Origin of the sequence: Oscillatoria nigro-viridis PCC 7112, from assembly GCF_000317475.1 — a bacterium.
In the GTDB taxonomy this organism is placed as follows: domain Bacteria; phylum Cyanobacteriota; class Cyanobacteriia; order Cyanobacteriales; family Microcoleaceae; genus Microcoleus; species Microcoleus nigroviridis.
In genome coordinates this window covers 2,474,908-2,532,578 of record NC_019729.1, presented here as the reverse complement: position 1 = coordinate 2,532,578, position 57,671 = coordinate 2,474,908, and the positions used below count along the sequence as shown (strand labels likewise).

The window sequence follows — 57,671 nt, the reverse complement described above, 5'->3', positions numbered from 1 at the left end:
GGGAACAAGCCCTAGCAGAGCCGACGTGGTACGTCCACCTTCGTATGTGGCAAAGACCACTACCGGTTCCTTTATTTTCCGAACCCAGCATTGCCCTGTTTGCGGAACAAGCCAACATTCTGGAATTAGACAAGCCGTACCGCCCCCGCATCGTGCAACTGAGGCACTCACAGATAGCGCCGGGACTTATCGAAGCTCAGTATTATATGTTCCACGACATTACAGCCGTCAAAGGAGCCGGTTGCAACCCCGACTTGCTTGGAAAGCTAACGAAAGAGCAAATCCAACTCCTCCCCGGCTGCACCCTGTCGGTTGCAGTGCAAAATTTAGCCTCAAACGGCTATCGCTTTCGGGCATCATTGCCGGAGGGCACTCGCTGCGGCTTTGCCTACGGGGGGCAAAATTACCAAGTAGACTTGGGATTTGAAGCCGCAGGCGAGGAATTTCTCAGCTACGACAAAGGAATAAACCCCACGACAGGCAAGGCTATCTGGGGAGCTCTAATGGGCCCTTTTAGATTTGTCAAGCGTCAGGATTTTGCTGCTGAGATATTGGTTTGAAGCAAGAAGCAACAAGAAACAAGGAAGAAAGATTTAGCTATCTAGGATAGAAGGCAAGACTTTACCTTGACCTATTCTTCTACTTTAGTGTTTTGGTGAACCTCTCAACCTCTCAAGAAAGGAAGAAAGCATAAGGAAGCTGGCAAGAATTTACCTGCTTCCTGTTCTTGTGCGGGGTTCCGGCGTATTTTGTAACCCTCAAGCTTAAATTGCGCTTACACCGCAACCGATGCCAGCGGGAGTGGTCAACTTGCGCGCGGCACCCCCTCTAGAGCTTCTTCTTCCGTTTCAAAGATTTCAAACACAGAATCCATCATGGTGACTTCAAACACCAGTTTGGCTTCGGGATGAACATTGCAAATGCGGAAACTTCCCTTAACTTTATCCGCATCCCGCATACCTGCTACAAGTGAGGTCAGGCCAGAGCTATCGATAAAGTTAACCTGACCAAGATTCACTACAACATGGCGGCTAAGTTTGGAAATACACTCTTGCAACTTGAGGCGGAATTGCCAAGCTGTAGTGATGTCCAACCGTCCTGTCGGTGCTAAGACGATAACTGTTGTACCGTCTTGAAGCGTGTGGGTTTTTTGATCAATATGAATCACTGACCCTTCCCTCAAATTTATTATCTATCGCGGTGGTTACTGTCCCAGTAGTTTAACTCAGGTCGGTGACTGCTGAGGCATCCAATTCGCCCAATCTTGCGGTTTTAAGAACTTGGAGTAGAGTTCGGCTTCGGGAGAGTTGGGTTCTGGCTCGTAACAGTATTCCCAGCGTACCAAAGGTGGCAGGGACATGAGAATCGATTCGGTGCGTCCGTTGGTCTGCAAGCCAAAGGTCGTGCCTCGATCGTACACCAAGTTAAATTCAACGTAACGGCCGCGGCGGTAAAGTTGGAAATTACGCTCGCGCTCGCCGTATTCTTTCGATCGGTGCTTTTCAATAATAGGGGTGTAAGCCGGCAAAAATGCCCGGCCGCAGTCCTGTACGAAGGCGAACAGCGACTCCCAAGTTCTAGGTTCCGGTACCCCGATGTCGTTGCTGCACTCGGCGGCCTTGCCTTTGACATGATGGTCGCGGTAAAGGGGGCCTTGAGCGCTTTGGTAGTCAAAAAATAGGCCGCCCACGCCGCGGGTTTCTTGGCGGTGAGGCAGGTAGAAATATTCGTCGCACCAAAGTTTAAATGTCGGATAATATCCGGGATGGTGGCGATCGCAAGCTGCTTTCAGAGTTTTGTGAAAATGAGCTGCATCCTCAGCCAACGGGTAATAAGGAGTTAAATCCACACCGCCGCCAAACCACCAAATCGGCCCAGCCTCAAAATAGCGATAATTCAGGTGAACCGTAGGCAAGTACGGATTGCGGGGGTGCAGCACCATCGAAGTGCCAGTTGCATAGAAATCGTGACCAGCAGCTTCTGGGTGCTTTGCCAGAATCAAAGCCGGCAAACTTTCGCCCCACACTTGGGAAAAATTGACTCCCCCTTGTTCAAAAACATTGCCTTCGCGCATGACGCGAGAACGTCCGCCGCCGCCTTCGGATCGTTCCCAAGAGTCTTCCTTAAATTTGCCAACGCCATCGAGCTGTTCGAGGGATTGACAAATTTCGTCTTGTAGGGTTTTCATAAATTGGCTGACTCTAGCTCTAGAGTCAGCGGGCGGCAAAAACGGGGAAGTGGCGGTTTTAAGTGTTGTAGAAACTGTCATCCGATTTAAGATTTAAGATTTTAGATTTTAGATTGAAGAATTGCGACCACGGATCAATTCGGGGATTGTGACCAAATTGCTTTCGGTCGTAGAAATTCTTGCCGAGCGCATTTGAGTTTGAGATTGACCGTGAGTCCCAAATCCAGTCGTCATGTAATTATGCCACCGCAGGTCTGCAAATGATCGCTATGAAGTTACATTAAAAAATAGCAATAAAAATATACTTAAACCTGCGATCCAAAATTCGCTAACCCAATTGCAGAGCTATGGTGGAGAACACAATGCCCAATACACTCGATGTTAGTTCAGTCTTAGAAATCCTGCGACCCGTGCAAGACCCCGAACTGCAAAAGAGTTTGGTGGAATTGAACATGATTCGTAACATAAAAATTGACGGCGGTGTCGTCAGTTTTACTTTAGTGCTGACAACGCCTGCTTGCCCGCTGCGAGAATTTATTGTCGAAGATTGCCAAAAAGCGGTCAAACAGTTGCCAGGAGTCGAAAAAGTGGCGGTGGAGGTGACAGCCGAGACGCCGCAGCAGAAGGGAGTGGTCGATCGCCAAGGCATTGAAGGCGTTAAAAATATTATCGCAATATCCAGCGGCAAAGGCGGCGTCGGCAAAAGCACGGTGGCGGTAAACGTGGCAGTAGCGCTAGCGCAAACCGGCGCTAAGGTGGGTTTGCTGGATGCGGATATCTATGGGCCCAACGACCCAAATATGTTGGGTTTGGGGGACGCGAAAGTCATGGTTAGGGACGGAAAAAGCGGGGAAAGCCTCGAACCCGCCTTCAATTACGGCGTCAAATTGGTGTCGATGGCGTTTTTAATTGACAAAGACCAGCCCGTGATTTGGCGCGGCCCGATGTTGAACGGGATCATTCGGCAGTTCCTCTATCAGGTGAATTGGGGCGATTTAGACTATCTGATTGTCGATATGCCTCCGGGTACTGGAGACGCGCAGTTGACAATGGCGCAGGCGGTGCCGATGGCTGGTGTCGTGATCGTGACCACGCCGCAGACTGTGGCATTGTTGGACTCCCGCAAGGGGTTAAAGATGTTCCAGCAGTTGGGAGTGTCGGTGTTGGGAATTGTGGAAAATATGAGCTATTTTGTGCCGCCGGATATGCCAGACAAGCAATACGATATTTTCGGTTCCGGTGGCGGGGAAAAGACTGCTGCTGAGTTGGGAGTGCCGCTGTTAGGCTGCATTCCGCTGGAAATTCCGTTGCGGGAAGGTGGCGATTCTGGGGTGCCGATCGTGGTGGGACAACCGGGTTCTGCTTCAGCTAGGGAGTTGCGGGCGATCGCCGGCCGCATTGCCGGTAAAGTTTCCGTAGCAGCCTTAGCGTAACTCACATCTTGGATTGTGAATCAGCTTTTGATGGGCGGGCGAGACGCCCACCCCACAAGAAACCTGTTGAGTGTGTGGAACAGGCATCTTGCCTGTTGAGTGTGTGGAACAGGCATCTTGCCTGTTGAGTGTGTGGAACAGGCATCTTGCCTGTTGAGTGTGTGGAACAGGCATCTTGCCTGTTGAGTGTGTGGAACAGGCATCTTGCCTGTTGAGTGTGTGGAACAGGCATCTTGCCTGTTTTAGCATCAAGTCTCGATCGCCAAGAAAAGGTAAGCTATAAACAGCCAACTTAACATTCCAAGAATTATGATTTTTCCAGGTTCGGCAGTTCGAGTTAAAGATAAGGGTGAGATTTACTACGCCTTTCAAGGACAAGTCCAGCGAGTTAGCGACGGGAAAGTCGCGGTACTATTTGAAGGCGGCAATTGGGACAAGCTGATTACGTTCCGGCTGTCCCAGTTGGAACTTGTCGATGCTACGGCTGGTCGCGCGAAATAGTCAGTTGGTTGTTGACAGTTGTCAGTTGACAGTTGTCAGTTGTCAGTAGTTATTGTTTATTAGTACCTACTTACAAATAATAATAAATAACAACCAACTGCCAACAACCAACTGCCAACAACCAACTGCCAACAACCAACTGCCAACTGACTAATATGCGTTTACCTTTACCCCAATTTGCTACAAAAGAGCGCCATCCCGATCGCATTGCTGAGGTAATCGAGACGGCAACTTCGGAGTTTTTGGCTCAATGTTTGGAACCGGAAGACTTAAGTTTTCCCGTGATGCCGCCTTTTGGCAGTTGGGTGAAGGCCGAGGATGAAGAGTCGAAAAATCAAATCTACGGCGTGGTTTATTACGCTACGACTAGCCCGATCGACTCGGTGCACAGAGCTCGCGCTTTGGGTTTGTCGCTGGAAGAGTTGCGGGAAGAACAACCGCAGATTTTTGCGATGCTAAAAACCGAGTTTCGAGTGGCGATTGTGGGGTTTGAGGCTGCGCCGGAAAGGTTGAACGGTCACGGCCCATCGAGGGGTAAAATTTATCAGTATTTGCCGCCGCGCCCGCCGCAAATTCACCAGGCGGTTTATCGCTGCGAACCCGATGAGGTGATTGATTTTACGGTGCAGTTGGATTTTTTGAGGACGCTGCTGGGGGTGGCTAATGCGCCGGTGGATGCGCTGACGGCGGCGGCGATTCGGGAGATTTATCAGTTGCGGATGCGCGATAGATATTGGTTGGTGGAAGCGGGGAGGAGTTTGAGTGTTTTGTTGAAGGATGATTATGACAGGTTGCGGGTGATTTTGAGCCAGATTCATCCGTAAAGTAAAGGTTAAGAATCTGAATAATAAACAGTTACATAGCCGTCGAGCCAGTGGTCTTTATCTAAGGGATAACAGCTTATATGAAAGCCTTCTGGAGCATCTATAAAACCGGGTTGGGAGAGCATTCTTGCCTTAGCAGCTTCGGCTAATGTTTTAGTCGAATAAATACCGATAATTTTGTAGTCTTCGCGGTCGTCTCCCAATTCATGGACGTGCTGAAGAATAAAGACATTAACCATCTTTTTAAAATTATTTAATTATTGCTCTTTAAGTTGATTATAGTAGAACGCATTCATTCCAACCATGCGTCTAAGTCTAATGTAAAGTGATGGGTACTTTCCAGCAAAAAAGAGCGACCTTGTTTAACTAAATTGCCTTGACAAATAACCGGAATTCTGGCTTGATAAGCTTTGACTGCCAGTTCGTAGACTGGTTCTGCTAGTTCTAACTGAATGCGCCGCAGCTTGCCAACAATAACGCCCGTCAAAGTTACTTTTCCGGTGGCTGCTCCTTCTTGCAAGTTGGTGACTATGCCTTGAATGGTAATGTTAGGAGCTGATGTCAAGAGATTGCTGAGAATTTCGAGCTGGGAACGATTTTCAGCAATTTCTAGGGTTTGTAAAACTTCAGCCATCCGGCGGGGAAAGTCTAAAAATTCTGGTTTTAATGGTAGCAGAATCTCTAACTCTTCTGAGGTTTCGCTGTGGCGATTCCAGAGAGAAGCTTTATCGTCAATTTGTCGCACTTCTTGCCAGCAATGCGTTTCGAGGTAAGTACGCACGATCTCTGGCTGTAGATTTTTGAGAATTTCGGGATCTCGAACGGTGACTATCATAGGGTTTCGCCTGCTTCTATTAGCTGCATGAGGGTGGTAAGAGCTGTTACATTAAAGATATTCTGTCTGGGTATGGAAATTGTAACAGTGGTTTGATTCTGGGTTGGGGGTTGACCTCGCAGAGAAACCCAATAACCGCAATATTTCAGGCAAAGTTCCTGTTGAGATTGGATTAGCCAATTGTCTAAATTCTCGGGTACGACTACAAGGATTAACAGTCGGGGAGTCAGAATATTTTCTACTTTTAAGTCATTGTAGTTCTTGACTTCGAGCGGATATCTAATTGCTTCCTGTCCAATCACATCCCTAGATGTGCATTTAACCTGGAGTTCAAGTCTGGGATATCGAATAATTCCACTTCCCATACCGCCAGCAAGAATGATATCGATCCCGTCAAAATCTAATGGTCTAGCTGCTATCTGGAAGGAGTAGCCAGCCGAGGCAGCAACTGCATAAATATACGCATAACTGAACTGTTCTTTTTGCTGGTTAATGTCCACGAGCGCTATTTGTTTAGTCTATCTCAAGCATAACTGGCATCGGAGGCGATCGCCCGATCGCCTATCCGTCTGGTACAGTACCGCAGTAGGTGCGCCATTCATAACGCACTGCGTCTGATGTCAAAGAGCATTTTTGCCCAATTTAATCTAAAGAAACATAGCGAATTAAACTCCGCATCAGCTTGCCGATAGTCGGGGCAGGTAAAATCTGCGACCATTCTTGAACTGCTGCAAAGCGACGCAAGTAGAGTGCGCTAACAATTTTATCGATTCCCTTCTGGGAACCAATCACTAGGATCGGCACAGGTTGCCGGTCTGGTTCAGCAGGCACAGGATTTGGCTGCGATGTCCGCGATGTGGGGATTTCGTCGATCTCTGTGGAAACAAAAAGCTGTGTTTGAGTCATTGCGGTCGATCTCCTCGATCCGATAGGTGCTAATTGTCAACTACTCGCAGTGTAGCGCATTAGATGACAATCAGCAACGTTTACAGGAGCATGACTCTCTGACACAATCGGGAGCATGGGAAGAGCAGGTAAAGCCCTCAAAAAAATATTAGAGGCATACGATATCAGTCAATATCAATTGGCGGCAAAGATGGAAATCGATCGCTCAAACGTTAGCCGTTGGGTGAGTGAAGAACGAGATCCATCCGCTGAGGCGGTATTTGCGATTAAGCAAGCGTTGCAGACCTTCAATCGGGAGGCGGCTGATGAATTCGTCAGGTTGTACCTGGGAAATGGCGAGGAAAACGGTTAGGTTCTCAGGTGTGGAGGGTACTTCACCTATCCTTTCTCTGAATTCAAGGGCGATCGCCAATTAGTTGGTGAGAATTTATTGAAAGCCAGAAAGATTATATATTGTCAGCTATTTGTTTAGTCTATCTCAAGCATAACTGGCACGGGAGGATCTCGCCCGATCGCCCATATTATTACTCTTCGAGTGTTTCCTCCAAATCATCTAAATACAAACAAATAAAATCCCCGGCTGCATCGGGATTAATTTGCCATAGTGCTTTCCGAATGTCCAACACTGCCTCTGCTACGGGATCTCTATTTTCATTGACCCAACGATGAATGTTGGAACGTGCTACGCCCATTGTCACAGCCAAGCGATTTTGACTTATGTTATAAGTTTCCAGCACTTGCTTGAGTGCTTTGCCTGCTTTTCCCATGCCTCACATTGTCTCAGAGGGCGATCGTTTCGTAAATGTTGCCTAAATAGTCGGCTGTTTGTTGAGTTTATCTTAAGCATAGGTGGCATGGGAGGCGAGCGCCCGATCGCCCATATTATTACTCTTCGAGTTTTTCCTCCAAATCATCTAAATACAAACGAATAAAATCCCCGGCTGCATCGGGATTAATTTGCTGTAATCCCTTGCGAATCTCTAGAACCGCTTCAGATGCCGGATCTCTATTCTCGTTAACCCAACGGTTAATGCTCGATCGTCCAATGCCCATAGTCGCTGCCAATTGATTTTGACTGATGCCATAGGTTTCTAAAACCTGCTTCAGCGCCTTTCCTGCCTTGCTCATGGCTTCTATGTTCTCAGAAGCTCGCAGCTAAGTAAAGATTGTTGACATTCGTCTACACTACGCGAAGATAGTGTTGTTGACGATTGTCAGCAAGCCACCCAGTAAACAACCGTATAATGCTTATGCCGAAAAACTTCCTTGCCAATCCCCCAGCAACCGATACTGCTACAGCGACAGTACCTGTAGCAGAGCCTCCGCCACCCGATCGAGAACCCGTGAAAATCCTGCTGATAGGTTCTCCCAAAGCGGTGAGGAGCATCATTCACATCCTTTACTGTTTGGGTTTTGCCTCTGTCAGCGAGTGGAGCCCGCTGCAACCTGCCCAAAAGCCCGGTGAAGTTATGAGCCTTCTCATGCGTTACCTGCGGCTGTAGGGGTGATATAACATTCTTTGCGGGCGTGAATTACCGCCAACAGCTTGTACAGTCTATTCAGACTTTAAGAGGTGTTGGCGTTAGAATTAGACCGCGATCGCTCGTTGTTCGCTATGCCTTTCGGACGATCGCCCATTAGTTGGCAATCATTTATTTAAACCGAGAAAGATTATATGTGGGTAGAGATAACAGGGCTGAATCAAATTCCCGAATGGGATATTTTGAAGGTAAAAGTTGAGGGTACTTCGCTGATTTTGAACCGTCAAGGCATGAATGTCACTTGTTACCGCAATGCTTGCACTCATTTAGAATACCCGATCGACATGGGTAAGGTAAGCAGCGGCATCATTACCTGTCCGTTTCATAAGTATCAGTACAAATTAGATACGGGTAAATGTTTGAATGCACCAGCCGATTCCCTGGAATCTTATCCGGTAAAGATTGAGGGCGATCGCGTTTTTGTGGAGATAGATTAGTTATTCGTTATTCGTTAAGTCCGACAGTCCGACAGGGGTTTAAACCCCTGTCTCATAGCTCAAGTCGTCTCAAGACGACTGTAGATTAGTATTTGATATCAAGCCCGGCTTAAATACCCCCTCGCTCTCTTAGTCTGCGGAGGCAGACTTTGTTTTTGTAGTAGCGGTTTCAACCGCCGAACCATCGAGGGAGTAGCCAACCCGGATTTACTTTCAGCCTACCATTTTCGCGCGCCGCTGACGGAGGAAAATCACCAAAAGTCCGATCGCACCTACCGCCAAAAGCAGCCATTCTTCGGGTTCAGGAACCCCCGAAACATTCAGAGGATTATTCGGCTTACTCAACTGTTCCTTACCCGATTCTACCTCTCTTTCAAATCGATCGCTCTTAGCTTCCGCTGCTTTTAGCTGCTCCCTTTGCGCGTCATTAACTAACACAATCATCGAAGAATAAGGAGTCACCACTTTGAAATTTTTAGCTACTGCGTGCATCGCATCCAGTTGCGTCAATTGATTTGAACTTTTCTGCTTGCTAAGTGCAGTTATCAACTGCCGCGCAGCTATCGGTTTAAAGCCTTCATTGCCTGTATTTTTTGACTCTACAACTGCCGCCGATTTGGCGGTTTTTTCCGACTGCGGCGTTTTGGCATAACTCCAAACATAGCCATCAACAACGCTAACTGTAGATTTGCCCGAAGCTGCTGTCGTCGCCACTCGCTGTATCGCCTCTTTCATATCCGTAGCAACTCCGCCGCCGCTATCTTGAATAACCTTCAATGTTGCGTCGTCGTAGCCGGGGGGCAAACCTCCCAAATGCACTGTCCATAGGGGTGCAGAGATGGAAAGTTTAGGTTTGCGATCGTCCGACAATTCGTAACTGTGGCGATCGCTCACCAAAAATACAGTATCGTAACTTTTCTCGCCCCGCAACTGTGCAAACTGTTGCAGCATATCTTTGAGCTGGATTGTACCGTAAAACGTCACCTTTGCCGCATCGAAATTGCGTACATCTTCCACCAACTTAGGCGGCATTCCCGCAGCGCTGGCGACATATAAATCAACAGCATTTTTGACTGCTGCATGAGATTTCAACCATTCAAAAGTCTCTTTTACTTGCTTATTTGCCGCCGCCATGCTGCGGGAAGTATCCAGAATAACTGCAAACTTTTTGCCTTGCGGTAGCGAGTAATCAGCATCACCCAGCGGCTTAGCAGAAATGATATTTCCTCCCGGCAGAACCGCCTGCTGCGCTGTTAGCGGTTGCTGTGCGACTGCCGGCAAAAACGGTGGCAGCCAAGTTTCTCTTGCTTCTTTCCCGCTGTATTTTACCTCTTTTCCGGCGATCGTGCGGCGCGTATTTTGGTTCCAAAAAATGTTGCGTTTTTCAGCCAAAACAGGCATAGCCCAACCCTGCGGCTGGCGCATGACTTTGTAGGTAAGCCACAGGTGCATTTCCGTTGGCCCGTCAGTTTGGGTGAATTCTCGTTTAGCCGGGATTGGAAAAGCCCGCAAGCGGTATTGTTTGGGGCCAATTTGTTCTAGCAAAGCCGGATCGACTCTTTCTACTACCTGTTGGTTGTAGACTTGCTGGGCGGCACCTCTAGGCGATACCGTAAATGCAAAACGTTTGTTTAAATCGCCAGTATCGCCCAGCCAAACTCCTGTAACTGCGGCGCTTTCCGGCAGGGAAAAGTAGTAGAATACCTCTTGCAAGTTCGGCGTTTGATTTTTGTAAACTTCGTAGAGTTGAACGTCAGCCCAATCGCCGTTTTCTTTGACAGTCAATTCTTGCGACTGCAACCATACTTTTTCCTGATTGACATTCAGCAAACCGGCTTTAGCTTCTTCCCGGTTTGAGGTTGACTGCACCGCGTGTTTTACTGCTTCTTTGTCGCCTTTTTGCAGTTCCGTATCGAAGAATTCGCCGTAGAGTTTTTCGGCTTTTTCCACATCAGCACTAGAACCTTGATACAAAAACGGCGACATTAAAAAATTATAGCTGTTCTGCAAAGTTTGAGCCGCTCCGTCAGGGAAAATCCAACTATTTTTGTACATCTCATAAATGTGGTTGTTTTCTCCCACAGTGCTGAGGTAGCGGTAAGGGGACAAATAAGCATTGACTAAGCCGGATCGAATCATATCAGACTTGGCTAATAAAGTTTGGCGGCTGCTGTCATTTGCGGGGGGAGTCGCCAGCATTTTTAATGCTGCAACTTGTGGCTGCTGCTGCAAAGCCGAGAAAATAGCCAGCCAAGCTGCTATGACTCCCAAACTTCCGATTAGCGCTTTATTTTTCCCGTATTGTGCAGCAAAACTCTGCCATATTTTCCGCCCGGAATGAATGTAGAGAAAGCCGTACAGCGAAGGCATGACAACGAACAAGCTACAGGTTAAACCAAACAATATAAACGATAGCGGTATCCAAATTAAAGCCCAGGCCCAGTTCCCATATTTAAACATCTCCAGAAATTGTGAAACCCATGTAAACTTGAAAAATTGAATGACGACAAATAAGAATCCATAAAGTGTATACAATGCCACAGGTACAGCGTAATAAATCAGCAATGTTGCCGCCCAAATGCCAACTACTACCATTAAACTGTGACAGCCTAATTGCAGCCACGCACTTCGCTTTTCTCCGATTAACCTGAAAAAACGAGGCTGTTTATTATGGGAATTCTGGGAATCGAAAATATTTTGAATATTTTCTCTTTTACCCAGATATCCGTACAGCATTTCCACTGAAAATGCTGCAATGCACAAAGCAATAGTAGCGATGATTTGAGAACTAGCTGGGGTGAGTTCTCGCAGCAGGAACAAGCGGAGCAAACAAAGCAAAAATAGCGGTGCTTCTACGCCGTAAAACCAACGCATTAGCTGTAGGGGTTGCTTGCTAAAATGCCTAGCTCCTATTACAGTACATACAGTGGGTACTGCGATCGTAGCTGCCACAGTCAAAGAAAACTCTAGCGGGATAGTGCCATCTATTGTCGCCCTAATTAATGGCACTCCTATAATCGGCAAAATTCCCAAGTAAACAATCGATAAAAATGTCAAATTCCACAGCCAAAAAATAGTTTGAAAAATTCCATCAAATACCTGTTTGATTTTCATTAATTTCCACCTCGCAAGCTTTGTTTAACGGTATCGTGTACCCGATCGGCAAACTCTTTTACTTCATGATTTTCGGCTGCTAGCGAACTGTCAAATAAAATAGAAACTAGCACCCAATTGTGATTTTTGTGAGTGAGGTCGCTGCCGATACGGGAGAGGAAGTTATCTGTAGTTAGCTGTGCAGATTGCAGCCAGTATACTGCTGATAATTTGTTGTTTTTGAAAGACAGCCAGCGCGCTATTATTGAAGGAGTTAGTTGTTTTTTTTCTATGCGGTTGACGGGAATTCCGCTGGCTACAAAACACAACTCGGGGGCGTGATAAGTTTGCCAGGATGTGCTCGCTACTGTGAGCATGGAACCGCGCAAGTTGCCGGCGACAAATCTGATTTTTTGTGTTTGCGTATCTGGATAGTTGCCAAAGAATTTTTGTTCGCTAGGATTCAGGGGAATCGACTCTGATTTAATGTATTGAGGCAATCTTAAAGGTGCGATCGCCATTTTTGACGTTTCTACATGAGACAGTTGAGCCATGACTGCCAAAACTGTGACTGCTGCAATTATTCCTGGTTTGGCTAAAGGGTGATTTTGGAGTATGTCTGAGTTGGGTTTTGCAGAAATACCGCTGGTTTTTTCTGGCTGAAATTTCGGTACTCGTTGCAGCATTAACCAGGTCACAAAACAAGCACATACTAAACCGACAATCCCCAGAGGAACGTGAATGATTTCTGCTATATTCGGCTGTTTAAACACTTCTGAAACCAGGACTAACACGGCAACCCGCGCAGCATTAGCCGACACTAACATTAAAAGATTAGCAGCGCATACAGCCAGCCATCTTAAAGTCAATTTACGCCCTTCCAGCCAGGTAGCAGCTAGCAAAAATAGCGTTCCGACTAAGAGGGTTTTAATGCCGCTACAAGGCACGTCAACCTGAGCGATGCCGTTTTCCAAAACGATAATATCGTAAGAAGAAATAGCTCCAACGTGCAGCATTGAGAGCAACTGTTCTACTACCTGAGCAGTCAGGACTCGCGCAGGCAAACCTAATCCGCTATTCAACTGACTGTTGAATGGTAAAATACAAGCCAGCAACCCCGCAACTGGCAAGTTTTTTTGCCAAAAATTGGGCTCCACCAATAACCCGCACAGCCCGTAAGTTCCGAGGATAAATAGCAGGACAGTAACTTGTTTGATATCAATTATGTACTGAAGGGCGATCGAGCAAATACCCGCACCCAACATCAACAGCAGTGGATATCGCCTCAAAACGAAATTTGGCGAAAATCTGGGCGGGCGATCCTCTTCGTTGGCGTAGCCCCCGTAGGGGCGGGCTGCGCTAACAGAGTTCCCGATCGATCGCACTACTAATGCTAGAATCAGAAAAGCAATTACTATCTTGTACAGTGTGGGTATCTCAACAAACGAGGATAACAGCCACTTAACAGCCGAGATATTAGCCCAAAACCAAGCAAGCACTAACAAAAAAGGAGCCAGTAAAACCAAATTAACCCCTGAATTGGGACTGACAGAATCTGGAAGGTCAGAATTGGGAATATTGGTGCGCTGCATGATACCGCTTGACATTCACGTTGGTGACATCTTAGCTCAGCCAAATTGGTAATGCCTAGACCGATTATTTAAGTTTTGTCAAGCTTCGATTTTCTCTACAGAGAAGCTAGCGTTATAATAATTAATTTTAGCGGAGGTAAAAATGAGCGAAAAAAGCCCAGGATACAAAATTGTTAGCGATAACCGCCAAGCGCGCCATCTCTATGAAATTATAGAGACATATCAGGTAGGCATCGAGTTGAAGGGAACCGAAGTCAAATCTATTCGGGAAGGAAAAGCAAATTTGCGGGACGGATATGGCTTAGTTCGGAACGGGGAACTGTGGCTGATCAACGTTCACATTTCGCCTTGGAGAAGTGCTAGCAATTATTTTAATCACGAGCCGCGCCGCACCCGTAAATTGCTGATGCACAAGCAGGAAATTCGCAAATTAATCGGCAAAGTCGAAGAAAAAGGTTTGACTTTAGTGCCGTTAAAAATGTACTTGAAAGGCGGCTGGGTAAAACTTGATATCGGTTTGGGTAAAGGGAAAAAACTGCACGACAAGCGCGAAGATTTGAAGAAACGCGAAGACAAGCGGGATATGGAAAGAGCGATGAAGCAATATTAGTCAGCAGTCATTAGTCAGTTGTCAGCAGTCAGTTGTCAGCAGTCATTAGACATCTCCGAAAAATCAACTAAAACCTTTGCTCCTCGAAGGTTGAAAGTTAATTTATGGAGATGTTTATTAGTCAGGAGTCATGAGTGATTCATGATTGGTGATTGCTGATTAATGATTTGCTATTTTAAATCGAGTTCGGTTAATTACTCATCATAATATTTTTCCAAATCCTCAAGGGAGGATTTTGATGACTTCCATCGTCACTACAAACTTAATTAGAGTTATTTCACCGGAGTCCATCTTACAGCAGATTCTATGTTGATGAACTAAACCCCAGCTCGTTCGATGCCCGTAGCGAAACGGCCCAGGATAAGCCCCTACACTTCATAAACCAGGAATACGCTGTATCTCCTCATACAGTCGCATACTGTCGATCGACTGACCGCTGACTAAGTATTATTACTTAGACAAGGCGAACAGTTCTACCTTCTTCCTGCTTCCCGGTTCTTTTTTCCTGAAAATATCCGGATGGCTTGTGGAGTCTCATGAATGATTAACCTATGCTCGAATACATCTAGGTAGTGGCAGCATTACTCAAGCATTCGGCTGTGGACTTACAAACTCTTATGGAGAAATGGGCTCAATCCTGAGTCATTTCCTAAGATTAGGATGCTATTAGGGTGGCAATTCAATCTGGAAAACAAAATATCGCCCAACTCTCAAGTTAAAATATGCTAAAAATGACACCATTAGCTAACATTTTCAATGCCATTAAAGAGCCAGCAAAAAAGCATCACACCTCGAAGTGGGGAGCCTTATTGGTGATGCTAGCAGTAGGCTTTGGCGGCTGGCAAATTGGGTTGCCGGAACTGGCAGCATTTTTTAATAATATGGCTTTTGAAAACTACAAAGCCAATCGATTGGCTGATACTCAAAAAGCATATGAGTTAGCGCTCTGGGTAGATCCAAAAAGCCGAACAGCTCTTTACAATTTAGGATGGCTTTGCGAAGAGGTGCAAGATTTACAGTGCGCCAGAGGAAAATATCTGCAAGCTGCCAAACTCGGTCTGCCTGCAGCTTACAGCAATCTGGCTCGATTATATATAGTCGATCGAAAAAACTATCCGGCTGCCGTTCACTTCCTGTGGCAAGGTTTGAAATTAGCTGAGGACGATCGAGTAAAATATTCTTTACTCAAAAACTTGGGATGGGCTCGCCTGGAACAGGGTCGATATTCAGAGGCATTGCAACATCTGGATGCAGCGATTAAACTTGATAGTGAAAGACCAGCAACTTACTGCTTAAAAGCGCAAGTCCTAGAAAAGATGAAAAAGACGAAGGAAGCGCTACCGCAGTGGAAAATTTGTCTAAAGTATGCGGATTCTCAAGAATTCGATGAGGATATATGGATAGGAATGGCACGTCAACGATTAAACGAGGAAAAAACAAATAAATGAAACGCACAGTTTTGTTTTCATCAACCATACTGGCAATTATAACGGTACTGGAGCTAAGTCAAGCCTCAAAAGCACTGCCAACTCCTTCGACTGTTAAAATTACAGTTAATGAATCAGTCGAAACGCCGTTCGACTTCAATCAATCGACGTGGCGGCGGTGCAGAGATAGAGATGGTGGAAAATATCCGTGTCCGAGATTCATCCTGCCTCAGGAGAGCGAAGAATAAGAGTTATTTTCAATAAATTTTGTAGAGTGTACCATCATCACTTTACAGCAACAGGTATGTAGTATGTAGTAGTAGTATGCAGGGTGCGCTGTCCGCACCTGATAGCATTTGAGATTTGAGATTAAGAATTGAAGAATTGAAAATAACTTAGGGCTATAATGGTTTGCAGCTTGCATAAAGCTGCATTCTTTTTTTGAACTGGTATAACTCCTAATCATTGCTGTATCGGCTATTGCTGGAATCCCCACCGGGCGCAGGGCTGTTTCATTCGACCTAGGGGCAAACCCTCGTGAAGAGCCCCGATATTTGAAACATCGATTTCATCATCCGTGGAGGGGGTAGGCATTCTTGGCAGTACCCCTACAAAACGATGATTTCCCTGAGAATGAAACTGCCCTGCCACCGGGCGGGGAGAAAATCCCCGCCAGCAATTCTATCTACTCGCCCTCCGTCAAAACTGAATCTTGGTGGGGGTGCGAGTTGCTGTAAAAACTAGCAATAATCGCCACCATCAACCACCAAAGCATATTAACTTCGGGTCGGTACCAAACTGTATCGACAAAACCGTGGGCCATCATGCCTGCTAAAGTTGCGATCGCCCCAATCAACCAAAAACCCTGATTCGATTTGAGATTTGGGATTTTAGATTGGGGATTTTGGGATTCTTCCTCTAAACTAGAGATTTTAAATTGTGAATCCCGCAGATTTTTGATCTGCAACAAACCTTGATTGACGGTGACAGTCATCAGCCAAAGGAAACACATTAAACCGATAAAACCGGTTTCCACCGCAATTTCCAGCAGCACGGAATAAGCGCTCAAAGCAGTGAATTTCGGCTTCATGTAAAGCGGATAAACTTTATTAAAAGCAGTATTTCCAGGCCCAATTCCGAGAATTGGCCGATCGCGAATCATGTCCATCACCGCCGTCCAAACATTAATCCGAAAATTGTTACTGCTGTCATCTCGGCCGATAAACATACTCGAAACTCGATCGCGCAGAGGCTCCACTAAAGCCACTCCCAAAATTAAGGCTCCAGCCAAACCTCCTAACCCTAACGGCAGCGCCCAAGTCCGCCAGAACCGAGGCATCAAAGGGCTGTACCAGTACCACAGCAGCACTAAAAATACCACCAGTAGAGCCACAAAACCGATCCAAGCACCCCGGCTGTCCGTGTAGCGCAAACACGCGCAATTCACCACCAGCATTGTCAGCGCTAAAACTTTTGTTCCCCATCCTTTCCACACAAAAAGCGCGGCGGCGCTCAATGCAATGGCCGGCAGCAAATAGGAACCAAGCAAGTTAGGATTTCCCAAAAAGCTGTAAACTCGCGTGACATTGGCTTGAGTAGAAGTCGGATCGTTCCAAGTAGCTAAGGGCGGCACTTTGTCAATCCACTGCCGCACGCCGTAGAAACTGACAATTAAAGAGACGTTCAAAAATACGGCAATTAACCACGATCGCCAACGGGGCGATCGCAATATCCGAGCCATCAGCGCAAAAAACAGCAAATACAGCGTTAGCTTGCTCCAACCAGTAAAAGCGGCGACTTTCACGGGCGACATCGCCGTTGCGACGGTGGCAATGCCCCAGTACAGCAGAACCAACAAGTGAATCGGCGTCAAGGCGATCGCGCGATCGTCCGAAACAGTCAGCAGCACCCAAAATGCAGCGCTAGCCGCCATCAACACCCCCACCAAGGCATTGTTCACAAACGGCGCCAAACCGAAAGTCAAGCCCAGCAAAACAAAACCCAAGGGTTCTGCCCACTGCATCAGCCAGCTACTCTGCCGCCAACTGCGTAAAGAGCCGATCGCCAAATTGAATAAATAACTTCCACTTTGCCACTGAGAGAGCGGCAAATTTGCCAGAGTTAACTGTTGCCAAACTGAATTCATTTTTAGATTGATTATTGGTAATGGGGAATTGGGAATTGGGAATTGGGAATTGAGTCTAAAAGCATCGACAATTGGTAGTAAATCCCATTTTGCACCCTTCTCGCTTAAGGCTTTTCGGGTCGGCTCCACAAAGAATAAATTTCTTGTGGGTGGGGCACGCGAGCCCGCGCCTAAAAGCCTTATTGAGAATCGTGCAACATCTCAGTATTAATTAACAAATTACTTGTTTCTTCTTCCTTCTTCTTTCCATCCGTTACATCCGTTAGAAAATCCGTTGCCGAACTTCCTTCTTTAGCCTTCCAACAATTCCGTAGCATTTGTGCAGGGCAGCCAGAGCACGTAGCGATAGCCAGATTCCGAGGCGCCTTGAATTGAGAGTTGGCCGCCTTGAATTTCCACCAATTGGCAGCAAAGCAGCAGCCCCAAGCGTTCCCTGGCCCCGTAACCAGCTAACACCGGTGCGGTATCCTCGGCATTCTGGGCCACCAAAGCCGCCAACTCAGAAAACGCCAGCGTTAATCGCTGCGAGCCCTGTGTCGGGAGTTGGGGTTCGAGTCCGGGGGAGTCGGTTTCGGAGTTCGATGGCGAACCGCTACCCGATCCGACCTTCAACAAGTAGTCGGAGTAGAGTTTAGCATGGGGCAAACTTTCTCCCAACCAAGGATGAAAAACCCAAACTCCGATGTTGATACCGTCTTCTTTCCGAGAAACGTGGACTCGAATCACGCTGCCTGCCCCAGCAGATTGAATAATGCTAAAAATTAAGTGGTGCAGCATTTGCTGAACCTTATCTTTATCTACCAACCAGATGCGCGACCCGGGCCCCATCGACAAATTAATTTCTTGTTCTCGTCTACTTGCCGCCGACGCCAGGATTGTCACAACCTGCTGGCACAAAGTTTCTATATCGACTGCGGTTCGCTTCAAGGTGAAAGCGGAATCATCTAGTTCTGCCAGTTCCAAAATTTCTTCAACTAGCGATCGCAAAGAGCGGCTGCTGTCTTGGATCACGTCAATATATTCTTTTTGCTTGCTCGTTAAGGGGCCATAAATTTCTTGTTTCAACACGCTTGCCATGCCGAGGACAGAAGTGAGAGGTGTGAGCAATTCCTGCGCTAAATTATTCAGCAGTTTTACTTTAATTGAGTGAGTAGACAAATCGATAGGTTTGTTAGTCATCGGTAATTTTTATTGGTTCATTGTCGAGCGAGTGTTTGCGGTTTATTAGACCTATTCCAAAAGTTTATAACAATCTGTTTATAATTCACAAAAAAAAAAGAGTAGTGAATAAAAATATATCTTCCTTCTTCCCTAGAAGCTCTTCCTTATCTGAGTAATTAAGATTGAATCATTGCTTCTAAAGCTGATTGCAAGTCTTGAGTGAGTTCGGCAACTGCTAACCTGCGGCTGGTTTGATATCGCTCCCAACGATCGCTCACGGATATCGGTTCGCCCACGGTCATTTGTACTTGCTGTTTGCCCAACTTCGGTCTGCCGAAAGGATTTCCCCCTTTGATTCGAGCCAGTACGTCCCACAGCAGTAAAGTTGTTTCTGCCAAACGTTCTGCTGTCAGTTGTTCTGCGACGTACCTGCCCGTGACGGACACGAAACTTTCTACAAGTCTCATGTGCCACATCCGAAGACTTGCTTCTTCAGCGAGGCGATCGGCTAATCCTCTTTCTAAGGGAGAAAGTGCTGCAATATTTTTGATATCTTCTCGATAAATATAGTCCCAGCCTGCTTGTTCCAGACGGCGGCAGCGGTCTATTAAACTGCCTTTGGGTTTTAAGTTAAAATATTCTTCTGCTACTTGCAAAGCCACGTCTAACAGTGCTTTCAGTCGAGCGATCGTTACTTCATTCTCAAAACTATTTGTCGTTTTTTCGGGAAGTGATGATGGTAAAGTAGATATTTTTGGGGGTAAAATTTTATGATAAAAACGGCTGTAAAACTCTTCCATCACTGCTAGCAAATGGCTGCCCAGTCGAATCAGGCGCAGATATTGGAATTTGTGATTGTGGTTTTCGGAATCGGGATTGGCCTTCTCTAAATTAGCGAGCTCGGTGCGTTCTAAGGGTGGGAGTCCGCAATCAATTTCTAATTGAGTTAAAAGTTTTTCTAGGGGTTGCCAAGGTGGGTTGACATAGCGGTATTGAATGCCGATCGGCACAATTAAAACTTTTTCAGTGCGTCCGGCTTTCAGCAAATCTTCAACGCACCAGAAGCCCATTTGAGCAACTCCCGGTTCGAGGGGGCTAACTATTTCATTGTGACCGTTGGTGGCGCCTTCTGGGGCGGCGGCGATCGGGAATTGGCTGTTGGCAAATAAATCGCGGGCCGATCGCAATCCGACGCGATCGATTTTACCGCGAACGATCGGAGTGCCGCCGAGGTGGGAATACAGCCAGCCGACTCCCGCACCGGCCCACAGGGGAATGCCGCGATCGTAGATAAAGTGGGAATGTACCGGGAATTGCAGGGGAATGCCTTTGGCGCGCGCCGCCTGGGGAACGAGTTTCCAAATTAGTTGTCCCAAACAGTAGGGATCGTCTGAGTTGGGGTGGCGGAAGGCTAGCAAGAAGCGAACTTTTTGATTTTGAAATTGGTGGAATAGTTCGGCGAGGGTTTCGACGTTTTCGGCTTGAACCTGGCTGATACTCGTCCGAAATCGCAGCCACCAGGGGAATATTTGCTTACAACCTTGCACCACTAGCGGGTTGTAGGCTGGGGGTATGAATTCCAGCGGCGGCTGAACTTGGCTAATTGAATTGGGCATTTTGGGATTTTAAATTTTAAATTTTAGATTTTAGATTGCTAGGTTGGGGTAAAAACTTCCAATTTTTAGAATGCTGAAGTTTTTTTTATTCACCGCAGAGGACACAGAGGACACGGAGGAAGAGAGGAGATAGCAAAGCGTGTCAATTTAACGTCAAAAGTATGACTCGTCTTGGATTGAATATCATGTCCAGTCGATCGACCACCATATTTTGGTCGGGGCGGGTTTACGGGATTTCTGGCTGATATTACAGATTGGGGGTGAACTGGCTCCGACCAGAATTACCATTATTTTACAGGACTAGATATGAAACCATCATCTTTTTTACCCCCCTGTCCTTGACAAGGGGGATGCGAGGGGGTAAATCGATTGCGCGATTTTAGATTTTAGATTTTAGATTTTAGAATTGAAGCATTGACTTGCGCGAGATAAATTCGAGGGTTCCTTTATCGGATACAGGTTTTTTATTTCTGGACGGATGAATCCGGGGGCTTGTATCCTGGATGCTTTCGCGTCAGAAACTCGACTAAAAAGGAGATTTATCCTCAGTTTCAGCCTTCAACACAGATTTTTGCAATCCAAAATCTCAAATCTCAAATCCTATTGTGCGGCTTCAAATATCATTTCTTGGAAGTTAATGACATCCGATCGCGGATCGCAGTGGGTGACTTTGACTTCTAGCCGATCGCCTATTTCGACCGATCGACCAAATCGCATTGCCAATTCTAAACCCAACTCTTCCAATAAAATCAATCCGAGATTGCTGTCTTCCCTCAGCCAGCGCAGCATTAAAGCTTCCCAAACTTCGTCTGGGTTGCGCCGCAAATATTCCAATCCCCAATAGCGGTTAGTTTGGCGTTCGACAGTGGATGCTTCTTTAACTGCGGTGCCGAGACACATCACAATGTCCTGTATTTCTTCAGCGGAAAAAGGCAGTGGTTCGCCCCGCAGGTGGGCTTTGATTTGGAAGTGAGTCAGCAAGTCGGTATAGCGGCGGATCGGGGAAGTAACTTGAGTGTATAATTCCAAACCCAAGCCGGCGTGGCGTCCGGGGGTGAGGCCCATTTCGCTGCGGGGCATACACCGGCGCACGGCGCAAGCGCGGGCGGGGCCTGCGGGAACGGCCAGCAGTTCTTCATCGGGAGGAAGTTCGGGCTGTGGCTGATAGCGGTAGGGTATGGGCAGGCTGTGAGCTTGACCGTAGCGGGCGGCTAGTTCGCCGGCTAAAATCATCATTTCGGCTACTAGCATCCGGGCTGTGGAGTCGTCGATGACGTAGATTTTGATGTCGTCGCCGTTGACTTTGATGACGGATTCGGGCATGAAAATGCTGATTGCGCCTTGGGCTTCCCGCCATTTTTGGCGCAGTTTTGCCGCAGAGGCGATCGCTGCTATTTCCGGTTCTGCTTCGATTCCCAACTCCAGCATTTCGTCTACGTCATCGTAGGTTAAGCGGTAGGTGGGTTTTATGGTGCTGATGTGGATGCTGTAATCTTGAGCCGCGCCGGTTTCGTCTAAGGTGACGCTGAAGCTGAGGGCGCTGCACTCTTTGCCTTGAATTAAACTCATCGGCCCGGTTGCCAAAGCTGGGGGAAACATGGGGATCATTCCCGTGGGCAGGTAAACCGTAGTGGTGCGCTTTCTGGCTTCGAGGTCGAGTTCGTCTCCGGGGGAAAGCAAGCGGGTGGGATCGGCGATGTGTATCCAGATCCGCTGCTGCCCGTTTTCGAGGAATTCTAAGCTGAGGCCGTCGTCGATTTCGGTGGTGCTTTCGTCGTCGATCGTGTAAACCTTGAGGTGAGTTAAATCGAGACGATTTGTGTCGGAGTCGGTTGGGGGATTTTCTAGGCAGCGTTGGGCCACTTCTAATACCTTTGCGGAGAATTGTAGGGGAATTTGGCTGCGCCGCAAAAACAGGTTTTCGTGGGTACTCCAGAGGCCGAGATCGACTAGGAGGCCAAATGCTGCTTCGGGGTTTTCGGACCGTTGCAAGCTGGCTAAAGTTTCTAAGGCTGGGGTGCGGTGCGTTGCTTCTTCTCCGAGGATGGCAAAGCGTTCTAGGGCATCGAGGCGAGTTCGATCGCTGTGTTCCCAATCTACATTTTTTCCTGCCAGCCGCTGTTTGACTCGATCCCAAAATCCTTGGGATTCTTGGTGTCGCTGCTGTTCTACTTCTTGCTGGTGTTTGATTTCGGCTACTTGGGCGGCCGATCGCGGTTCGTAGCGATCGCCCTTTTGTTTGAAATACAGCTTATCTGTTGATAGCAAACAGTAAGCCGCGTAACACTGGGCCGGACTACTCTCAGAAAATAGCAGCATTGCCAGGGATTCGGGATCTGCTGTTTCTCCGTCACCGACTAGGAGTTCCCAAGCAACTTCCAAACTCGACGGATCTGAGTATGCTTCTACTTCTTTGAGAAATTTGGGAATATCGGATGGTTTGTAAGTTTCTCCGACTACTTCGTAGGTGATTTGTTTGGGCGGTATGCTGTGCGGTTGACCGTTTTCGTCTACCACCACCCAGTTTTTCTTGCCGTCGGGGCGATCGGCAACTGCCAGACGGCGGTCGCCGTGCACTCTAAATTCTACTAACGTTCCCTTCTCCACTTGCCAGCTTTATATTTGAGATTTTGGATTTTTACAGTAGCCACTTATCGAGTTTCGAGCTTGCGATTTTAGATTTTGGATATTGGCAATTTTTCGGGTCAATTGTGAAAGTTAAAATCTCAAAAGTTGTTCTTTCTTCTTGCTTGTTTTTTAACTTTTGACTTGTGATTAAGACTTGCGCTGCGGCGACTCTTAACCCTATTTCGCGATTTTTTCGCTGCATTCTTGCTGCACTCTTAATGACAGAAAGACGTTTTTTTCGCGCAAGTCTTATTCCCAGTCCAAAATCTAAAACCCAAAATCCCAAATCCTGTTAACCTTCTTGGTTTACGAAGGGCATCAAAGCTACAATTCTTGCTCTTTTGATGCTTCTCGTCAGGTCTCGCTGCTGTTTTGCCGTCAAACCGGTAATCCGGCGGGGCAAAATTTTACCGCGTTCTGTGACGTATTTTTTGAGCAAATCGACATCTTTGTAGTCGATCGGGTCTCCTGGTTTGATGGGCGAAACGCGCCGGCGAAAGTATGTCATGGTTTGTTGTTTTTTTACTGTTGTTTGTTGACTGTTGATTGTGAGTTTTTAGTTATTAGCCGTTAGTTGCTAGCCGTCAGTAAAGCATTTGTTAGTTATCTGCTTTTCGCGGGTCAGTCGATTTGAGATTTTAGATTTTAGATTTACTCCACCAATGAATTTTGGAGCTTGAACCTCCGTCTAAAATTTTGCGCTCTCTACTCAGGATTGTCGGGGGCTTTTACCCGTTTTTGGGCGGGTCAATATCAATTGCCAACAACTGATGACTGATGACTAAGGACTAATGACTAATCGCTACTTAATCTCTTTGTGGGCAGTGTGCTTGTTGCAGTGGGGGCAGAACTTTTTGAGTTCCAGCCGCGCCGTCGTGTTGCGACGGTTCTTGGTGGTGGTGTACCGAGACACGCCTTTTGAGCGTTTGCTCGCGTTTGTACGGCACTCAGTACACTCTAGAGTAATTATGATGCGGACGCCTTTAGCCATAATTCTAAATAAATTTCGACTAATTTAAACACAATTTATTATCGTCTCACATTGCTCTGCACTTGGTCAAGCAATCTTCTAACTTTGATGTCGAGGGAGTAGCCGCGGCGGGTTCCGACGACGATCGTCCCGCCGATGCGATCGTGGAAAGCTTGGGGAAATCTTTCGGCAGATGTGAGGGCAACGCTGCAGTCGATCGCCAGGGGCAGCATCAGCAGCAAGACGGCGGCGTTGGTAGATGTGAGTCCCCGTATACCTGCAAAGGCTAAGGCGGCGCAAAGGCCCAGCAATGCCTCGCGCTTGCACAGTTCTTGCGCTCCGGGAGTCCGTTGGAATCTTGTATCGGCAATTTTCATGTCCAAGGCCCAGCGCCCGAGACTTTGACCTTGGTTTTTCCTGACGATGGCTACGCGCAGGATCAGCCACAGCAGGACAAAAAATATAGTTTGGACGATCGCATTATTGCCCAGAAGCAAACTGGGCAGCCAAACTGCGATTCCGTCGATGCAGAAGGCCGCTGCGCGGCGGCCGACTGATACTTTGGGAAGGAGGGGTACTAAATCGGAACTCATAGGCAAAAAGGTCGATCGCCACTAGCTACTTTTTCATCTTAAGCTGTGGAATAATCGATCGGCATCAATGGCGCGTAACTCAACTTCCAAGCCAACCGCTAATTATTCAAGCTGAAAATGGATTTTCGCCAATTCCCAACTGCTTTTTCGACTTTTCCACCTGTTCCCACAGTGTTTGGATCTGAGTAAATGCCTGTTCCACAGAGATTTTACCGTTCGATGTCAAGGAACTGATGTAACCCACTCGCTGAGAAAACTCTTGTAAATTCGCATTAAACACCAAATTTTCTGGCTTTACTTCACCGTAATAGCGAGTTTGAGGATATAAAAAATTTGAATTTGCTACCATTGCTTTAACCTCGCCTGAAAACTTGTTTCCTGAACTAATCAATATTATTATAAACCGCGATTACCTTCTAAAGTTGTGCTGTAAGTAGCAGAAATCATGTGACATTTGGCGATTTTTTTTGTGATGGCAATTACACGGGCAGATGAGGGCGACAAAAACCTCAGTAATTTCACCTGTACAAGTTACGCAGGCGGGGTCAATCGATTTTAGATTTTAGATTTTAGATTTTAGATTTTAGAATTGAAGCATTGACTTGCGCGAGATAAATTAGGGGGTTCCTTTATCGGATACAGGTTTTTTATTTCTGGACGGATGAATCCGGGGGCTTGTATCCCGGATGCTTTCGGTCAACAACCAGGTTTATGCCTTAAGGCTTATAACTTCGGATTTGGCGTCCAAACCAGCTTTTGGTTCGTCCAGGACTGACTTATTGAAATAAGTGACAAAAAAACCCAAAATGGATAATATTATTGCAAACATAAATAGTGAGACTTTTAGTAAAGAACTGCATAAGGTCTGCAGATGCGCGTCAAGCGCAGCTATCCCGAAGGGAATCGCCCCGTCCCAAATCCCGGCTGAGGCAAGTGTTAATCAGGCTTGCCCTCGCCGTAATTGCTGCTATTATTGCCTTCAACATTCCTCACTCCTTAATTCCCGTGTTTAAAGAATCCATATCCGAAGCAACGCCGCCGCCAGAAATCCAGAACGCGATCGCCGGCAAGCGCAAAATTGTGACAGTGGGCGACAGCATCACCGAGGCCGGGAAATACCCCGGAGGTTGCGTTTGGCTGCTGCAACGCTATCTGAAGGCTCTTTATCCCGATCGCCAAATCGCAATCGTCAACGCCGGAATCTGCGGTAACAAGGCGACTGATATGCAAGCGCGCTTCCAGAAAGATGCGATCGACTAAGAAACCAGATTTAGTGATGATTGATGTCGGAGTCAACGAGTGCTAAGTTTGAATAGTAACACTTGTTTTTTGTCAAGCAGGGAGCGCTGGAATTCCTAAGCTTTTAGCTACTACGAAGTAGTATAGCATTGACAATCAAACTCAGCCACAGTTTTTTAGTTGTACGTGATTTAGTCCTTAAGTCTCTGCTAGATTGCCTTTAGCTCTTCATAAGAGCAGGGTAGTGGTTGAAAACTTAACTTTTATTTGCGGTCTGCTTTGTACCCTGTCCGCTTTACGTCAAGTTTCTCGGCTCAATATCAAGGTTGAAAATGCAAGGACACAATGCACTAACAAGGCATTGGATAGTAATTCGCAGGAGGTTTTATGGCAATGGTTGACTACTCGCTTGTCACATTGAAGCTTTTCTCGGCACTAGGCTGCGGGCTGATGGCTGGAGTATTCTTCGCCTTCTCGACGTTTGTGATGAAAGCCCTTGCCCGACTCCAACCAGCACAGGGTATTGCCGCCATGCAAGCCATCAATATAACGGCGATTAATCCGTTATTTATGACGGCGCTATTCGGAACGGCTGCAGCTTGCATCTTTCTGGCTATCTCCTCGCTGTTAAAGTGGCATCAACCCGGTGCAGCTTACTTACTCCTTGGCAGCCTGCTCTATCTTGTCGGTACTGTAGGAGTGACGATCGCGTTCAATGTGCCGCTAAATGATGCGCTGGCGACTGTCGAGCCCAGCAGCGCTGACGGTGCGGGCCTATGGGCTAGATACCTTACCGAATGGACGTTCTGGAATCATGTTCGGACGGCTGCGGCGCTGGCGGCATCGGCTTCGCTGACGATTGCGCTGTGTTATCGATCGGTACAATTTTAATTTTACATTTTTAATTTTGAGCGATCGCGCGATCGATGCGATCGTAAAAACGAAATTTATTGAGGAGGGTAATTATATGGTTGTGCTGATGGGTGGTCATATTGATGCCGATCGTAGCGGTCTTTATTTGAATTAAAAGAAGCAAAACCAAAAAACATTATTATCAGTGCTGTGATAAATCCACACCCAGACGAAGTATTTTCTTGAGAAGGATCATCCTGTAATTGATTTTGATTTTCGGTATTATATTCTATGTTTTGAGTAATATTTTAGGTATTATATTCAATATTATCTAGGGGTAGGTAGGCACATAGGATGCAGCGATCGCACATTGTCATAACTTTAATTTCATTCTTTTGGCAAATTTGGATCTTCGCGACAAGTCGAGAGTGGTAATGCTTCACCGCCTTGAATCGTGATAATCCTCATCCGATTGGTATCTGTTGCTACCTCTAAACAAGCACAACCATATCCGTAATAACCATTGGTTCTGACATATTCCTTTTCGTCACTGGGAATATTATCCATTCCTTCGGCTTGATATCCCCCTTGCCTGGAAATAACCCAAGTGCCATCTCTGTCTCTTAAATACCAATTTGCAGGTGTGGGATTTTGCAACCATCCACACCTAGTTTCTGTAGCCTTAACAGGCAAAGCTATGACAGAAATAAAGGAGATGATAGCCAGCACAAGCAAGCTTCTTTTCATAACTCTAATCATTTCATCACCTCTTTGGTAAAGTATCACTACAACCAGCTTCTTTAAATTGTTGAAGCAACCGATTTCTATCCGCTGGGGGAAGGGAACTCATTAATTTAGCTGGATCGACTAGCGGTTTAGGCCAAGCGTATTCGTAGATACCAGGTTGATTATTGCTAGTATTAATAAAAGCTACTCCTAAATAGTTGCCTTGTTGAATGAGACTGGCAAAATTAGTGGTTTTGATGGATTTTCCCGAGATAGTTCCTTGAACAAAACTTATCCCCCTGTCATTTTCTGTGGGAATAAAAGTTTCTATAATACAAACTTTACCTTTAAGAGTAGAAGGGTAAATGTTTTGAGTTTCTTCTAGTGCCGTCCATTGACCGAGAAAAGGTGCTACATCAGGATTAACTGGCAACCAAGCTCTAACAAACGCTTGCAATTTCTGAGTCTCAGTTTCATTGCGGCGATCTCGAATATAAAAATCACGATTTCCGGGCGACGGCGAAGCCACAAAATTGCGAAACCGATTCATTAATTGCTGCAATTCATTCTCAGTTGGGTATCGTTTAGATTGTTGTGCAATAATTGGTAAACAGGAACCAAGAATTATTAAACTGACCATCAAGGCTACTAGCCGGCGTGTTCTCATAAGTAATACTCTCAGGTTCTGTTAACCCTTAATTTACCTGCAAATCAGCACATCTCATCCTCGATCGTAAAACCTATGATAAACCACCACTCCCACAACCCCAACTCGATCGCACGCCAATCACCTCCGATCGTACTGTGCTAAGTAAAACTGTGCTAAGTAAAACATACGCGATCGCCAAAAAAGCAGAGCGTCACAATTTGGCAAAACTAATGACCTGTGCGATTATATTACTGCCTGCAAACCTAGCTTTTTCGGCTCCTACTTACTTGGGTAGCGAACCTAGTGCTGAGGCTGACAGCACTAAATTTACTCAAAAGGTTAACATCATCCAGGCTCAAAATAGCACCCAGGTGCCGCTGAGCATTCAGTATGGTGGGACAGAAGCTAGGGGAGGCTTTGTCCTCATGCAACTTACTGCACCGAATCGAGATACAACTCAACCGGCTTACGGTGGCAAGCTTCGTTTCTACGATGTTCATCTTGCCAAAATGTTTGAAACTTCCCATTTTTTGTGCCAGCAGTTTAGAGGCGTTTCCGGTTATGAATGGGTTTATTTAGCAGGTAATGGAAGTATTCGCATGGGAAACTTTAGAATTCCCTGTAGTTTAGCTAGCGAAACGGCTTCAACCTACGGCTTAGGTAAGCCAGAACGCACAAGCATTGCCAAAGATACCGAGGGCGGCCCTCCTGAATCAGATGTCTATTCTATTCCGATTTTAGACATCACCGGTTCTAATGTTCAGCGGTGGATGAATTTTGTGCAAAATTTTAAACCAACTAGCAGGGATATGTAGCAACCTGCAATACTAAAGGCTCAAACCTGCAATAAGCGTCATTTCTCAGTGTTCGACCGATCGCAAATCGACCGATATCGCCGAACGTCTCACGCCCAAGTCCAGGATTGTTTGCAACTATAGCAAAATTGATGGCTCACTCTCAGAAGACTCAGGCTAAAATCTGCGATTAAAGTGAGGACACGCATCAAATAGGCTCTTTTTTATTCTTCCTTATGTCTCCCAATGCGCCATCGCCCCGTCCCAAACTCCCGAAGCGGCAAGTGTTCATCAGACTTGCCCTCGCCGTAATTACTGCTATTATTGCCTTCAACATTCCTCACTCCTTAATTCCAGTGTTTAAAGAATCCGTATCCCAAGCAACGCCCCCGCCAGAAATCCAGAACGTGCTCGCCGGCCAGCGCAAAATTGTGACAGTGGGCGACAGCATCACCGAGGCCGGGAAATACCCCGGAGGTTACGTTTGGCTGCTGCAACGCTATCTGAATGCCCTTTATCCCGGCAAAATCGAAATCGTCAACGCCGGAATCTCCGGTAACAAGGCGACTGATATGCAAGCGCGCTTCCAGAAAGATGCGATCGACCAAAAACCAGATTTAGTGATGATTAATGTCGGAGTCAATGACGTTTGGCACGCTTTCTTTGACTTCCAAAACATTCAGTTTTATCCGCAAGGCAACTTGCCCACAGGAGTGCCGCTGGCAGAATATCGGGAGAAAATCACTCAAATGGTGCTGGCGGCAAAAGCCGCAGGAATTCGAGTTGTACTGCTTTCTCCTACTCCGATAGGCGAAATTCTCGACGGCCCAGAAAATCGCAGGTTGCAAGAGTATATTGCCGCGATGCGAGAAATTGCGTTGCAGAATCAGTGCTTGTTTATTGATTTGAATGCACCTTTTCGGGAAGTTATCGCCACGTATCAAAAGCACGCGGGTAAGACTCTGAATTTGTTGGCAGCAGATGGAGTTCACCCCAATCCGTCTGGGTATCGAATTATGGCTTTTACTATTTTGCGCGGTTTGGGAGTACCGACGAAAGATATTGAAAATTTGGAAGTCAAAAAGTGAATCTTTGAATTTAGTTTATTGTTAACAGTTGGCTGTTGACTGTTGACTGTTAATTGAAGGTATCCAAGCTACAAGCCCCCTGATTTATCACTGGGCTAAATTATTCAAATCTAAAATCTAAAATCTAAAATCATTCAATTGGCGGATGATACCGCTTCAACCAACAGCTACCAATAATCACCAACGCCACCACAACAATAATTTCCGTCCAAAAAAACGAAAGGAAATCGCTGGCAGTTCCCACCGGCGGTACCCCCGGTTGAGCGTTGCGAATAGCGGGAAAAGCAAACAGCATCACGGCCGTCCAACTCAGCATTCCCACTTCCGGTACCTTGCCGGATTTCATGACTTTTAAGGCTAGCAAAAGCGCCATAATTGACAGCACCCACATGATGACAATAATCACTAACGCAAAGAATTTCACCGGGAGCGATCGACTTGCAGAAACATCGATATAAATAAAGATAGATGAATTCTCTTCCATCGGCTTGTAACTGATATCGAAACCGGGAACATCGGCATTAAACTTAAATTCCAGCGGCACGGGATTTAGTTCAAATGGAGCAAATTTTTTACCAATCGAAGGCAGCGGGTCGATCGAAATAGCTACTTTAGCAATGTGCCTGTCAAAGGGGTAATTGTTAATTTTTCCTTTGACTAAGTTAAATTTTAATGCAGGGACAATCATCGGTTTGCCTTCTTTAAAGGTAATTTCCGAATCCTGTACATTTGCGCCGTTAACTGTCATTAACAAGTCTTGAGCCGGGTAAGTTGGCCCTTTTTTATAAATACCTTTGAGTTCAAACTGCAAGCGGGCTTCTAATTCGTTTTTAATGGGATCGACGGCAATTAACGTCATTTCGACCTCAACCAAGCCTTTGGAGGCGACAGCGGCTTCTGGAGATAAATTGTAAGGCTCTTGGGCGTTAGCATTGTGAGAGTAAATAGATAAGATAATTGCAAAAAATATGAGGATACTGCTAATTAAAATAAGTAGTTTTTTGAGAGGAAATTTGTTGACAGTTTGCATTTATTATGGATATTTTTCATTTGAATAGTTGTTAGCAGTCGCCGCATTCCGCCAGGGGTTTAAACCCCACAGCGAGTAGCTAAAGTCGGTTAAAACCGACTCAAGAAACTCGATCGATAATAAATGTTTGTTTTAGTCCTCTTTTAGAGGACTTTCGCTGTGAGCCGGGGGTTTTCAACCCCCGGCGGGCTGTGGCGATCATCGGCGCAAGAACCAGGCGAATCAAGGCGCAACTACGAACCGATAGGAAGCAGTACATTTGGCGTAAAACTGCCGTGCAAGCCGTAGGGAATGTGCTGTTTTAAATGCAAGCGCGCTACAGGCCCTTTGGTGATGTCGCGAGCATCTAAAATCACTAAGGTCGATCGATGATTAGCTGCATCATACATTAAAAGCAGCAGCCAGCCGTCATCCTCCGCAACAGCATCGGGACGGGGAACAAACACCGGTTCCCCCGCAAAACCGCGCGGTGCGGCACTCCAAATTTGCCTTTCACCAGTCACGAAATCCATTTTGAGGATAGCTTGCAAAGGAGCATTTCCCGTGGGAGCATCAGCAGCGCCGATGTAAAGATATCGGTAAGGTTGTCCGACATTATTCGGATGCAAAGTTGGAAACTCGCAGCACCTAGTTTCAACAACTTGATGCTGCACGGTTTCCTCTTGCAAATTTAACTTAAACCGCCACAATTCGCCCGCTGGAACGCTCTCAAAATCAAGCTCGCGAAAATCGGCATCCGCATCTACAGTTGGAAATGATTCGTAGCAAACTGAATCTACAAAAACTTCGCCTTCTTCTTCCCAGGCGTTGCAGTGGTGGAAGACAAAACAAGGTTCGGTTTCTAATATCTTTACCTCGTCCGTGCCGTTGCGGGGAATTAAAATTGCTTGCGTTGGCTTGTTTGGCGAAAATTGAATGCACTGCGCTGCACTCCGCAATCCTAAGAAGAAAAGCAGCGGATTGAAGCTGACGGGATTTTGGAAGAATATGCAGTAATTCGGGGTAATTACCATGTCGTGCAGGAAGGCAAAACCCGGTATTGCATGGGCGTGACGCTGCAATAGTTTGCCGCTTTCGTCGAGTTCGTAAATCGTGATGGTACTCGACAAACCGGGCTTGACGGAAAAGTTGACTAATCTGTCTCCTTTGCCATTTTTCCCTTTTTCAATTCTGGGGTGGGCGGCGAAGGCTTCACCGGGTTCCAAGATGCCGTCTAGGGTATCTAAGCCGAGTGTTTCTAGGGTGCGGGGGTCGAGTCTGTAGGGCTGTGCGGCTTCCCAAAGTGCTAGCAGTTTCTCGCCCCAATAAATGATGTTGGTGTTGGCAATGTTTTTGATTTTGACATCAAAAATGTTGGCTAGCCAGCCCCCCGGTTTCTGTGTGCCGAAAACGCCTCGGTGGAGGATTTTGCCGGCTTCTTGTTCGGCGAGATAGCCTTCTGTGCGGACGAATCGGTTGCGAAAATGGGCGCGCCCTTCGGATATTGCGATCGCACAAACCATCCCGTCGCCGTCAAACGGGTGGTGGATGCGCTGGCCGTTGATATCCAACAATCCGGGCCCGTTGCGAAAGAATGTGCCTTGCAAGCCGGCGGGGATTTCGCCTTCTATGTCGTCAATCCAGTAGTCGGATTCGTTGGGTTGGGATTCGTAGCCGCGCTGCCAGTCTGTGCGATCGTATGATGATTTTTGGGCTGCTGTTTGAGGTTGGGAAATCTGTAAGTTTGGCATTGGTAGAATAAGCTTTTATTGATTTAACCGCAGAGAACACAGAGGGCGCAGAGAGAGTGAAAGTGGGAGAGTCAGAAAATTGGGAAACACACTTTAATTCATCCGTTACAAAATCCGTTGCCGAACTACCTTTATTTGCTATCTGCAGTGCGCCTTTGTGACCTTACTGTCGGTACTAAGTCGGGAAAGTATTCGGGCATGAAATGCTGTCCGCCTGGTTTGGAACTGCCCGGTTCTGGTTCTAATACGGGAAGAGACTTTTGAGAGTTTGGATCGCGGCTTTCTGTACTGTCGGCGGGCAGCCAATTTAAGAACAGTAGGGGCAAAAGTGTGGACAGGTTTGTGATGATGACTAGCAGCCAGAGGTTATCGAAATTGCGATCGGTAATTCCTAGCAAGTGGGTCAAAAGTGCACCGCTTTCGTGGGACAAAAGTCCTGCTAAATTTGTGATTGACATCAGCAGCGCAAATAAAGTTGCTTCGACGCCTGGGGGACACAAGCGGGCGGAGAGTACGAGCACCGGCATATAAGCAATTTGTCCGATTACTGTCAGGATCAGGCTGTCTCCGATGCTGAACCATCGATCGTCAATTCCTAAAGCTCGGTTGGCATGAGTTACTAATAATAAAGTAGTCATGCCCAAAGCAGTCGCAATGACTGTTGACCAGCCAAAAATTACTCGAAATGGAACTGTTTTGAGGAAGCGCTGAAACAGCCAGATGCCGGCGAGGGCGGCAATGCTGGTAACCAGGCGCACTCGACCGAGAAATTCAGGTGGAAAGCCTAATTCGTTGGTGGTGAAAAAGAAGAAGGCGGAGTCTGAGCTTGGGGTGGCTTGCAAGAGGAAGAGAAAGGCGGTGGGCAGCCAAATCGTTTTTTGGGTAACAGCTTGCCGCAGTTGTTTTAGTTGGTCTTTGACCGTTTCAAAGTCGGTTCTTTTGTTGGTTTTTTCTTCGGCAATTAACCAAGCTGTTGCTGATACAATTAGCGGGAAAGATGCGGTGATTAAAAATATTGTGTGGGTGCTCAAGTGTTGCAGCAGGGAACCGCTGAGGTAGGCGGTAATTAGTCCGCCGAGGGCTGAAGCGCCCCAAGACAAGGATTGCAGGGAACCGGCGTCGGTAACGGATTCTTTTCTGGCCCTTTCGACTACCAGGGAGTCGGCGATTACGTCGCTGACGGCGAGGGAGAGGGAACTCAGGGCGATCGCGCCTGTAGCGGCAAGCGGTGTGTGTACAATTGTTGCGAGGCTCACCCATGCTAAGGTTCCCAGCAGCCCGGAGATGACGATGTAAGGGCGTCTGCGGTAGCCGAATATCGGCAACCCGTCCGACATGAATCCGAACACGGGTTTGATAATCCAAGGCAGGGCGACGACGCCCAGCATTGCCGAGACTTCTGCCGGACTCATACCGAGTTCGTCTTTGAGAAAGAAACTGACGGCTAAGCGGGCGAGTCCGAGAATGCCTTGGACGAAGTAAATCAGTAAGATGGCTATGAGTTCGGGGGTTGGCTCATTCCCAAAGAATACTTTTTCTTTTAAAGATTCTTTGAGTTTGCTGACGCCGGAGGAGGAAACGAGCATTTGAGCAATATTTCTTAATGAATCTCAATATTTATAACACATTCTTAATGAGTTGGGGGAACTGTCGGAGGTGAGATGCCAAAGTGAGGGGGAGGTGGCAGCCGCTATAAAATTGTAATTAGCTAAAATAAAACTGTGTTTTATAGCCATGAAAGCAGAAATTTAAAACGAACAGCTTTCGTCGCGTATGACGCGAAGAAAGAGAATGAAGAGAGATTCACAACTGCTACCAGGACTGTTATATGATTATCGATCCTAAAAATGTGCCGGAAATTACGGGTTCCAAGTACCCTCAGCAATTCCAATCTGCTGTTGCCGGAAGAGTTAAAAAACGCTTGGGCGATGCTGCCGGATTGCAGAATTTTGGGGTAAATTTGGTGAGGCTTGCACCGGGAAGTTGTTCGGCTCTCAGGCACTGGCATACCCGTCAAGATGAGTTAATCTATGTTCTGGAAGGGGAAGTTACTCTGATTGCAAATTCGGGGGAGCAAGTGCTGAAACCGGGTATGGCGGCGGGTTTTCCTGCGGGTGATGCTGATGGGCATCATTTGGTTAACCGCACGAATGCAGATGTTGTTTATCTGGAAATTGGCGATCGCACTCCGGGAGATAGTGCCGAATATCCCGATGACGATCTAATTGCGAAAGCTAACGGGAATAGTTGGATTTTTACTCGCAAAAATGGCGAGGTTTATGAGAGTTGAAAATTTATGAGTCAAGTGAATCTTTGGACTTCGGCGGAACACGCTTTGTGGTATCTTGCTAAGGCTGATGGCATTCCTCACCGCACTGAAGGTGAAGCGGTTTTGTTGGAGGAAGTGCCGAAAAATGTTAAGCGAATTCTGGATGTGGGCACGGGAGACGGGCGGTTGCTGGGTCTGCTTAAGTGCGATCGACCAAATGTTGAATGTGTGGCGATCGACTTTTCGCCGACAATGCTGGAAAAAGCCAGAATTCGCTTTGCCGACGACCAAAATGTCACGGTAATCGAGCACAATTTTGACGAATCGCTACCGGATTTGGGCAAGTTTGATGCGGTTGTTTCTAGTTTTGCGATTCATCACGTAGCAGACGATCGCAAACGTTCGCTTTACACTGAGATTTTCGAGCTTTTGGAACCCGGAGGCATTTTTGGCAATTTGGAGCACGTAGCGTCACCAACTCCCGCTTTGCACGAGAGATTTCGAGAGGCGATCGGTATTAGCAACGATCCAGATGATCCGTCTAATAAATTGCTGGATGTGGAAACGCAATTGCGCTGGTTTAGAGAAATTGGTTTTACCGATGCAGACTGTTATTGGAAGTGGCGGGAACTAGCTTTGTTAGTTGGGGTGAAACCAGTTTAGCTGCGGGTAAGGACTGCATTGTCGTGTCCTTTTAAAATTGGAAATAGTCACAATTAGTAAGGTGCGTCAGATTTTTCAACCCTCAATAATCGTTCTAGAAATTCACCTGACGCACCCTACAGCCCCAGTTAGAGGGGTGTTTTAAGAGTTATCAACCAAACGATCGAATTAACAACAAACAAAAAGCTATAAAAAATATAGATTGATGGAGCGCAGATAGCTCGACCTAAAGAAGGCATTTTAAGTGTTTTTAATGAACCGAGCGGGTGAACAAGACCTTCCGGTATAGAACGGGTACTAAAACTTTTATCTAAGGCGCTTTCCTTATTCAAAAATTCGGTAACTGCATGGGCTCTTAGCATATAATAAAGTTGCACCCTCCAGTAGGTAGCTTCTAAAAACCAGAAACCAAAAATTATAACGTATCCTAGGGGAACCAACGCATCTATTTTGCTTGTAAAAACCCAACCAATCAACGCTACCCAAATGGTAATTGCCGTAGTTTTTAATTGCATCATAATTGTTGTGAAATTAGCTATTTTTTTCTCTAGTTCCTCTGCTCCTTTTTGCAGCATTGCTAGCTGAAATTCAAATCTATCCATGTTTGATTCGGCGAACGTTTATATTAGAGTTATCCAAAAATTATAATCTTTTTTTCTTGCCGTGTCGTTAGAGAACTTCGCCTGACCCACCCTACAAGTCAATTTTAGATTATATAGTAAGGTGCGTCAGATCCTGAAATTCCCGATCGCCGTTAGAGAACTTCGCCTGACGCACCCTACAAGTCGATTGTTGTGTGACAGTTGCGTCCAAGACTATTAAAGTCACGCACCTTACTGGATTAAATTAAATCCGGGACTTTAGGTTTGATTCGGCGCTCGTACCAGTTCATTAACGGGGTGGAAGTAATGCCGTGCAAAATCACAGAAATTATGATGGTTGTAAAGGTAATCCAGGCAATTTTTTCGGCGGTTTCGCCTTCCAAACCTTTACCAAAAGCATAGGTGAGATAATAGATAGAACCTACACCGCGAATGCCGAACCAACCGCACAGCCAGCGATTGGCGGGATGCAAAGGACTGCCGATCGTACTGATCCAAGCTCCCACAGGCCGGATTAAAAAAATTAACAATCCAGCTACTAAGAGAGAGTATCCTCCATAGGCCAACATAGGCTCTAGGCGCAAAAGCGAACCTAATAGTAAAATAGTTGCTACTTCCATTAACTTTTCAATGCGCTCGGTAAAGTGCAGTTGGGAAAGCGGCTTTTCTGGGTTGCGGTAACTCCGCTGCACGACAATTCCTGCTACAAAAACTGCGAGAAATCCGTAGCCGTTGACTACTTCTGTGAGGGAATATGTGAGCAGAATTGTGCTGAGAGCGATGAAATCTTCCATTAATCGATCGGCGGGTCGGTACCGTTGCAGTTGCCGATCGATCCAGGTGACGGCTTTAACTACTAAAATGCCCATAACGATACCTGCGGCGATCGCCCAAATCAAGTCAACTGCTAACCACTGCGAAAACCAGTTCGGCCAGTTGCGATCTTTTAGTGCATAAATGCCGAAATAAACGAAGGGAAAAGCTAAAGCATCGTTCAAACCGCCTTCGGATGTTAAACCAAAGCGCAATTCATCGCGATCGTCTATATGTGCTAACTGAACTTCTGAGGCTAAAACAGGATCGGTGGGCGCGAGAATCGCTCCCAATAAAATCGCCGGGCCCCAATCTAATTTCACAAACCAATGACCGACGGCGGCTACCGCAAAAATAGAAATTGGCATTAAAAAACCAATCAGCCGCGCTGTCGAATTCCACGCCCAAAGTTGCAGCGGGCGATTCATTTTTAAGCCACAACTGAACAGAGAAACAATAACTACAAATTCTGTAAGTCTTTCTAAAAATTGAGCTTCGGGACGCAAGTCAATCAGCTTGACGCCGTAGGGTCCCAATCCGATACCGACAATTAGATAAATTAAGGCATAAGACACCGGCAATCCTGAAATCCATCCCGAACCCAAGGTGACGGTCAGCAGGAGGATGCCAATAACTAGCAAGTTGAGAATGTAATTATCCACCATAGCGATCGCACTTTTAATCAGGTTTACCAAGTGCGATTTTGACACCTAAAAGCTTCTGGCGCATCCGTCGTCCGCTAGATTCAGCTATCCTCCGAAAGTGGTGGGGGCGGGTTTATATAGATTGTTAGCGGGAATTAGAGATTGTTGGTGAAACCCGCCCCTACAAAGATTATGGTTAATTTACCGGAGATCGTCCGACTGATGACTAATGACTAATAACTATTGGCTGAGGACTAATTAAAAAGACCATTTTTTTCGGTAGCAATGACTAATGACTATTGGCTGAGGACTAATTAGAAAGACCACTTTTTTCGGTAGCGATGATGTGCAAATCTACGTGTTTGAGCGATCGCACTAACTGTTGAGTCAAAGAACCCCGCAGCAACAAATGCCAGCGGGATTGCTGGCTTTCGCCGATCACAATTTGAGTAATGCGATACTGTTTAGCTACCTCCGAGATTACTTTGGCTATATTTGTGCCGTTGACCCGCAAAAATTGCCCCTTAAATTCTTGACAGAGTTTCTCACAAGTTTCAACGTGCAAGCTTTCTGCTTTTGTTAAAAATCGGTCTGGATCGTTGACAAACACAGCATAAAATGGGGCATTCATATAGCTAGCAATCCTCGCGCCCCGCCGCAGCAGTTGCAAGGAGTTTGGATAAGTCGAGATGCACACTAAAACTCGTTCGTGAATGTTGCAAGATTGACCTTTTAAAGTTGCTGCATCGTCTTCCACATTGTCTGCGACTTCCCGCAGGGCTAGTTCTCGCAAAGCAATTAAATGACGGCGCTGGAAAAAGTTTTCTAAAGATTGTTCAATTTTTTCGGGAGCATAAATTTTGCCTTCTAGCAACCTTTCTTCTAAAGTTTCCGGCGTGACATCGACAACAACTATTTCGTCAGCATCTTCGAGGACGGGATCGGGCACTCGCTCTCGCACTACAACTCCGGTAATTCGAGCTACTAAATCGTTGAGACTTTCTATGTGCTGAATGTTGAGGGTGGAGAAAACATCTATCCCAGCATTGAGAATTTCTTCAACATCTTGATATCGTTTTTCTCGCAGAGAACCAGGAATGTTTGTATGAGCCAATTCGTCTATTAATGCTAATTGAGGACGGCGTTCTATGACAGCATCCGTATCCATTTCGGCGAGCATTTTTTCGCCGCGCCGCATTTGTTTTTTGGGTACTATTTCCAGTCCTTCTGCTTTAGCTGCTGTCTCTTTCCGGCCGTGAGTTTCTAACAGTCCAATTACCACATCAATGCCTTCAGATTTGAGCCTGTGCCCTTCTTCCAGCATTCGGAAAGTTTTGCCGACACCGGGGGCCATACCGATAAATATTTTGTGCTTTCCCCGGCGGGGGGTGCGATCGTAAGTGCGGTTAGGTTGGGCGTAAACCGCGTCTGGATTGTTGGTAAGTTCGCTAGAGTGAATCATAGCTGAGTTGTCAGTTGTCAGTTGTCAGTTGGTAGTTGGCGATTGTCAGTTGGTAGTTGGCGATTGTCAGTTGGTACTTGGCGGTTGTCAGTTGTCAGTTAGCGATTGTCAGTTGCTACAAATAACAAGTAACAAATAACTAATGACTAATGACTGCTGACTACTGACTGTCAACTATTGTAAACGGTCGAGAGCCAAATTCAGTTGGAGGACGTTAACTCCCGGTTCACCGAAAATGCCAAGAAATCTGCCCTCTGTATTTTTAGCTACCAACATCTCTACTTGATTGAGATTGAGCGATCGCACTGTTGCTATCCGCTGAATTTGCGATCGAGCTGCCTCTATGCTAATGTGCGGATCTAGGCTAGAACCAGAGGTGTAAACTAAATCAGCAGTCGGTTTGATACCAGCTTTGTTGAGGCGATCTAATTCAACTTGCACCCCCTGAAAACCCTCTTTCTCATTACCTCGCTTCAGCAAATCAGAGTTGCTGGGAGCAAGGTTGCTAGCTCCCGAAACGCCTGTTCTTTGACTGGAATTGTCTCCCTTTGTGGGGTCGTAATCTGCGGTCGCAAAGCTGCTATAATTTGTTGTGCTGGGGCGGCTCCAAAAATATTTATCCGATCTGAAAGGTTGACCGATTAACGAGGAACCCACGACAACTCCTTGCTTAGTAATTAAGCTGCCGTTTGCCTGCGAGTTGAAGGCAATTTGACCAATTACTAGCAAGATTAAAGGGTAAATAATGGCTGTAATTCCCCACAAAACGAGGGTAAGCCGAAGGGTTCTAATTATTTCTCTCATAAATTACATCGCTCGGTTATTTGCTAACGGCTAATTATTGACTAAAATCTTTCCGGATGAAAGATGACTACAAACAGGTAAATAGAAAGGGCGATAATCACCAAACCCAGGAGACTTAAACCCCAGACCGCTTTTCGCGTCAAATCTTCACCCCCAACCGCGTAAACAGCGGGGGCAATTATCGCATTGAAACACATTACCAGAAATAGATGTACCGGGATTGGGTGGCGCTGCCAAAGCATTTGCGCTAACTCAATAATTTCTTGGAAATCTGTGGGAAAAATATCCTTCAGCAAATCATTCCGTTTCATAAATTATCCTTGTTTTGGGAATAAACATCTGTCTTTGTATTCGATAATTCTTTTAGGAAAATCGAGGCATAGCCTCTGGATATGCGTTCTCCGGCAGAGCCGGGTAATGAGATTAATCCGTGTATCCGTGTCAAAATTCGTGTTGTGCTTTCCCAATCTATGCTAGCCCAACGGCGGCAATCAAAATATCAATAACTTTGATAGCAATAAACGGCGCGACTGCTCCTCCCAATCCGTAGATTAAAATGTTCCGCTGCAACAGTTGATTTGCAGTCAGCGGTCGAAATTTTACCCCGGTTAATGCTAAGGGAATTAAAGCGGGAATAATCAAAGCATTGTAAACTAATGCTGACAAAACCGCCGATTGACCGCTGGCTAAACCCATCACGTTTAAAGCGCCAACCGGGGCAAACATTGCCGGAATAATTGCAAAATATTTAGCGATATCGTTGGCTAGGGAAAATGTGGTCAGCGCGCCGCGAGTAATCAGCAATTGTTTGCCAATTGTCACTAAGTCAATTAGTTTGGTAGGGTCAGAATCTAAGTCCACCATGTTCGCTGCTTCTTTCGCGGCTTGGGTTCCAGAATTCATCGCCAGTCCTACGTTTGCTTGCGCTAGTGCGGGTGCGTCGTTGGTTCCGTCTCCGGTCATTGCGACTAATTTGCCCTCGGCTTGTTGCTTGCGAATTACGTCGATTTTGTCCTCGGGAGTTGCTTCGGCAATGAAGTCGTCAACGCCTGCTTCATCGGCAATTACTGATGCTGTAATTCGGTTATCTCCGGTGAGCATAATGGTGCGAATTCCCATTTTTCGCAGTTGGTCAAATCGATCGCGAATTCCCGGTTTGATGACATCTTTTAAATAGATAATGCCGTAGGTGTCGCTACCTTGACAAACAGCTAAGGGTGTGCCTCCCAAGCGGGAAACTCGCTCGTAAGCTGCATCGAGATCCGGCCCGAAATTGCCGCCGCGCGATCGCACAAAACCCTTCACCGCGTCCACCGCACCCTTGCGAACCTCCGTCCCATCGGGCAAATCCGTGCCAGACATCCGCGTTTTTGCGGAAAAATCAAGCCCGGCGGCGTTGGTGCGATCGAAATCCACCTGTGCGCCCAAATTGTGAGCCAAACGGACGATCGACTTTCCCTCTGGAGTATCGTCAAACACGCTGGCATCCAAGGCTACCTGCGCCACTTCTTGCAGTGAATGACCGTTGACCGGAATGAATTCCTCGGCTAAACGGTTCCCCAGCGTGATCGTCCCCGTTTTGTCCAAAATCAGCGTATTCACGTCGCCGCAAGCCTCCACGGCGCGTCCAGAGGTCGCTATCACGTTAAACTGAGCGACGCGATCCATCCCCGCAATGCCGATCGCGCTCAGCAAACCTCCAATGGTTGTTGGAATCAGCGCCACCAGCAGCGAAATCAGCGTCACCACGCCCACAGGGGTTTTCACGTAATTTCCCACGGGCGGAATCGTCGAAACCACAATCAAAAACACCAGAGTCAGCACCGCCAGCAGCACCGTCAGCGCGATCTCGTTCGGCGTTTTCGACCTTTCGGCCCCCTCCACCAGCGCGATCATCCTGTCCAAAAACCCCTTACCCGGATCGGCCATCACCCGCAGCGTCAGTTCGTCGGAAAGGATGCGCGTCCCGCCGGTAACGGAACTGGCGATGTCCGAACCCGGTTCCTTGAGGACCGGTGCCGATTCGCCAGTGATCGCAGATTCGTCTACAGAGGCGACACCTGCGATCACTTCGCCGTCGGCAGGAATGACATCGCCTGCGATCACTTTAATTTGGTCGCCGCGTCTCAGGGATGTCGAACTAACTTCTTGAATTGAACCGTCTGGTAGGAGTTTGCGGGCTGTTGTGTCGGCTTTGGTCGATCGCAGGGCATCTGCTTGCGCTTTCCCGCGCCCTTCTGCTATCGCTTCGGCAAAATTAGCAAATACCAAAGTAAAGAACAAAATAAACGTGACTAAACCGTTGAAAACTCTCTGATTTTCGCCGGGAACCGGGCCGAACAGCGTCGGGTCGATCGTTAATAATGCAGTCACAATTGTGCCAACCCACACCACAAACATCACCGGATTTTTCAGCATTACCTGCGGGTTTAGCTTGACAAAAGCTTGTTTAAAAGCTCTTTGATAAAGGCCTTTTGTATTTGCTTTCGGCGTGTGCTTGCGAGACTCGCGAGAGCCTCTAGCAGGTCTTTTTGGGGAATCAGGAGTATTGGAAGAAGCCATGTGGATTTTAGATTTTAGATTTTAGATTTTAGATTTTAGATTTGGGATTTGGGATTTGGGATTGTTGCCAGCAACAGCAGTTTATTGTCGCTGCATTACTTAATGCAATCTACATCTACTGTCCGCTGTTTGGTGTCGGCGTTGTCGCTTCAGGCGAAGGTGTTGCTAAAGGCGAAGGTGTTGCTAAAGGCGGCGCAGTTATCGGTGTGGGTTCAAACTTGCCGCTGCTAATTTCATATCCTTCGGCAATTGGCCCTAAAGCTAGAACTGGGAAAAATGTCAGCGCGCCCAGAATTATGATTACTCCTGCGGTGACGCTGGTGAACAAAACTGAATCGGTTCTGAGAGTGCCGGTTGTTTCGGGAACCAGTTGTTTCTTCGTCATGCTGTCAGCTAAAAGCAGCAGGGCAATAATTGGAACGTAGCGCCCCAACAGCAGGCTAAAACAGGTGCTTAAATTCCACCAAAGTCCTGTGGGCGCGGGTTGAGAGTCAGCCAATCCTTCAAAACCAGAACCGTTGTTAGCGGCGGCCGAAGCGTATTCGTACATCACCTGGGAAATGCCGTGAAATCCCTGGTTGCTGATGCCGCTCAAACTGTCGGTAAAGGCGAGGGAAATGGCACCCGGGATTAAAACTGCGATCGGGTGAATTAACAAAACAACGCTGGCTAAAACAATTTCTCGTTTTTCAATTTTGCGTCCCAAAAACTCCGGCGTTCTCCCCACCATTAATCCGGTGAGAAATACGCTCAAAATTGAGTAAATAAATAAGTAAGCCGTTCCCGTTCCTTGTCCGCCCCAAACGATTTGTAGAAACAAATTAAACAGAGTAGCAAAACCACCGGGAGGCATTAAAGAATCGTGCATCCCGTTGACCGCACCGCACATTGTGCCAGTGGTAGTCACCGCCCAAAGTGCAGTCTCTGCCCAGCCAAACCTAACTTCTTTGCCTTCTAAATTTGGCTGCTGCGAACCCAGTAAATTATTAATTTGAGGGTTGCCGCCGTACTCGCCAAATGCTGCAATGCCAATCAAGATAACGTAGATGCCAAACACCATCCAAAAAATCAGCCATCCCTGTTTTTTGTTGTTGGCAAATCTGCCGTAGGTGTGAATCATCGCTGCTGGTATAGAAACCATTCCTAGTGTTTCCAGCAGGTTGGTAAAAGGGTTGGGATTTTCAAAGGGATGAGCCGAGTTGATGGCAAAAAATCCGCCGCCATTTTCTCCCAGTTGTTTGATACTTTCAAAGTGAGCAACTGGGCCGCGAGCAATTATTTGCGTGTCGCCTTCTAATGTACGGGCAACTGCCGGCCCTGCTAGGGTTTCTGGCACTCCCGACATCAGCAAAAGTAAGGCAATTATCAAAGAAATTGGTAGCAGAATCCTGGTGATTGATTGAATTAAATCGATGTAAAAGTTGCCCAAGGGACGGCCGGTTAAGCCCCGGATAAAAGCAATACCTACTGCTAAACCGGTAGCGGCTGAGGTAAACATTAAAAAACCCAGAGTTAACTGGGATAAATAAGTGAATGTTGTCTCCCCGGAGTAATGCTGTTGGTCGGTATTTGTGAGGAAGGAAATAGTTGTGTGCAGCGCAGTATCCCAGGTTGGGGCGCTTAGGCTGGTGGCATTTAAAGGCAGCACTCCCTGAAGCATGAAAATCAAATAAACAAATATGCCCATTGCTGCATTGCTGTAAAGTAGCGATCGGGTATATTGCCAGCCTGTCATGGAATCTACAGACCGGATATTGCTGGCTTTATAGATTAGTTGTTCTACAGGTTTAATAGCGGGGTCGAGAATGGTTGGTTCTCCCATGTACACCCGCGCCATGTAATTACCAAAAATAGGGGCGATCGCTACTACAATGATTAGCGTTAATGCGATTTGAATTAATCCTTCAAGCATAACTGAGCCAATACTTCCTTAAAAGTGCAATCTGCTTTTAAAAATCAATATACTTGCCCTTAAGATTTTTGATAATCAGCCCGCAGGTATAAGTTGCCGTTTACCCGTTATGCTTAGCTGCTATATATTTTCCCGGACAGACAAATGTTTAAATATTTAGCAGTATCTATGCTTGCAGATATAGATGTTATCTAAACGCTTGTTTTTGCGTCAAAACAGACAAATTTTGGCGAAGAAAAAACGCACGAATAAGGCAGAGAGTAGAGTGTAAATATAAAAGATAAAATGGATGGATAAAGGATGTTAAACAGCTTATTGAAAATCACAGACAACCAGGCAATTCAAGAGAAGTATTTGCGGGGGAGGTGGTCGATCGCAATTTTATTTGCGATCGTTGTAGTGCTGGAATTTACTACGCCGTCGGAGTATCTGTTTGGGTATTTGTACACAGGGCCGATTTTGCTGGCCAATTCGCGCTTGAGTCGGTTGGGTAAGTTGCAAATTACGCTGGTATCGGCAGCTTTGACTCTGTTAAATTTGTTTGTTCCTCATGGAGAAGCGATCGCCCTAGCAACTGTAGCAAATAGATCGATCGCAGTCATGGCTTTAGGGGTGACGGGATATTTGAGCGATCGCAACCAGCAGTACCAAGAGACGATCGCGATCGCTAAAGCTGAGTTGCAGTCGCAGCAGCAGCTAGCAAGCATCCGGGAAGATTTTGTCTCTACTTTGAGTCACGACTTGAAAACGCCGATGCTGGGGGCGATTGAAACAATTAAAGCTTTTCAAGAAGCCAAATTTGGGAATGTCACCGCCAGCCAGCAAAAAGTTCTCGAAACAATGGCGCGATCGCACAAAATGTCACTACAATTAGTAGAAACGCTGCTGGATGTCTACCGCAACGATGCCGAAGGTTTAAAACTGCAACTTGCGCCCGTAAATTTAGTAGCTTTGGCAGAAGAAGTAATCGCAACACTCATCCATTTGTCGGCGGCGCGCCGAGTTTACATTAGTATGAGTTACGGAGAGTCAGATTTCCGTCGCTCTTTGTGGGTAAATGGCGATGCGGTGCAACTCCAGCGCGTTTTTGTTAATCTGCTAACAAACGGAATTAACCATTCTCCTCGCGGCGGTAAAGTAGAAATTGTTATGGAATCTTATTCGAGTTATCAGGTGGTGAAAGTTATCGATAGCGGCTTGGGAATTACTGCCGATGAACTGCCCCACTTGTTCGAGCGTTTTTATCAAGGAAACGGCGATCGGCAAGCCAAAGGATCGGGATTAGGATTATACTTATCCCGCCAAATCATTGACGCCCACGGCGGTATAATTTGGGCAGAAAATAAATTGCCACACGGTGCTTTATTTGGATTCCGACTCCCTGCTATCCCACAGACATGAAACCAGCTTATCCCTTGCGAATTCTCCTAGTTGAAGACGACGAACTGTTTCGGTTGGGACTGAAAACGCGGTTGCAGCAAGAAAGTTGCTTGCAAGTAATTGCCGAGGCAGAAGATGGCGAAACAGCAGTAGAAATGACTCAGGAACACTTACCAGATGTGGTAGTTCTTGATGTCGGTTTGCCGGGAATTGGCGGTATTGAAGCGTGCCGCCAAATTAAACAGCGACATCCAGCAATTCCAGTTTTAATTTTAACATCTCATTCTCAAAAATCCTTAATTGAAAGATTAATTGCTGCCGGTGCCCAGGGATATTGCCTCAAGGGAATTGCGGCGGAAACTTTGGTTTGGGCAATTCGATCGGTAGCAGCGGGTGCTTCGTGGTGGGATCAGGTGGCAACTGCGGAAATTCGGGCGGTTTTTGCTAATCCTGAACCTGTGAAAGTTGGTTCAAAATCAGAAGTTTTGGAAAATCCGCTGACGAAGCGAGAACAGGAAATATTAGCTTTAGTTGCGGCGGGGAAAAGCAATCAGGAAATTGCACAAATATTGTACATTGCTCCGGGGACTGTGCGGGTTCACGTACACGCGATTTTGCAAAAGTTAGAAGTGCGCGATCGCACTCAAGCTGCTGTACTCGCAATTCAGAAAGGATTGGTTGCTGAAGAATTTTTGGCGATCGAACCCTAAAAGGTCAACTTTTGTACTGGGATTGTCGGTTTTTGAAATTAATTATTTGCTAAACGCGCCTCTACAAGATGAATCTGTAGCAGCTTCACGGAAAGTTAATATCAGTCTTGATTGTTAATTTTACTCATGACATTTAATGTGTGAATTTGCTAAGCTCTCTACATCTTAATTTTCCTACGGTCATCCAACCAGAGGTGTATTGTGCAAAATTTTATTAATTCAGTTGTAAGTTCGATCGCCTTTCTCGACTCTGCCCTTTCCGATTGCCAAACTCTCCGCAACGGCATCGCAGCGGGGACAGAAGTAATTATCCTCGATGCGGCGCGGGATGGGCTAGCACAAATCACGGCCGCGCTAGCGAGTCGCAGCAATATTAAAAGCATTCATATCATCTCCCACGGCCGCCCCGCGAGTTTGCAGCTAGGCGCGATCGATCTAAACTTGACAACTTTAAAAACTTATGCTAGACAATTGCAGCGCTGGTCGCGATCGCTGGCAGAGAGTGGAGAGATTTTGCTGTACGGATGCGAGGTAGCGGCGGGGGAGAAGGGCGCTAGCTTTGTGCAGCAACTGAGTCAGCTAACCAAGGCAAAAATTGCTGCTTCTCGATCGCCGATCGGCTCTGCAGCTTTAGGCGGCAACTGGGAGCTAGATTATACAACGGGAGCGGTGTCTTCTGAAGTGGCGATCGACCCAGCCACCAGGGCCGCCTATCAATTTGCCTTCGGCCGTACCCTCTACGACGGCACAAACTATTCACCACTACCACCAACATCAGCAACCACACCAGGCATCGGGACAGCAGCCGGTACTCAATTAGCTTACGGACAAGTACCTCTCCCTTTCCCAGCCGGTTCTGGTTCCCTTCCCGCTGGTGCGTTCTCGCCCAACACGGGCATTAATACTGCTAGTGTGACGGCGGCGAATAACACTACAGGCTATGCGGGCTACACCAACTACAAATACACCCCTACTCCTGCGCCAGGAACATTTACTCCGGTCAACGCAACTTTCCCCGCACTCAGCCTCACCGACGGCTATAGCGTCTCTTTCAGAGTTGCAGTTACGGCGGAAAACAGCAGTAGTGACGATCGAGCAGGTTTCAGCATCATCGCCATTAGCAGTGACGCTCCAAAAGGCATTGAACTCGGTTTCACCAACCGCAATCTCGGCCCTAACGGAGGCATTTTTGCCCAGCTAGATAATCCCCTGTTCACTCGCGGGGAAAGTGCGAATTTTAACATCAGCAATGCTACCGACTACAAACTGGTGGTTCAAGGCACGAGTTACAGCCTGTTTGCTGGCGGCACAGCATTGTTGACAAATCAGTCGCTGCGGAACTACGGAGCATTTAATCCAGCAACCAGCCAGCCAGCTTTACCCTTCAATCCCTACACCCAGCCAAACTTCCTATTTTTCGGCGACGCCACCGACCAAGCAAGTGCCACTTTTACTCTCGGCAACATCTCGGTTAATAATTTCCCGGTGGGGGTCAATGACACCTACAGCGTCCTGCACGATAAAGTGCTCAGCGTCTCTGGGGCGGGAGTCTTAAGCAACGACACCGACGCCAACAGCGGCGACGCGCGTAGTGCCGTGGTAGTTACAACCGCGAGCAACGGTACAGTCAAGTTAAATCTCACCGGCGACTTCACTTATACTCCGAAAGCTGGCTTTGTAGGCACTGATACCTTCACCTATAATGTTAGCGACGGCACAGATTCATCTGTCCAACCAGCAACAGTTACGATTAACGTTACAAATAATAATCCACCGTTTGCAGTAATTGACAATTACAAAACCCTTCACGGTCAAGTCCTGAACGTGGCTGTTGGTGAGGGAGTTTTAGCCAACGACATCGACTTGGACGGTGATTTGCGGACGGCAACTCTAGTCACAAATCCCAACAATGGCACTCTCGGATTGAATAAGGATGGTTCGTTTACTTATACTCCCAATCCAGGATTCTTTGGACCTGATAGTTTTACTTACACTGTCAGCGATGGGGCTGCTACTTCACCAGCAATTTTAGCAAATATTAATGTCACAAATAATCCACCGTTTGCAGTAATTGACAATTACAAAACCCTTCACGGTCAAGTCCTGAACGTGGCTGTTGGTGAGGGAGTTTTAGCCAACGACATCGACTCTGACGGTGATTTGCGGACGGCAACTCTAGTCACAAATCCCAACAATGGCACTCTCGGATTGAATAAGGATGGTTCGTTTACTTATACTCCCAATCCAGGATTTGTTGGACTCGACAACTTTACTTACACTGTCAGCGACGGGGCTGCTACTTCACCAGCAATTTCGGCAAATATCAACGTTACAAACAATCCGCCGATCGCACAACCCGACACCTACAGCATCAGTGCCGGAAAAGTCCTCAGCTTAACAGCGCCGGGAGTTTTAATCAACGACACCGATGCAGATTTAGACACGCTGACTGCTGCGGTGGCCGCAAATCCGACGAAAGGGTCGATCGCCCTCAACAAAGACGGTTCTTTCACTTATACTCCTAACGCAGGCTTTTCTGGAACAGACACCTTTACCTACACAGTCAGCGACGGGATAGTTAACTCTGCACCCGCTACCGTAACTGTAAACGTCAACAATAACCCGCCTGTAGCGAATCCTGACACCTATACAACCGCTTTTAATACGGGTCTCAACGTGGCGGGTTTGGGAGTCTTAATCAACGATACAGACCCGGAAAATGACCCGCTGACTGCGATTCTGGTGACAAATCCGGCTACAGGGTCGATCGCCCTCAACGCTAACGGTTCTTTCACTTATACTCCCAATACTGGTTTTTCTGGGACAGACTCTTTTACCTACAAAGCTAACGACGGGAAAGCTGATTCTGCGATCGTCACGGCAAGCATTCTTGTAAATACCCCTCCAACTCCGACTCCCACGGAAACTCCAACTCCAACTCCCACGGATACTCCGACTCCGACTCCCACGGATACTCCGACTCCAACTCCCACGGATACTCCGACTCCAACTCCCACGGATACTCCGACTCCAACTCCCACGGATACTCCAACTCCAACTCCCACGGATACTCCGACTCCGACTCCCACGGATACTCCGACTCCGACTCCCACGGATACTCCGACTCCGACTCCCACGGGAACTCCAACTCCGACGGCAACTCCGACTCCAACTCCGACGGGAACTCCGACTCCAACTCCCACAGGAACTCCGACTCCAACTCCCACAGATACTCCGACTCCGACTCCCACGGATACTCCAACGCCAACTCCCACGGGAACTCCGACTCCAACTCCCACGGGAACTCCGACTCCAACTCCCACGGATACTCCAACGCCGACTCCCACGGGAACTCCGACTCCGACTCCGACTCCAACGCCAACTCCTACGGATACTCCAACGCCGACTCCCACGGATACTCCGACTCCAACTCCCACGGGAACTCCGACTCCGACTCCCACGGATACTCCGACTCCGACGGGAACTCCAACTCCGACTCCCACGGATACTCCAACTCCCACGGAAACTCCAACTCCCACGGAAACTCCGACTCCGACTCCCACGGAAACTCCGACTCCGACTCCCACGGGAACTCCGACTCCGACTCCGACGGGAACTCCGACTCCGACGGAAACTCCGACTCCGACAGGAATTCCGACTCCGACGGGAACTCCGACTCCGACAGGAATTCCGACTCCGACGGGAACTCCGACTCCGACAGGAATTCCGACTCCGACGGGAACTCCGACTCCGACGGGAACTCCGACTCCTGCGGGAACTCCGACTCCCACGGGAACTCCAGACGATCGCGATTGCATTTGCGAACAGATTACCCTACCCGCGATCGGTTCGATTCCGGGCCCGAATTCAGTCGATCGCACTTTCAACGGCACTGACGGCGACGACTTCCTCACCGGCAGCAATCTCAACGACGCTATCAGCGGTTTCAACGGCGACGACATTCTGCTGGGCGAAAAAGGCAACGACAATATTTACGGGGGACTGCCCAGCAATATCCCCCTTGGCCCGAATGCAGACAGAGACTTGCTGTTTGGCAGCGGTGGCAATGACTACCTAAACGGCGACGCCGGCGACGATCTCATTTTCGCGGGTAAGGGCGATGATGTGGCGATCGGCGGCAAAGACGATGACTTGATTTGGGGCGACAAAGGCAATGACACTCTGGTTGGGGCTGAGGGTAACGACTGCTTGTTTGGTGGAGGCAGTTTTGACCCGTTTAGCCCTGACTCGAATGGACGCGATTTGCTGTTTGGCGGTGCTGGCAACGACTTCTTGAATGGGGGAGATGCTGCGGATACTCTAAGCGGCGGCGAGGGCAATGATACTGTTTATGGCGGCAAGGGCAATGACGTTGTGGTGGGGGGTACTGGCAACGATCGCCTGTTGGGCGATCGCGGCAGTGATAGCATTTGCGGCGACGACGGGAACGATACTATTTTAGGAGACAGTGCGATCGACTTTAACGGCGATCCTGATTCCCTGTGCGGCGGTGCTGGGAATGATTTGATGTTTGGCAACGGCGGTAGTGACAAGCTATGCGGCGAGGAGGGCAACGATACTCTCTACGGCGGTAAAGGCGACGATTGTCTGATTGGGGGTTTGGGTAATGATATTCTCAGCGGTGGCATTGGGCGCGATCGCTTTGTTTTAACAGCAGGTGAAGGCAGCGATCTAATTACTGATTTCACAAAAGGTGAAGATTTGCTGGTGTTAGCGGGCGGTCTAACTTTTGCTCAACTTAGTATTACCCAAAACGCTAATGCCGCTTTCATCAGGATTGGTGAGAACGGTCAACTGTTGGCTGCTTTGAATGGAGTGCAGGCTAGTGCGATCGGCCTGAATGATTTTACCATCTTCGGGTAAGCACAAATTAATTAACTAAGGTGCGGAGTACGCACCTTAGTTAATTATGTAGAGTGTGCAACGCGCTGCTTACCGCTATTAGTCGTGTGTCAAATCATATCGTTTCCGGTTGCATCGGTATTGTTCAAATGTGCAAACAGTCAGTTGTCCCGAAAGCATAATTTTAGTCAACAGTCAACACTTAACAATCATCTCGCTCGTGCAACCGGAATTGATATCAAATCACTTTTTGTGTCTAGAAGTGCGATCGACAATCATCCAAGCTTTTGCTTGACACTGCTCAGCACTCCCGATATTATTTTAGTAATAAAAATGACTTAAACAAGCCACTGTACGGACAAACTACTGACAGTGTATTTACGTAAATAAAATTTTAATGTAAAAAACAATCGACATTAGTTGACCGCTAATACATAATCATCTCAAATTTAGGTGCATCTAGATGGGACAGATAATTATTAACGAATTCCGACGGAACGGGCAATTCCAGGGGAATGAGTATGTGGAACTGCTGTTGACAGAAGATCTAACAACTGCTCAACTTCAAAGTTTTTTTGTAGGCGATTCAAGCGGTGCAACAGCACAGAAATTTTCTGCTTATCAGTTCAGGAACATGGCGAGTATTGCTCCTGTATTCAAGGCAGGAACAATAATTGCGATCGGCGGTTCAGGTGTCATTCCTAGTAATGATATTACCTACAACCCCGTTGCCGGCGGAAATGATGCTGATTGGAACATTCAATTGCTGATAAATAACGGTGCTGGCGGTACTTATCTCAATAATGTCTTAGTCGGAACTAACGGTTTTGGCGGGGATTTTGCAGCCTCAGATATTGTTTGGGTAGATACTAGCAGTGCGGGAATTACTTCTGTTGATTCCCTCGCGTGGCCGACGACTGGATTAGGGGTATTTGGCAGTGCAGCTAAGGTGCAAATTCCAGCACCGAACAACGGGGGTAATGTCGAGTTTTCCAGCGCTAGTGGTGGCATCAACAGAACTGCTAGTTATACTATAGATAGTCCCGGCTCTTTGGGTTTACCCAACGGCGGGATTAACACTATTTATATTAACAGCCTCCGCAACCCGCAGGTTAACATCGCTCCGACTTTGGCAACTCCTAATGTTAATCCGCCGATCGCAATTAATGAAGATATACCCAGCGCAGCTAACACAGGCTTTAGTATTTTTAACATCACTAGCGAGTTAGGAAGTGACGCTAATGGCGATCCTTTGGGTGTCGCAGTCACCGCGGCAGACAATACTAACGGTAACTGGCAATTTTCAACTGACGGCAATACTTGGAAAGATTTCGGTGTAGTGTCGGAAAGTTCAGCAACAGTGCTCGGCCCGACTCCTCTTTATAACGGCTTACTGGGTAACACTCCCAGTTCTCAAAATTGGCTGTCTTTGACTAATTCAAATCTTGCTTCTCCTACCGCTACAGCTTCAGAAATATTTAGCGGTAATGGAGTTAATTTAAACAGCACTGCCGCCAATAGCATCTATGCTGGCTATACAAAAAATTCTTTAAATCCGTCATTTCCACCGCTCGATCGCACTACAGGCTTTAGCTTGTCTTTTAATCTCCAAATTATCTCGGAATCCCGCACTAATCAAAATCAAGCTGGTTTTAGCATTGTTGCCGTTACTAGCGATCGCAAAGCCATTGAAATCGGTTTCCAGCAGCTATCTGCAACTTCTGGCAATATCTTTGCACAAGGCGACGGCATTACTCCCAACCCAGGCGGACACACCAACGGCTTATTTTTGGCAGCAGAGAATGTTGCTCATAACACCAATATTGCTACTAACTACACTCTCAGAGTTCAAGGTAACAATTACTTTCTTTCCGATGGCAGCGATATCATACTAACCGGCCCGCTGCGCGATTATTCAGGATTTATCGACCAGATAGATCCTTACGAAACTCCTAATTTTATATTCCTGGGTGACGGCGCTACCTCGGCCCAAGCTAACATCAACCTGACGCGGGTTTCCCTGCAAACGCCTGCGAAAGTTCGGTTTGTACCCAACCCAGACTATTACAGTACCCCTGGAAGCGAACCAACAATTACTTTTCGGGCGTGGGATGGAAGTAACGGAGTGGGTAACGGTACTGCAGGCGTTAATGCTTCTGTTACCGGGGGAACAACGCCGTTTAGCACTAATAGTTTAACAAGTTCGATCGCAGTTAATCCAGTCAACGATGCACCCTCGTTTGTCAAAGGAGTCGATCGCACTCTCAGCAGCAATTCGGGGCCACAAACCATCCCCGGATGGGCGACTGCGATTTCTCCAGGCCCCGCCAACGAATCAGGACAAACTGTGGCTTTTCAAGTGGTGGGGAATGACAATGCTGCTTTGTTTAGTGTACCACCGGCGATCGACTCGGTGGGGACGCTAACCTTTACACCGTTGCCGGGGGCGATCGGCAGTGCTAATATCACTCTAAACCTGAGAGATAATGGCGGTATAGATAACGACGGTATCGATACTTCTGACACCCAATCGTTCATTCTCAACCTCACCAATCCAGGGAAATTTAACTTCAGAAATGCCAATTACAGCGTTAATGAAAACGGTCAGTTTGCCACAATTACCGTTACTCGCACAGATGCTAATGTGGCTGCTGCTGTCAGTTACAGCACAAGTAATGGAACCGCTAATGCTGGCAGCGACTATAACCAGACATCGGGAACCTTAAATTTTGACATTGGCGAAAGTGTTCAAACTTTCACGGTTCCAATTGTGGATGATTCCGAAATAGAACAGGATGAAACTGTTAATTTAACTCTGAACAATCCCACTAACGGAGAAGATTTAGGAGCAATTTCTAGTGCTGTTTTGACTATTGTAGATACAACTCCGCCTCCGACTCCGACACCTGCGGAAACTCCAATTCCCACACCGACTCCGACGCCAACTCCTGCAGAAACTCCAATTCCCACACCGACTCCGACGCCAACTCCTGCAGAAACTCCAATTCCCACACCGACTCCGACGCCAACTCCTGCGGAAACTCCGACGCCAACTCCGACGCCAATTCCGACTCCGACACCTGCGGAAACTCCGACGCCAACTCCGACGCCAATTCCGACTCCGACACCTGCGGAAACTCCGACGCCAACTCCGACGCCAATTCCGACTCCGACACCTGCGGAAACTCCGACGCCAATTCCGACTCCGACTCCGACACCTGCGGAAACTCCAATTCCGACTCCGACGCCTGCGGAAACTCCGACGCCGACGCCTGCGGAAACTCCAATTCCCACACCGACGCCAATTCCCACACCGACGCCGACGCCTGCGGAAACTCCAATTCCCACACCGACTCCGACGCCAATTCCAACTCCGACAACAATTTCGACGCCGACGCCTGCGGAAACTCCAATTCCGACGCCAATTCCTGCGGAAACTCCACTTCCGACACCGACGCCAATTCCTGCGGAAACTCCACTTCCGACACCGACGCCAATTCCTGCGGAAACTCCACTTCCGACACCGACGCCAATTCCTGCGGAAAATCCGACGCCTGGGGAAACTCCGACACCAATTCCAACGCCAATTCCGACATCTGCGGAAACTCCAATTCCGACGGCTAAACCTGGGGAAACGCCGATCGCCAATCAGAATTCGATCGCCCCAACCACATCTCCAACAAGCGAAACCCCCACACCAGCGCTAATTCCTGCTGCTTCGGAAGACTGTATGTGCGATCGAATCACTTTACCCGATCGCACTTCCATTCCCGGCCCGAATATCCCTGAAAATACCCTCAACGGTACTGACGGTAAAGATACTCTAACCGGCAGCGATATTAATGACATAATCAACGGTTTCAACGGCAGCGACTTGCTAAATGGTTTTCTCGGCAACGACAATATTTACGGTGGCCTTGCTAGCCCAGTTACTGTTGGCGCGGATGCAGACAGCGACACTATATTTGGCAACGAAAATAACGACTATCTCGTGGGCCACGCTGGGAATGACATTATTTATGCGGGTAAAAATCGTGATGTGGCGATCGCAGGCAAAGATAATGACGTAGTTTGGGGCGACAAAGACAACGATAGCCTACTTGGCGATGAAAGTAATGACAGTTTATTTGGCGGCACTTCTGATGCGTCTGACGGTGACTTGACAGGAAAAGATTTGCTTTTTGGCAATAACGGCAACGACGTTTTGTACGGGCAAGAAAGCGAAGATACTCTAAGCGGCGGCCAGGACAATGATACCTTACACGGCGGTAAAGATAACGATATAATTTGCGGCGATTCTGGCAATGATTTGCTGTTTGGAGATTTGGGAAATGACAGCATCTGCGGCGGTGAAGGCGAGGATACGATTTTCGGAGATATTGTCAATATTGCGACGGATGCTAGCAGTCAACAAGATTATTTGTGCGGCGGCAGCGGCAATGATTTAATTTATGGCAATCAAGATGCGGATCGAGTGTGCGGCGGTGACGGTAGCGATACTGTCTACGGCGGGAAGGGTGATGATGCTTTGATGGGGGGAATTGGCGGCGACTGGTTGATGGGAGACTTCGGAAACGATACGCTGCAAGGGGGAAGCGGGCGCGATTACTTTTTCTTGACTGCGGGAGAAGGCCGCGATGTAGTCGCTGATTTTACGCAAGGTGAAGATTTATTAATCTTAACGGGAGGGTTAACGGTCGATCGACTCAGCATAGTTGAAGAAAACACTACAACTTTTATCAAAATTGCCAACACAGATCAAATCTTAGCTACCTTCAACGGCGTTCCAGCTAATCTCCTCACTCAACAGGATTTTACAGTAATTGGGCTACCTGGTTTGTAGATAATATCGAATCCGGTTGTATCAGAATGATAACTAATATCATGTCCGATCGATTAACCATTCTAAAATTAATCCCTCCTGCTTTCAGAAGGCAGGCTAGGGCGATCGGGAGGAGTATGGAGTTAAGCACAATATTGATACTAGACTTGGGGTTAAGTTGAAACTGTAGGGTGCGTACTTCGCACCCTACAGTTTATCGTTTCCAGTTTGTATTTAAACCGGAACCAGAGTCTGTTCCAAAGTTGCCACTAATTTGAGATTGTACTCATCTTCAAAACACGGCTTTTTATAATCCAAACTCCACAGTTCTAAAGCGCAATCGTCTTCGGGATTGAGCGGTTGCAGCCGCAAATGAAACTCTCGAACTTCCGGGCGGTGTTCGCATTTAAAATCAGCAATAGCTCCAACTTGCCGCCTATCTAAAGCCACAGCCAACCGCAGAAAAGGATGCAGTTTACTGACAACTTCCCGGTATTTTTTCGGAAGTACAATAAAATTTTCGTGCTTCTTTTTTGGAGGATTCTTCCGGTGATAGCGAGCTAAATTGGCAATTACTTCTATTTCAGTTTCCGTGTATCCTAATAACTCACCATTGCGAATTAAATAGTAAGAATGCTTGTGGTGGGCAGAATGACTGACGTACAAACCGCAATTGTGCAGAATCGCGGCTGCCCACAGCAAGTCCCGTTCTTCGCTGCCCCAATTGTGCAGAATTCCTTGAGTTTGGTCGAACAAATTGAGCGCAAAGGCTGCGGTTCTTTCGCTTTGTTCTAAATTAACTTGATATTTGTCAGCCATATGCAGAATGCTGCGCTGGCGGATTGAACCTTGATAGCGCAAGCGGTTTTCAATTAAACCGTGGGTCAGCATCCAGTCAACAATTACGCCTTCTCGTAAAGAGCGATCGCAAACAGTCAGCGATTCAATTCCTAATAGTGTCATAGCTTCCTGCAAAATCAAAGCGCCTGCCAGAATAATTTCCGCCCGCTTGTCCGACATTCCAGGAATTGCCAATCTTTCGGCATAAGAAAGTTTGCGAAAGCGATTGACTAAATCGCGCAAATCTTTTAAACTTAACACATATCCGGCTAGGGGACTCGGAACTGTTCCCAACTTTTCGCGAGCGTTAATTGCAGCCAGAGTTTCGATGGTTCCAGCAGTGCCAATCAAGCGCAAAGGTTCGCCAGCATTGAATTGAGATCGCAATTCGTCGATCGGTCTTTCCAGCGAAATCCGAATATAAGCTTGCAAATAAGCAAACTCCTCCCTGCTAATCGGGTCACTTTTGACAAATTCTCCTGTTAAGCGCACAGCACCAATTTTTGTACTGGTGAGACAGCGAGACTGAGAACTGTCTCCTAAAATCAACTCAGTAGAACCGCCGCCAATATCAATAATTACCTGCGACTCATTGTTAAACTCCATACCGGAAAGAACGCCGAGATAAATTCTCCGCGCTTCTTCCTGACCGGAAATTAAACTCACATTCAGGTCTAATTCTTCAGCAAGTTGTTTGAGAAAATCTCGCCCGTTAG

At 47.2% G+C, this 57,671-nt stretch carries 52 protein-coding genes (2 of these 52 only partly in view); 20 read left to right on the top strand and 32 right to left on the bottom strand.

Annotation, left to right across the window (positions count from 1 at the left end):
* Window positions 1-560, top strand: partial view of a chromophore lyase CpcT/CpeT gene (locus OSC7112_RS10825; protein ID WP_015175940.1) — the 3' portion only. It extends 61 nt beyond the left edge of the window; the window shows 560 of its 621 coding nt (coding positions 62-621); the start codon falls outside the window, past its left edge; it ends in the stop codon at window positions 558-560.
* A 245-nt stretch (window positions 561-805) separates the two neighbouring features.
* Here the strand turns inward: OSC7112_RS10825 and OSC7112_RS10820 are convergent, their stop codons facing one another.
* Together OSC7112_RS10820 and hemF are read right to left on the bottom strand one after the other, a co-directional pair.
* Entirely contained in the window at window positions 806-1,168 is a 363-nt protein-coding gene (locus OSC7112_RS10820) for an STAS domain-containing protein (RefSeq protein ID WP_006631392.1), read from the bottom strand.
* Between the two features lie 57 nt (window positions 1,169-1,225).
* The gene (hemF, locus tag OSC7112_RS10815; protein ID WP_015175939.1) at window positions 1,226-2,269 is read right to left on the bottom strand and encodes an oxygen-dependent coproporphyrinogen oxidase; all 1,044 of its coding nucleotides are present in this window, start codon (window positions 2,267-2,269) and stop codon (window positions 1,226-1,228) included.
* A gap of 281 nt (window positions 2,270-2,550) precedes the next feature.
* Here hemF and OSC7112_RS10810 point away from each other — a divergent pair, with 281 nt between their 5' ends.
* From OSC7112_RS10810 to OSC7112_RS10800, 3 genes are all read left to right on the top strand, one after another.
* Entirely contained in the window at window positions 2,551-3,621 is a 1,071-nt protein-coding gene (locus tag OSC7112_RS10810) for an Mrp/NBP35 family ATP-binding protein (RefSeq protein ID WP_015175938.1), read from the top strand.
* 309 nt (window positions 3,622-3,930) lie between these two features.
* Window positions 3,931-4,122: an NAD(P)H dehydrogenase subunit NdhS gene (locus tag OSC7112_RS10805; protein ID WP_015175937.1), complete on the top strand. Its 192-nt coding sequence runs from the start codon at window positions 3,931-3,933 to the stop codon at window positions 4,120-4,122.
* A 155-nt stretch (window positions 4,123-4,277) separates the two neighbouring features.
* The gene (locus OSC7112_RS10800) at window positions 4,278-4,946 is read left to right on the top strand and encodes an HAS-barrel domain-containing protein (RefSeq protein WP_015175936.1); all 669 of its coding nucleotides are present in this window, start codon (window positions 4,278-4,280) and stop codon (window positions 4,944-4,946) included.
* A gap of 8 nt (window positions 4,947-4,954) precedes the next feature.
* Here the strand turns inward: OSC7112_RS10800 and OSC7112_RS10795 are convergent, their stop codons facing one another.
* From OSC7112_RS10795 to OSC7112_RS10780, 4 genes are all read right to left on the bottom strand, one after another.
* Window positions 4,955-5,185, bottom strand: a complete 231-nt coding sequence (locus OSC7112_RS10795; RefSeq protein WP_015175935.1) for a DUF7336 domain-containing protein — start codon at window positions 5,183-5,185, stop codon at window positions 4,955-4,957.
* 53 nt (window positions 5,186-5,238) lie between these two features.
* Window positions 5,239-5,781: a hypothetical protein gene (locus OSC7112_RS10790; protein WP_015175934.1), complete on the bottom strand. Its 543-nt coding sequence runs from the start codon at window positions 5,779-5,781 to the stop codon at window positions 5,239-5,241.
* Entirely contained in the window at window positions 5,778-6,281 is a 504-nt protein-coding gene (locus tag OSC7112_RS10785) for a DUF4365 domain-containing protein (RefSeq protein WP_015175933.1), read from the bottom strand. The genes OSC7112_RS10790 and OSC7112_RS10785 overlap by 4 nt, the downstream gene beginning before the upstream one ends.
* A gap of 142 nt (window positions 6,282-6,423) precedes the next feature.
* Window positions 6,424-6,687: a hypothetical protein gene (locus OSC7112_RS10780; protein ID WP_015175932.1), complete on the bottom strand. Its 264-nt coding sequence runs from the start codon at window positions 6,685-6,687 to the stop codon at window positions 6,424-6,426.
* Between the two features lie 115 nt (window positions 6,688-6,802).
* Between OSC7112_RS10780 and OSC7112_RS10775 the strand changes: the two genes are divergently transcribed.
* Window positions 6,803-7,039, top strand: a complete 237-nt coding sequence (locus OSC7112_RS10775; protein WP_015175931.1) for a helix-turn-helix domain-containing protein — start codon at window positions 6,803-6,805, stop codon at window positions 7,037-7,039.
* 172 nt (window positions 7,040-7,211) lie between these two features.
* Here the strand turns inward: OSC7112_RS10775 and OSC7112_RS10770 are convergent, their stop codons facing one another.
* Together OSC7112_RS10770 and OSC7112_RS10765 are read right to left on the bottom strand one after the other, a co-directional pair.
* Entirely contained in the window at window positions 7,212-7,454 is a 243-nt protein-coding gene (locus OSC7112_RS10770) for a helix-turn-helix domain-containing protein (protein WP_015175930.1), read from the bottom strand.
* A gap of 118 nt (window positions 7,455-7,572) precedes the next feature.
* The gene (locus OSC7112_RS10765; RefSeq protein ID WP_015175929.1) at window positions 7,573-7,815 is read right to left on the bottom strand and encodes a helix-turn-helix domain-containing protein; all 243 of its coding nucleotides are present in this window, start codon (window positions 7,813-7,815) and stop codon (window positions 7,573-7,575) included.
* A 122-nt stretch (window positions 7,816-7,937) separates the two neighbouring features.
* Between OSC7112_RS10765 and OSC7112_RS10760 the strand changes: the two genes are divergently transcribed.
* Window positions 7,938-8,189: a hypothetical protein gene (locus OSC7112_RS10760; RefSeq protein ID WP_041622474.1), complete on the top strand. Its 252-nt coding sequence runs from the start codon at window positions 7,938-7,940 to the stop codon at window positions 8,187-8,189.
* Window positions 8,190-8,362: 173 nt separating this feature from the next.
* Entirely contained in the window at window positions 8,363-8,665 is a 303-nt protein-coding gene (locus tag OSC7112_RS10755; RefSeq protein WP_015175927.1) for a Rieske (2Fe-2S) protein, read from the top strand.
* A 213-nt stretch (window positions 8,666-8,878) separates the two neighbouring features.
* Here the strand turns inward: OSC7112_RS10755 and OSC7112_RS10750 are convergent, their stop codons facing one another.
* Together OSC7112_RS10750 and xrtO are read right to left on the bottom strand one after the other, a co-directional pair.
* Window positions 8,879-11,779: a TIGR02921 family PEP-CTERM protein gene (locus OSC7112_RS10750; RefSeq protein ID WP_015175926.1), complete on the bottom strand. Its 2,901-nt coding sequence runs from the start codon at window positions 11,777-11,779 to the stop codon at window positions 8,879-8,881.
* Window positions 11,779-13,365 carry an exosortase O gene (gene xrtO, locus OSC7112_RS10745; RefSeq protein WP_150111522.1) on the bottom strand — a complete coding sequence of 529 codons (1,587 nt, stop codon included), beginning with the start codon at window positions 13,363-13,365 and terminating at the stop codon, window positions 11,779-11,781. Before xrtO ends, OSC7112_RS10750 begins: the two co-directional genes overlap by 1 nt.
* Window positions 13,366-13,492: 127 nt before the next feature.
* Between xrtO and smpB the strand changes: the two genes are divergently transcribed.
* The 3 genes from smpB (at window position 13,493) to OSC7112_RS35560 (ending at window position 15,635) form a co-directional block, all read left to right on the top strand.
* Complete coding sequence (smpB, locus tag OSC7112_RS10740; RefSeq protein WP_015175924.1) at window positions 13,493-13,960, top strand: SsrA-binding protein SmpB; 468 nt, start codon at window positions 13,493-13,495, stop codon at window positions 13,958-13,960.
* 731 nt (window positions 13,961-14,691) lie between these two features.
* Window positions 14,692-15,408, top strand: coding sequence for a tetratricopeptide repeat protein (locus tag OSC7112_RS10735; RefSeq protein WP_223300808.1), 717 nt, complete (start codon window positions 14,692-14,694; stop codon window positions 15,406-15,408).
* The gene (locus OSC7112_RS35560; protein WP_015175922.1) at window positions 15,405-15,635 is read left to right on the top strand and encodes an Osc7112_2153 family protein; all 231 of its coding nucleotides are present in this window, start codon (window positions 15,405-15,407) and stop codon (window positions 15,633-15,635) included. Before OSC7112_RS10735 ends, OSC7112_RS35560 begins: the two co-directional genes overlap by 4 nt.
* Window positions 15,636-16,072: 437 nt before the next feature.
* Here the strand turns inward: OSC7112_RS35560 and OSC7112_RS10730 are convergent, their stop codons facing one another.
* The 9 genes from OSC7112_RS10730 to OSC7112_RS10695 form a co-directional block, all read right to left on the bottom strand.
* Window positions 16,073-17,533: an IctB family putative bicarbonate transporter gene (locus OSC7112_RS10730; RefSeq protein ID WP_015175921.1), complete on the bottom strand. Its 1,461-nt coding sequence runs from the start codon at window positions 17,531-17,533 to the stop codon at window positions 16,073-16,075.
* Between the two features lie 291 nt (window positions 17,534-17,824).
* Window positions 17,825-18,712 carry a sensor histidine kinase gene (locus OSC7112_RS10725; RefSeq protein ID WP_015175920.1) on the bottom strand — a complete coding sequence of 296 codons (888 nt, stop codon included), beginning with the start codon at window positions 18,710-18,712 and terminating at the stop codon, window positions 17,825-17,827.
* 158 nt (window positions 18,713-18,870) lie between these two features.
* Complete coding sequence (locus OSC7112_RS10720; protein WP_015175919.1) at window positions 18,871-20,310, bottom strand: lysophospholipid acyltransferase family protein; 1,440 nt, start codon at window positions 20,308-20,310, stop codon at window positions 18,871-18,873.
* A 600-nt stretch (window positions 20,311-20,910) separates the two neighbouring features.
* Window positions 20,911-22,917, bottom strand: a complete 2,007-nt coding sequence (locus OSC7112_RS10715; RefSeq protein WP_015175918.1) for a ribonuclease catalytic domain-containing protein — start codon at window positions 22,915-22,917, stop codon at window positions 20,911-20,913.
* Between the two features lie 31 nt (window positions 22,918-22,948).
* Entirely contained in the window at window positions 22,949-23,224 is a 276-nt protein-coding gene (locus OSC7112_RS10710; protein WP_150111521.1) for a hypothetical protein, read from the bottom strand.
* 6 nt (window positions 23,225-23,230) lie between these two features.
* Window positions 23,231-23,446, bottom strand: a complete 216-nt coding sequence (gene rpsR / locus OSC7112_RS10705) for a 30S ribosomal protein S18 (RefSeq protein WP_006631377.1) — start codon at window positions 23,444-23,446, stop codon at window positions 23,231-23,233.
* A gap of 294 nt (window positions 23,447-23,740) precedes the next feature.
* Complete coding sequence (rpmG, locus tag OSC7112_RS35555; protein WP_015175916.1) at window positions 23,741-23,929, bottom strand: 50S ribosomal protein L33; 189 nt, start codon at window positions 23,927-23,929, stop codon at window positions 23,741-23,743.
* Window positions 23,930-23,967: 38 nt separating this feature from the next.
* Window positions 23,968-24,501: an RDD family protein gene (locus OSC7112_RS10700; protein ID WP_015175915.1), complete on the bottom strand. Its 534-nt coding sequence runs from the start codon at window positions 24,499-24,501 to the stop codon at window positions 23,968-23,970.
* Between the two features lie 106 nt (window positions 24,502-24,607).
* Complete coding sequence (locus tag OSC7112_RS10695) at window positions 24,608-24,850, bottom strand: DUF7219 family protein (RefSeq protein WP_015175914.1); 243 nt, start codon at window positions 24,848-24,850, stop codon at window positions 24,608-24,610.
* Between the two features lie 584 nt (window positions 24,851-25,434).
* Between OSC7112_RS10695 and OSC7112_RS34445 the strand changes: the two genes are divergently transcribed.
* Together OSC7112_RS34445 and OSC7112_RS10685 are read left to right on the top strand one after the other, a co-directional pair.
* Window positions 25,435-25,761 carry an SGNH/GDSL hydrolase family protein gene (locus OSC7112_RS34445; protein WP_223300807.1) on the top strand — a complete coding sequence of 109 codons (327 nt, stop codon included), beginning with the start codon at window positions 25,435-25,437 and terminating at the stop codon, window positions 25,759-25,761.
* A 465-nt stretch (window positions 25,762-26,226) separates the two neighbouring features.
* On the top strand, window positions 26,227-26,631 hold the full coding sequence (locus OSC7112_RS10685) for an anthrone oxygenase family protein (protein WP_317623942.1): 405 nt from the start codon (window positions 26,227-26,229) through the stop codon (window positions 26,629-26,631).
* Window positions 26,632-26,979: 348 nt separating this feature from the next.
* Here the strand turns inward: OSC7112_RS10685 and OSC7112_RS10680 are convergent, their stop codons facing one another.
* Both OSC7112_RS10680 and OSC7112_RS10675 read right to left on the bottom strand, forming a co-directional pair.
* On the bottom strand, window positions 26,980-27,339 hold the full coding sequence (locus tag OSC7112_RS10680) for a DUF4087 domain-containing protein (RefSeq protein ID WP_190274363.1): 360 nt from the start codon (window positions 27,337-27,339) through the stop codon (window positions 26,980-26,982).
* A 16-nt stretch (window positions 27,340-27,355) separates the two neighbouring features.
* Window positions 27,356-27,985, bottom strand: coding sequence for a hypothetical protein (locus tag OSC7112_RS10675; protein WP_015175910.1), 630 nt, complete (start codon window positions 27,983-27,985; stop codon window positions 27,356-27,358).
* A 152-nt stretch (window positions 27,986-28,137) separates the two neighbouring features.
* Here OSC7112_RS10675 and OSC7112_RS36980 point away from each other — a divergent pair, with 152 nt between their 5' ends.
* Together OSC7112_RS36980 and OSC7112_RS10665 are read left to right on the top strand one after the other, a co-directional pair.
* The gene (locus OSC7112_RS36980) at window positions 28,138-28,782 is read left to right on the top strand and encodes a hypothetical protein (protein WP_051041505.1); all 645 of its coding nucleotides are present in this window, start codon (window positions 28,138-28,140) and stop codon (window positions 28,780-28,782) included.
* 215 nt (window positions 28,783-28,997) lie between these two features.
* Complete coding sequence (locus OSC7112_RS10665; protein ID WP_015175908.1) at window positions 28,998-29,849, top strand: SGNH/GDSL hydrolase family protein; 852 nt, start codon at window positions 28,998-29,000, stop codon at window positions 29,847-29,849.
* 130 nt (window positions 29,850-29,979) lie between these two features.
* On the opposite strand, the gene OSC7112_RS10660 is transcribed toward OSC7112_RS10665, so the two are convergent.
* The 3 genes from OSC7112_RS10660 to OSC7112_RS10650 form a co-directional block, all read right to left on the bottom strand.
* Complete coding sequence (locus OSC7112_RS10660; RefSeq protein WP_015175907.1) at window positions 29,980-30,879, bottom strand: DUF8686 domain-containing protein; 900 nt, start codon at window positions 30,877-30,879, stop codon at window positions 29,980-29,982.
* Between the two features lie 233 nt (window positions 30,880-31,112).
* Window positions 31,113-32,609 (bottom strand): carotenoid oxygenase family protein, encoded by a 1,497-nt coding sequence (locus OSC7112_RS10655; RefSeq protein WP_015175906.1) that lies wholly within the window; start codon window positions 32,607-32,609, stop codon window positions 31,113-31,115.
* A 131-nt stretch (window positions 32,610-32,740) separates the two neighbouring features.
* Window positions 32,741-34,195: a folate/biopterin family MFS transporter gene (locus OSC7112_RS10650; protein WP_015175905.1), complete on the bottom strand. Its 1,455-nt coding sequence runs from the start codon at window positions 34,193-34,195 to the stop codon at window positions 32,741-32,743.
* Window positions 34,196-34,437: 242 nt separating this feature from the next.
* On the opposite strand from OSC7112_RS10650, the gene OSC7112_RS10645 reads away from it, so the two are divergent.
* Both OSC7112_RS10645 and OSC7112_RS10640 read left to right on the top strand, forming a co-directional pair.
* Window positions 34,438-34,899, top strand: a complete 462-nt coding sequence (locus tag OSC7112_RS10645; RefSeq protein ID WP_015175904.1) for a cupin domain-containing protein — start codon at window positions 34,438-34,440, stop codon at window positions 34,897-34,899.
* 6 nt (window positions 34,900-34,905) lie between these two features.
* Window positions 34,906-35,541: a class I SAM-dependent methyltransferase gene (locus OSC7112_RS10640; RefSeq protein WP_015175903.1), complete on the top strand. Its 636-nt coding sequence runs from the start codon at window positions 34,906-34,908 to the stop codon at window positions 35,539-35,541.
* 128 nt (window positions 35,542-35,669) lie between these two features.
* Here the strand turns inward: OSC7112_RS10640 and OSC7112_RS10635 are convergent, their stop codons facing one another.
* From OSC7112_RS10635 to kdpA, 7 genes are all read right to left on the bottom strand, one after another.
* A complete protein-coding gene (locus OSC7112_RS10635) occupies window positions 35,670-36,143 on the bottom strand; it encodes a hypothetical protein (protein ID WP_015175902.1) in 474 nt (157 codons plus the stop codon).
* Between the two features lie 239 nt (window positions 36,144-36,382).
* A complete protein-coding gene (locus tag OSC7112_RS10630; RefSeq protein ID WP_317623941.1) occupies window positions 36,383-37,666 on the bottom strand; it encodes a cation:proton antiporter in 1,284 nt (427 codons plus the stop codon).
* A gap of 244 nt (window positions 37,667-37,910) precedes the next feature.
* Window positions 37,911-39,062 carry a sensor protein KdpD gene (locus tag OSC7112_RS10625; RefSeq protein WP_015175900.1) on the bottom strand — a complete coding sequence of 384 codons (1,152 nt, stop codon included), beginning with the start codon at window positions 39,060-39,062 and terminating at the stop codon, window positions 37,911-37,913.
* A gap of 174 nt (window positions 39,063-39,236) precedes the next feature.
* A complete protein-coding gene (gene kdpC, locus OSC7112_RS10620; RefSeq protein WP_015175899.1) occupies window positions 39,237-39,866 on the bottom strand; it encodes a K(+)-transporting ATPase subunit C in 630 nt (209 codons plus the stop codon).
* 41 nt (window positions 39,867-39,907) lie between these two features.
* A complete protein-coding gene (gene kdpF, locus OSC7112_RS10615; RefSeq protein WP_015175898.1) occupies window positions 39,908-40,177 on the bottom strand; it encodes a K(+)-transporting ATPase subunit F in 270 nt (89 codons plus the stop codon).
* A 157-nt stretch (window positions 40,178-40,334) separates the two neighbouring features.
* Window positions 40,335-42,428: a potassium-transporting ATPase subunit KdpB gene (gene kdpB, locus OSC7112_RS10610; RefSeq protein WP_015175897.1), complete on the bottom strand. Its 2,094-nt coding sequence runs from the start codon at window positions 42,426-42,428 to the stop codon at window positions 40,335-40,337.
* 115 nt (window positions 42,429-42,543) lie between these two features.
* On the bottom strand, window positions 42,544-44,340 hold the full coding sequence (gene kdpA, locus OSC7112_RS10605) for a potassium-transporting ATPase subunit KdpA (protein WP_015175896.1): 1,797 nt from the start codon (window positions 44,338-44,340) through the stop codon (window positions 42,544-42,546).
* 300 nt (window positions 44,341-44,640) lie between these two features.
* Here kdpA and OSC7112_RS10600 point away from each other — a divergent pair, with 300 nt between their 5' ends.
* From OSC7112_RS10600 to OSC7112_RS10585, 4 genes are all read left to right on the top strand, one after another.
* Window positions 44,641-45,741, top strand: coding sequence for a sensor histidine kinase (locus OSC7112_RS10600; protein ID WP_015175895.1), 1,101 nt, complete (start codon window positions 44,641-44,643; stop codon window positions 45,739-45,741).
* A complete protein-coding gene (locus tag OSC7112_RS10595; protein ID WP_015175894.1) occupies window positions 45,738-46,430 on the top strand; it encodes a response regulator transcription factor in 693 nt (230 codons plus the stop codon). The genes OSC7112_RS10600 and OSC7112_RS10595 overlap by 4 nt, the downstream gene beginning before the upstream one ends.
* 201 nt (window positions 46,431-46,631) lie before the next feature.
* The gene (locus tag OSC7112_RS10590) at window positions 46,632-51,314 is read left to right on the top strand and encodes a cadherin-like domain-containing protein (protein WP_015175893.1); all 4,683 of its coding nucleotides are present in this window, start codon (window positions 46,632-46,634) and stop codon (window positions 51,312-51,314) included.
* Window positions 51,315-51,756: 442 nt separating this feature from the next.
* Window positions 51,757-56,136, top strand: a complete 4,380-nt coding sequence (locus OSC7112_RS10585; protein WP_015175892.1) for a choice-of-anchor Y domain-containing protein — start codon at window positions 51,757-51,759, stop codon at window positions 56,134-56,136.
* A gap of 213 nt (window positions 56,137-56,349) precedes the next feature.
* Here OSC7112_RS10585 and OSC7112_RS10580 read toward each other — a convergent pair whose 3' ends face one another.
* Window positions 56,350-57,671 carry the 3' portion of a Ppx/GppA phosphatase family protein gene (locus OSC7112_RS10580; RefSeq protein WP_015175891.1) on the bottom strand. The gene runs 295 nt beyond the window's last position, so the window shows 1,322 of its 1,617 coding nt (coding positions 296-1,617); its start codon lies beyond the right edge, outside the window; the stop codon is at window positions 56,350-56,352.

What these genes read in the sequence shown, in the direction of transcription:
- OSC7112_RS10640 (WP_015175903.1), top strand. Translation starts at nt 34,906, where the DNA reads ATGAGTCAAGTGAATCTTTGGACTTCGGCGGAACACGCTTTGTGGTAT.
- OSC7112_RS35560 (WP_015175922.1), top strand. Translation starts at nt 15,405, where the DNA reads ATGAAACGCACAGTTTTGTTTTCATCAACCATACTGGCAATTATAACG.
- smpB (WP_015175924.1), top strand. Translation starts at nt 13,493, where the DNA reads ATGAGCGAAAAAAGCCCAGGATACAAAATTGTTAGCGATAACCGCCAA.
- OSC7112_RS10650 (WP_015175905.1), bottom strand. Translation starts at nt 34,195, where the DNA reads ATGCTCGTTTCCTCCTCCGGCGTCAGCAAACTCAAAGAATCTTTAAAA.
- OSC7112_RS10770 (WP_015175930.1), bottom strand. Translation starts at nt 7,454, where the DNA reads ATGGGAAAAGCAGGCAAAGCACTCAAGCAAGTGCTGGAAACTTATAAC.
- OSC7112_RS10685 (WP_317623942.1), top strand. Translation starts at nt 26,227, where the DNA reads ATGAAAGCCCTTGCCCGACTCCAACCAGCACAGGGTATTGCCGCCATG.
- OSC7112_RS10660 (WP_015175907.1), bottom strand. Translation starts at nt 30,879, where the DNA reads ATGCAAACTGTCAACAAATTTCCTCTCAAAAAACTACTTATTTTAATT.
- OSC7112_RS10795 (WP_015175935.1), bottom strand. Translation starts at nt 5,185, where the DNA reads ATGGTTAATGTCTTTATTCTTCAGCACGTCCATGAATTGGGAGACGAC.
- OSC7112_RS10695 (WP_015175914.1), bottom strand. Translation starts at nt 24,850, where the DNA reads ATGGTAGCAAATTCAAATTTTTTATATCCTCAAACTCGCTATTACGGT.
- kdpB (WP_015175897.1), bottom strand. Translation starts at nt 42,428, where the DNA reads ATGGCTTCTTCCAATACTCCTGATTCCCCAAAAAGACCTGCTAGAGGC.
- OSC7112_RS10680 (WP_190274363.1), bottom strand. Translation starts at nt 27,339, where the DNA reads ATGAAAAGAAGCTTGCTTGTGCTGGCTATCATCTCCTTTATTTCTGTC.
- OSC7112_RS10760 (WP_041622474.1), top strand. Translation starts at nt 7,938, where the DNA reads ATGCCGAAAAACTTCCTTGCCAATCCCCCAGCAACCGATACTGCTACA.
- OSC7112_RS10750 (WP_015175926.1), bottom strand. Translation starts at nt 11,779, where the DNA reads ATGAAAATCAAACAGGTATTTGATGGAATTTTTCAAACTATTTTTTGG.
- kdpA (WP_015175896.1), bottom strand. Translation starts at nt 44,340, where the DNA reads ATGCTTGAAGGATTAATTCAAATCGCATTAACGCTAATCATTGTAGTA.
- OSC7112_RS10780 (WP_015175932.1), bottom strand. Translation starts at nt 6,687, where the DNA reads ATGACTCAAACACAGCTTTTTGTTTCCACAGAGATCGACGAAATCCCC.
- OSC7112_RS10725 (WP_015175920.1), bottom strand. Translation starts at nt 18,712, where the DNA reads ATGACTAACAAACCTATCGATTTGTCTACTCACTCAATTAAAGTAAAA.
- OSC7112_RS10730 (WP_015175921.1), bottom strand. Translation starts at nt 17,533, where the DNA reads ATGAATTCAGTTTGGCAACAGTTAACTCTGGCAAATTTGCCGCTCTCT.
- OSC7112_RS10775 (WP_015175931.1), top strand. Translation starts at nt 6,803, where the DNA reads ATGGGAAGAGCAGGTAAAGCCCTCAAAAAAATATTAGAGGCATACGAT.
- rpmG (WP_015175916.1), bottom strand. Translation starts at nt 23,929, where the DNA reads ATGGCTAAAGGCGTCCGCATCATAATTACTCTAGAGTGTACTGAGTGC.
- OSC7112_RS10805 (WP_015175937.1), top strand. Translation starts at nt 3,931, where the DNA reads ATGATTTTTCCAGGTTCGGCAGTTCGAGTTAAAGATAAGGGTGAGATT.
- OSC7112_RS10735 (WP_223300808.1), top strand. Translation starts at nt 14,692, where the DNA reads ATGACACCATTAGCTAACATTTTCAATGCCATTAAAGAGCCAGCAAAA.
- rpsR (WP_006631377.1), bottom strand. Translation starts at nt 23,446, where the DNA reads ATGACATACTTTCGCCGGCGCGTTTCGCCCATCAAACCAGGAGACCCG.
- OSC7112_RS10655 (WP_015175906.1), bottom strand. Translation starts at nt 32,609, where the DNA reads ATGCCAAACTTACAGATTTCCCAACCTCAAACAGCAGCCCAAAAATCA.
- OSC7112_RS10800 (WP_015175936.1), top strand. Translation starts at nt 4,278, where the DNA reads ATGCGTTTACCTTTACCCCAATTTGCTACAAAAGAGCGCCATCCCGAT.
- kdpF (WP_015175898.1), bottom strand. Translation starts at nt 40,177, where the DNA reads ATGAAACGGAATGATTTGCTGAAGGATATTTTTCCCACAGATTTCCAA.
- OSC7112_RS10585 (WP_015175892.1), top strand. Translation starts at nt 51,757, where the DNA reads ATGGGACAGATAATTATTAACGAATTCCGACGGAACGGGCAATTCCAG.
- OSC7112_RS10810 (WP_015175938.1), top strand. Translation starts at nt 2,551, where the DNA reads ATGCCCAATACACTCGATGTTAGTTCAGTCTTAGAAATCCTGCGACCC.
- OSC7112_RS10675 (WP_015175910.1), bottom strand. Translation starts at nt 27,985, where the DNA reads ATGAGAACACGCCGGCTAGTAGCCTTGATGGTCAGTTTAATAATTCTT.
- OSC7112_RS10635 (WP_015175902.1), bottom strand. Translation starts at nt 36,143, where the DNA reads ATGGATAGATTTGAATTTCAGCTAGCAATGCTGCAAAAAGGAGCAGAG.
- OSC7112_RS10765 (WP_015175929.1), bottom strand. Translation starts at nt 7,815, where the DNA reads ATGAGCAAGGCAGGAAAGGCGCTGAAGCAGGTTTTAGAAACCTATGGC.
- OSC7112_RS10645 (WP_015175904.1), top strand. Translation starts at nt 34,438, where the DNA reads ATGATTATCGATCCTAAAAATGTGCCGGAAATTACGGGTTCCAAGTAC.
- kdpC (WP_015175899.1), bottom strand. Translation starts at nt 39,866, where the DNA reads ATGAGAGAAATAATTAGAACCCTTCGGCTTACCCTCGTTTTGTGGGGA.
- OSC7112_RS10625 (WP_015175900.1), bottom strand. Translation starts at nt 39,062, where the DNA reads ATGATTCACTCTAGCGAACTTACCAACAATCCAGACGCGGTTTACGCC.
- OSC7112_RS10595 (WP_015175894.1), top strand. Translation starts at nt 45,738, where the DNA reads ATGAAACCAGCTTATCCCTTGCGAATTCTCCTAGTTGAAGACGACGAA.
- OSC7112_RS10790 (WP_015175934.1), bottom strand. Translation starts at nt 5,781, where the DNA reads ATGATAGTCACCGTTCGAGATCCCGAAATTCTCAAAAATCTACAGCCA.
- OSC7112_RS10700 (WP_015175915.1), bottom strand. Translation starts at nt 24,501, where the DNA reads ATGAGTTCCGATTTAGTACCCCTCCTTCCCAAAGTATCAGTCGGCCGC.
- OSC7112_RS10665 (WP_015175908.1), top strand. Translation starts at nt 28,998, where the DNA reads ATGTCTCCCAATGCGCCATCGCCCCGTCCCAAACTCCCGAAGCGGCAA.
- hemF (WP_015175939.1), bottom strand. Translation starts at nt 2,269, where the DNA reads ATGACAGTTTCTACAACACTTAAAACCGCCACTTCCCCGTTTTTGCCG.
- OSC7112_RS10720 (WP_015175919.1), bottom strand. Translation starts at nt 20,310, where the DNA reads ATGCCCAATTCAATTAGCCAAGTTCAGCCGCCGCTGGAATTCATACCC.
- OSC7112_RS10600 (WP_015175895.1), top strand. Translation starts at nt 44,641, where the DNA reads ATGTTAAACAGCTTATTGAAAATCACAGACAACCAGGCAATTCAAGAG.
- xrtO (WP_150111522.1), bottom strand. Translation starts at nt 13,365, where the DNA reads ATGTCAAGCGGTATCATGCAGCGCACCAATATTCCCAATTCTGACCTT.
- OSC7112_RS10755 (WP_015175927.1), top strand. Translation starts at nt 8,363, where the DNA reads ATGTGGGTAGAGATAACAGGGCTGAATCAAATTCCCGAATGGGATATT.